Raw genomic sequence first — 56,966 nt, 5'->3', positions numbered from 1 at the left:
CTCCAGGAAATAGGGGGTCCCGTCCGGCGTCACGATAAAGTCCGCCCGGGCGTACACGGACAGCCCGATGGTCCGAAAGACGGCCAGTGCCGCCTCCCCCAGCCGCTGCTCCCACTCCGGGGGGATCTGGGCCGGGCAGACCTCCAGGGCCGCGCCGGGCTGGTACTTGTTCTCGTAGTCGTAGAAGCCCTCCTTGGGGATGATCTCGATGGAGGGCAGGGCCCGGTCCTCCAGCACCGCCACCTGGATCTCCCTGCCCTGGATATACTCCTCCAGCACGGTGCGGCCCCCCAGCTTCCGGCTCTCCTCCAGGGCCCGGCGCAGCTCCTGTCCGTTCCGGGCAATGAAGACCCCGATGGAGGAGCCGCTGTCCACCGGCTTGACCACCACAGGCAGGCGGGTCTGCCGGGCAAGCTCCTCCAGGTTCTCCTCCGTCACGGTGACGGAGCGCCAGGCCGGGGTGGTGACCTGACCCGCCACCAGGCGCTTGGTCAGGTCCTTATCCATGGCGATGGCGCTGGCCAGGCAGCCGGAGCCGGTGTAGGGCACTCCCAGCAGATCCAGGGCCGCCTGGATGCGGCCGTCCTCGCCGCAGGCGCCGTGAAGGGCCAGATAGACCACGTCCGCGCCGGCGCACAGCTCCAGCACCCCGGGGCCGATGGACGAGGGGCTCCTGTCCCGGCGGGCGGCGCGCACCTGGGCCAGGTCGGGGGCCTGCCGGCCGATCCGCTTGAACGCTTGGGGCACCGGGGCGTCGTAGAGGGCCTCTGCCGGGCCCTCCACCCCCTCTGTCCCGAAAAACAGGTCCACCAGCGCCACCTGATGGCCCTGCTCCCGCAGGGCCTCGCTCACCATAGCGCCGGAGGACAGGGAGACGTTGCGCTCCGGGCTGAGCCCGCCCGCCAATACCACGATCTTCATCCTATTCAACACCTCATCAGGTCTGTCTTATAATAATATGCCAGCCAAATATTTTAGCACATATCCCTGGAATACTCAATGGCCTTTTCTCATTTTGCCTCCTTCCACGGGAATTTTATCCCTTTTCCCCCGCTTTTGCGCTCTGTCCCGCCCTCCTTGCCGTTGAACTCACCCAAATCTTATGATATGATGGCCCGTGTGGTGACAAAAACAGAGGCCGGATCTGCATCTTTTCCGCAGAGCCCCGGGAAATTCCCTCAGCCGTCACCGCACGCGCCAAGAAAGAACGCTCCGCCCGGCGGGCGGGGCACCCCTTTGGAAAGACGAGGTGGGACCTGTGTCCGATCAATTCTCCCGTTCCCGCATGCTCCTGGGCGACGGCCCCCAGGAGCGGCTCTTCCACGCCTCTGTGGCCCTCTTCGGGGTGGGCGGCGTGGGGGGCTTCTGCGCTGAGGCCCTGGCCCGGGCCGGCATCGGCGCCCTGGATCTGTACGACGACGACACCGTCTCCGAGAGCAACCTGAACCGGCAGCTCATCGCCCTCCACTCCACCCTGGGCCGCCCCAAGGCGGAGGTGATGGCGGAGCGGGTCCGGGACATCAACCCCGCCTGCCGGGTGCGGGCCCTGCGGATGTTCTACCTGCCGGAAAACGCCGGGGAGGTGGACCTGTCCCGGTACGACTATGTGGTGGACGCGGTGGACACCGTCTCCGCCAAGCTGGAGCTGGCCGTCCGCTGCCAGGCCCTGGGGGTCCCACTCATCAGCGCCATGGGCTCGGGCAACAAGCTGGACCCCTCCGCCTTCTCCGTCTCCGACCTGTCCAAAACGGAGGGCTGCCCCCTGGCCCGGGTGATGCGGAAGGAGCTGCGGAAGCGGGGCATCCACCACCTGAAGGTGGTCTGGTCCCGGGAGGAGCCCCGCGCCCCCCTGGCCCCCCCGGAGGCGGAGCTCCCCCCCGGCGGGGACACCCGCCCCGCCTCCTCCCCCCGCCGGGCCGTCCCGGGCTCGGTCTCCTTTGTCCCCGGCGCCGCCGGGCTGGTGCTGGCCGGGGCGGTCATCCGGGATCTGGCCGGTCTCTGACCGCCTCAAAAAAGCTGCCCCCTGTATAGGAACAGACCTATACAGGGGGCTTTTTTCACTCTTTTTCAGTCCCGCCGGGCTCAGCCCAGGATCAGGGGGCCGATGAAGGAGTACGCCACCACGAAGACGCAGGCAAAGGCAACGCTGATCCAGCAGGCCTGGAGGGCCTCCTTGGTGTTGCTGCACTGGGCGGTGCCCAGCTGGCCGGCAAAGTTGGTGGTGGGATAGGCGGAGCCGGTGAGCCGGGTGGCCGCCAGGATGGAGACGGCGAAGCAGCCCATGGGCAGGCCCACCTGGGTGGCCAGACCGCCGAACATGTCGGTGATGATCTGGATCTCCGCCACGGCGGCCGCCTCGATGCCGAAGCCGCCCACCACAGAGGCCACCAGCATGACGGCGGTGGGGCTGTTGCCCGCCAGGCCGCCCAGCAGGTTGGAGAGGGCGTCAAAGCCACCGCCCAGGGTGACCAGGTTGAGCAGCACGTCGATGCTCACAAAGATCAGGAACATGTTGGCCTGGGAGGCCACGCCCTTGGTGATGCAGTCCACGGAGCGGTCGATCTCGATGCCGCCGAAGATGGCCACCACGGCAGCCAGGACGATCATGACCATCAGGGCGTAGTTGGTGCCCTGCTTGGTGGCGATGCCGTAGCCCACCAGAAGGACAAAGGAGATCAGGAAAGCGACCGTGGTCCGCTTCTGACGGGGGGTGATGACCACCTGATCCAGGTGCTGCACGTCCTCCCCCAGGGCATAGCCCTCCTTGCCGAAGGTGCGCTTCTGGGCGCGGTTCGCGCCCACCCAGGCGCCAGCCAGCCAGAACACGGCGAAGGGGATGGCCGCCTGGATCATCAGCTCGCCGTAGGACAGGCCGGTGACCTCCATGGTGATGAGGGTCACGCCGGTGAGGGGGCCCAGGATCAGGCCGATCTCACCCGCCACCTTGAACAGGGTGGCCACCACGGTGGGGGTGACCCCCAGGGAGGCCATGATGGGCAGCATGATGGGGGCGATGACGGCGTTGCCGCCGCCCAGGGTGCCCAGCAGGCCGCAGACGATGATGGACACCACCACCAGGGCGATCTTGCCTTTGGTCTGGGTGTTCACGCCGATGCGCTTGACGATCCAGTAGACCAGGGTGTGGGTGACCCCCGCCTCGCTCATCAGCACGCCCAGGCCGGCGCCCATCATGATGATGAGGCCGATCAGGGCCGTGGAGGAGCCCAGCGAGGTGGCGAAAGCCTTGGCCATGGCCCCCAGGTCCTGCCCCAGCAGCAGAGCGCCCACCAGCACGCCCACCATGATGGCGGACACGTTGCTCTTCCCCCGGAAGATCAGCACGATCATGACCACCAGGGGGATCAGAGCCAGCAGAGAGGGCGCCTGAATGATAGACCAACTACCTAATTCCATATCTGTTTCTCCCTTCTGTCCGCCCCGGTCCAGACAGGCAGGCCGGGACGGCTCACACATATTGTTTTCTCCCTGTCCTCAGACAGGTCCTCCGCTCTCGCGCCGGATGACCGCCCCCTTTCTCCCTCCGGCAGACCTGCCCTGGCGCAGGGCGAATTCGCCCCCCACCAGCACATGGCAGATGCCCTCCGGCTTCCGCACGGAATCGGTGAACTCCGAGGTGTCCCGGACCCGCTCCGCGTCAAAGACTGTGATATCGGCGATCCGGCCCTCCGCCAGGGTGCCCCGGTCCCTCAGGCCCAGGATGTCCGCCGGCAGGCCGGTCAGCTTGTACACCGCGTCCTCCAGCGGCATCAGCTGGTGCTCCCGCACCAGCCGCAGGAAGCGGGGGAAGGTGCCGAAGCTGCGGGGGTGGGGGTCGGTGATGGTAATGGAGCGGTCAAAGGACAGGCCGTATCCGTCGCTGCCCACCGCAATGTCCATGTCCTTCATGATGTTGAGCATGTCGCCCTCATCGATGGAGAAGTAGATGCAGGCCACCCGGCCGCCGCAGCAGTCCAGGGCGTGGACCACCGTGTCCGCCGGGGACAGCTTCAGCTCCTCCGCCAGCTCCGCCACGGTCCTGCCCTCCCACTCCGGGCGGCAGCCGTGAGTGCCGGCGATCATCACCCGGTCCGCTCCGCCGCGGTCCTCCATCTCGGCGGCGATCTCCGCCTTCAGCTGCCGGGAGGGGTCCCGCAGCCGCTCCAGCAGGGCGGCGCGGCCTCCGTCGTGGGCCCACTTGGGCACCAGGGCGGTCATAGAGGTGGAGGTGGCGGTATAGGGGTACTGGTCGCAGGTGACGTTCAGCCCCTCCCGCCGGGCGGCCGCCAGCTTGTCCAGCAGCTCCCGGGAGCGCCCCCACTGGGGCCTGCCCATCAGCTTCAGGTGGGAGATCTGCAGGTGCACTCCAGAGCGGCGGGTGATGTCCAGCATCTCGTCCACTGCCTGGAAGATGCGGGGCCCCTCGTTGCGCATATGGACGGTGAGCAGGGCGTCGTACTTCTTCAGCACCTTGGCCAGCTCCACCAGCTCCTCCCGCTTGCAGAAGGCGCTGGGGGGATAGATCAGCCCCAGGGACATGCCGAAGGCGCCCGCCCTCAGCTCCCGCTCCAGCAGGTCCTTCAGCCGCTCCATCTCCTCCGGTTCAGGGTCCCGGTCCACAAAGCCCATCACCGCCCCCCGCAGGGTGCCGTGGCCCACCAGCTGGCCGTAGTTGGCGGTGCAGCCGTGGGCCGCCACCGCCCGGGCATACTCCTCCACCCCGTACAGGCCGTCCAGGCTCCGGTCCTTCTCGTTGAGGACCACCTGACTGAACATGCTGGTGTCATCAAAAAAGTATTGGACGATCTCCCGGCTGTTCTCCGGCAGGCTGGGCAGGATGGAGGTGCCGCAGTTGCCGGTGATCTCGGTGGTGATGCCCTGGAAGAGCTTGCTCTCCGGCTGGAAGCTGAGCAGGGGGCACGCATCGGAGTGGCTGTGGATGTCGATGAAGCCCGGGGCCACCGTCAGCCCGGACACGTCCACCACCTCCCGTGCCTCCTCCCCCGCATCCGGGGCGATGCGGGCGATGCGCCCGTCCCGGATGCATACGTCGGCGGCATAGGGCCGGGAACGCGTTCCGTCCACCACCGTGCCGCCCCGCAGGATCAGATCATACAAGGCTCCTTCCCTCCTTTTTTCTCCAGAGGCCCGCCGGGGGGGACGTCAGCTCCCCCGGCCATCTCTCCCCGGAAAGGGGAGAGATGGCCGCCGCGGCGGTCCCTCTATATTGGCAGGTCAGATCGGGTCAGCCCTTCTTCAGCACCGTGCCCGTTCTGGAGCCGGTAGCCGCGCCGTCCTTCAGGGCGAAGGTGCCCCCCACCAGCACGTGGCGGATGCCCGCCGGCTTTTTCACCGAGTCGGTGTACTCCGACAGGTCCCGCACCTGCTCCGGGTCAAAGACCGTGATGTCGGCGATCCGGCCCTCCTCCAGGGTGCCCCGGTCCTTCAGGCCCAGGATGTCCGCCGGCAGGCCGGTGATCTTGTACACCGCGTCCTCCAGGGGCATCAGCCTGTGGTCCCGGGCCAGCTCCAGGAAGCGGGGGAAGGTGCCGAAGCTGCGGGGATGGGGGTTGGTCCGGGTGATGGACCGGTCATAGGAGAAGCCGTATCCGTCGCTGCCCAGTGCGATGCGCATGTCCCTCATGATGTTCAGCATGTCGTCCTCGTTGATGCAGAAGTAGATGCAGGCCACCGAGCCCTCGCAGGCGGACAGCACATGCATCACTGTGTCCACCGGGGACAGCCCCAGCTCCTCCGCCAGCTCCGCCACGGTCCTGCCCTCCCACTCCGGGTGGTAGCCGTGGGTGCCGGAGACCATCACATGGGCCGGGCCGCCCCGGTCCTCCATCTCCGCCGCCGTCTCGTCCTTCAGCCGCTGGTCGGGGGCCTTGACCCGGGCCACCAGGGCGGACACGCCGCCGTCGTGGGCCCACTTGGGCAGCAGGGCGGTCATGGAGGTGGAGGTGGCAGTGTAGGGGTACTGGTCGCAGGTGATGGTCATCCCCTCCTGCCGGGCCGCCTCGATCTTGTCCAGCAGCTCCTGGGAGCGGCCCCACTGGGGCTTGCCCATCAGCTTCAGGTGAGAGATCTGCAGGTGCACCCCGGAGCGGCGGGTGATGTCGATCATCTCATCCACTGCCTGGAAGATGCGGGGCCCCTCGTTGCGCATGTGGACGGTGAGCAGGGCGTCGTACTTCTTCAGCACTTTGGCCAGCTCCACCAGCTCCTCGCTCTTGCAGAAGGCGCTGGGGGGATAGATCAGCCCCAGGGACATACCGAAAGCGCCCGCCTTCAGCTCCCGCTCCAGCAGATCCTTCAGCTGCTCCATCTCCTCCGGTTCAGGGTCCCGGTCCACAAAGCCCATCACCGCCCCCCGCAGGGTACCGTGGCCCACCAGCTGGCCGTAGTTGGCGGCGCAGCCGTGGTCCGCCACCATCCGGGCGTACTCCTCCAGGCCGGACACTCCCAGCTGGGGCAGGCTCCCGGCGGGCAGCTCCAGCTGGCTGAAGAAGTAGCGGCCGATCTCATCCCGGCTCTCCGGCGTGCTGGGCAGGATGGAGATGCCGCAGTTGCCGGTGATCTCGGTGGTGATGCCCTGGTGTAGCTTGCTCTCCGGCTCATAGTCCACCAGGGGGCAGGCGTCAGAGTGAGTGTGGATGTCGATGAAGCCGGGGGCCACCGCCAGTCCGGACACGTCCACCACCTCCCGGGCCTCCTCGCCGCCCTCCGGGGCGATGCGGGCGATGCGTCCCTCCCGGATGCAGATGTCAGCGGCATAGGGCTGGGAACGCTTCCCGTCCACCACCGTGCCGCCCCGCAGGATCAGATCATACATAGGGATACCTCCATTCTTTCTGCTGTCTCGCTTGTCTGTTGGGATGCAAAAGGACGCACCTGCCCGGCGGGGCGTTCCGTCCCGCTGCGGTTCAGTGCGTCCTGCTACTGGATGGCAGAAAGGACAAGTCCACTTCCCGCCGCATAGCAAAATGCTGACTATTCACGCGCCTGACTGGTGCTGTCCAGGAACTTCATCCGGGCGGACCGGGCGGCGGCGTACAGCACCCGCTTGGAGTCCCCCAGATAGTTGTCCAAAAGGCTGTTCCGGATCTCCTCCAGGTCGTCCACCAGGCTGTGCCCCACAAAGACGGAGCGGAGGAAGCGCCGGGTCAGCTCGCAGACCATATTGGTGTCTGCGTCCACGATCAGGCCGGTGGCCCGTTCCACCACCAGGATGAGGATCACCTTCTCGTGGGCCAGGTAGATGGGGTTGGTCTTCTCCGGGCGGGCGTCCCCCACCACGCAGATATGCTCCCCCGGGTTGAAATCCAACATAAAAAACATCCCTAAGTTTGTTGCTGTTATCAAATTACCACAAAAGCGGGGCCTTGTCAACCGCCCCGCTCCAACATCCCGGGAAAATCACTGTGTCAGCCACAGCTTTTTCGTTGTGGCTGAGGCGCGGTTTGGATGGAAAGATGTTCTTGACAGCGCTCCCGTCCCCCCGCGGGGGAAAAACGGTCCCCTCCCCCCTCTCTCCTCCGCCGCCCGGCGCGGCACGGTGACCATCGCTCTTCCTATCACTATAACAGAGATAACAATGACATTTTCTATTTCTCTGACTGTTACTGTTACGGGGCCCTAATTGCACGGAAATGTGCCACTTTCTCTCCCCTTTTCCGTTTAGGAGTAAGGAGGGATGCGGATTGGAGAACGCGAAACGGGGTTTTGTTTTCTACTTTGACAACTACTTTGTGGTGGAGGACCTCCCCCCGGACCAGCGGGGGTGGCTGCTGTCCGCCCTGTGCGTCTATGCCGAGCGGGTGTGGCGGGACCCGTCGGTGACCATGGAGGAGATCCTGGACCACTACCCCCAGATGTCCGGCCAGACCAGGATCGCCTGCGGCTTTCTGGGAGCGGCCGTCCTGCGGGACACCCAGCGGTGGCTCAGCCAGCGGCAGGCCCGGGCCCTGCGCCGCCAGCAGGGGGACCGTCCGGGCAGGCCCCCGGCTCCCGCCCGGGAGCGCTCCTGGAGCCGGGAGCAGGACATGGAGCTGACCCGGAAGCTGGCCGCCCGCCTGCGGGAGGAGGCGGCCATGGCGGAGGCAGGGGGAGCAGAGGGACAGGACTGACAGGACCGCATGGGCGCGCCCATGCGGTCTGTTATCCCGGGCGGTGAAGGTGAACTGGCTGCCGCCGGCGTGGGTCCTGTCCCTGGCGGCCGCGATGGCCCGCCGGCAGGTGCCTGCTCTTCCGACGCCGGTCCTGTGATGCCGGAGAACGCGGAGATCCATTTAAAAAGAGCATGGCCAACACACAAAAAAAGAGTGAAGGATCTCCCTCCACTCTTTTTTCTGAAGATGCAAGTAAGCCTGTAAGCCGGGTTCTGTCTTTTAAGACAGCCATCTATCTCGACGCACCGTTGCCGGTGCGCTCCAGCCGCCTCCCTGGGACGGTCGGGCCGACCTGTGTGTCCCTCCACGGCGTTGCTCCGGATAGAGTTTACAGCGACGGACAGTTCCCAGCCGTCGGGTGAGCTCTTACCTCACCTTTCCACCCTTACCTCACCGGCGCAAGTTTCATATCCCTCGCTTCCCCCAAGGGAAAGCTCGCTCATTCCACTGCGCCTCCTCCCCCGCTCACGGGGGATCGAGGCGGTATATCTCTGTTGCACTTTTCCTAGGGTCGCCCCCGGCGGGTGTTACCCGTTATCCTTGCCCTGCGGAGCCCGGACTTTCCTCACAGGCGGGCCTTTCGCCCCGCCCGCGCGGCTGTCCAGCTTACTTGCCCGTCTATGATACAGGAAAACCGGCGGATTGTCAAATCCATCTGCGGATGACCCGCCGCTCAGTCTCCCAGGGCCTCCCGCTGGGCCACGATGACGGGCTTGTTGTAGCAGGAGAAGGCGTCCTCCACCAGCACCGGGTCGGGCTTGCGGGTGAAGAGGCTCACCACCGGCACGATCACCAGTCCGGCCAGCATGCAGAAAGCGCCGGCGTTGATGGGCGACTGGAGCAGAGCTGGAAAGCGGGAGCCCACGAAGATGTTGGACAGCATCACCACAGTGGAGAAGAGAAAGCTGGCCCAGCAGGCGGCGGAGGTGGCCTTCTTCCAGTACAGGCCGTAGAGGAAGGGGGCCAGGAAGGCGCCCGCCAGCGCGCCCCAGGACACGCCCATGAGCTGGGCGATGAAGGTGACGCTGGACCTGTACTGGATGATGGCCAGCACCACGGAGATGGCGATGAAAACCACGATCAGGCCCCGGATGATGCGGATCTGGCGCTTCTCATCCATATCTTTGATGAAGTGGTCCTTCAGGAAGTCCAGGGTGAGGGTGGAGCTGGAGGCCAGCACCAGGGAGGACAGGGTGGACATGGAGGCGGAGAGCACCAGGATGACCACCACGGCGATGAGCACATCGGACAGTCCGGAGAGCATGGTGGGGATGATGGAGTCATATCCGTTGGCCGCCACGTCGATCTGGTCGGAGAAGAGCCGCCCGAAGCCGCCCAGGAAGTAGCAGCCGCCGGCCACCAGCAGGGCGAATACGCTTGAAATGACGGTGCCCGTCTCGATGGCCTTCTCGTCCCGGATGGCGTAGAACTTCTGGACCATCTGGGGCAGGCCCCAGGTGCCCAGCGAGGTGAGCAGCACCACGCCCAGCAGGTTCAGGGGGTCGGGGCCAAAGAAGGAGGCGAAGACGCCGGGGATGTCAGAGACGGCGGGGTCGCTCACCTGGGCCAGTCCCTCCAGGGCGGCCATAAAGCCTCCCTGGCTGTTGAGGACGGCGGCGATGACGGCGCAGATGCCCACGATCATGATGATGCCCTGGATGAAGTCGTTGATGGCGGTGGCCATGTAGCCGCCGGCGATGACATACACCCCGGTGAGGACCGCCATGACGATGACACACACGGAATAGTCGATGTTAAAGGCCATGCCGAACAGGCGGGACAGTCCGTTGTACAGCGAGGCGGTGTAGGGGATGAGGAAGATGAAGATGATGACTGAGGCGGCGATCTTCAGCTTGTCGCTGCCGAAGCGCTTGCCGAAGAACTCCGGCATGGTGGCGGAGCTGAGGTGCTGGGTCATGATGCGGGTCCGGCGGCCCAGCACCGCCCAGGCCAGCAGCGAGCCCAGCAGGGCGTTGCCGATGCCCGCCCAGGTGGCCGCAATGCCGTACTTCCATCCAAACTGTCCGGCGTAGCCCACGAAGACCACGGCGGAGAAATAAGAAGTGCCGTAGGCGAAAGCGGTGAGCCAGGGGCCCACAGAGCGCCCACCCAGCACAAATCCGTTCACATCCGTGGCGTGGCGGCGGCAGTACAGGCCGATGCCCACCATCACGCCGAAGAACACGATCAGCATACCCAGTTTGACGATCATAGCGATCACACTCCCAAAAACTTTCTCGCGTTAAACTGTAACGCACAAAAGCAATAAAGTCAAGAGTTTTTTTCAGCTGATCCTCCCACGCCTCCGGGGCGGCTGGAAGCCGCCCGAAAAACCTTCCCCCCTGAGGGGGGAAGGTGGCGCGGCGTATGCCGCAACGGATGAGGGGCCTTCCCTCCCTCGACCCCATATCAATCCTTAGGATCTGTTAAAGAGGTCCCGCCCTGTGGGGCGGGTTTCTTTCTGAGCGATCAGAAAGAAACCAAAGAATCGCCGGGTGACGCTCCCGGCGGGACCACGGCTCCACATCCGTTCCGCCTAGGTCCCGCAGTCCGCTTTCCCCCGGACCCCCGATGCGGGGGACACGGGCCTTGGGTATGGCGCCGGCGTCCGGCGCGGGTGGGGGACGACACCCGCTTCCCCCGTTTGTGCTGCCGCCGTTGGTGGGTCCAATGGGCGCGCAGACCCCACGGTGGTGTCGCGCCTACCCTGGCAGAATAGGGACAGCCGGTGTAAAACCGGCGGGCGCATGATATGCGCCCCTACGCAAAGACCGAAGGGAATCCCGTATTTCGTCAATTCGCCTGAAATCTTTCTCCCCGGCCCCCGATGGGGCAGACTGTCCCCATCCAGGGGTTGCAAAGGACAGGGAGAAGTGATATAATACCATCGCTTTTTAATGAACTCAGAGAAGGGAACGAGAGATATGTCCGGACATTCCAAGTGGCACAATATCCAGAAGACCAAGGGCGCGGCGGACGCCAAGCGGTCCCAGATCTTTACCAAGATCGCCCGTGAGATGATCGTGGCGGTCAAGACCGGCGGCAGCGGCGACCCCGCCAACAACTCCCGCCTGGCCACCGTCATCGCCAAAGCCAAGGCCGCCAACATGCCCAACGACAACATCAAGCGCACCATCGACAAGGCGCTGGGCTCCGGCAACACCGACGACTTTGAGAACGTAGTGTATGAGGGCTACGGCCCCAACGGCGTGGCCGTCATCGTAGAGGCCCTCACCGACAACCGCAACCGCACCGCCCCCGAGGTGCGCCATCTGCTGGACAAGTACGGCAAGGGCCTGGGCGCCACCGGCTGTGTGTCCTGGTCCTTTGACAAGAAGGGGGTCATCGTGCTGGACGCCGAGGACCTGGACGAGGACACCGTGATGATGGACGCCCTGGATGCCGGCGCCGACGATATGCAGGCTGACGACGAGGTGTTCGAGGTCTACACCGATCCCGACGCTTTCAACGCCGTGGTGGCCGCCATGGAGGCCAAGGGCTACACCTTCCTGGAGGCGGGCGTGCAGATGGTGCCCCAGAACTATGTGAAGCTCACCGATGAGGAGGACATCAAGAACATGACCAAGCTCATCGAGTTCCTGGAGGACAATGACGACGTGCAGAACGTCTACCACAACTGGGAGCAGGACTGATCCCTCCGTCCCTGCCGGCAAAGAGCGGGACCGCTTTCGGGCGGTCCCGCTCTTGTTCTGTCCCTGTGCTCCCGGAGCCTGCCGGGCCCTCATCTCCATGCGGGACGCGGCCTCGCTCTTCTTCCCCGCCCTCTCCCCCCTCTTCCAGGGAAAACACCGAGCGGCAGGGCTGACGCCCCGCCGCTCCAGTCCAGACGATCCAACTCTCCAAATGCCCTGCTGGCCCTCCACTCACTCCATGAGCCGGAAAAATTCCTCCTCGCTGAGCACTGGGACGCCCAGCTCCTGGGCCTTGCGCAGCTTGGAGCCGGCAGCCTCCCCCGCCACCACATAGGTGGTCTTCTTGGACACGGAGGAGGCCGCTTTGCCCCCCCGGTCCTCGATCATGGCCGCCGCCTCCTCCCGGGTGAGGCGCTCCAGGGCGCCTGTCAGCACGAAGGTCATCCCCGCAAAGCGCTGGTCCTCCCCCTTCTCCGCGGCGGCGGTATTCACCCCTGCCTCCCGCAGCCGGGCCATCAGGTGCCGGCTCTGGGGGCTGGCCATCCACTCCAGGACGCTCCGGGCGGTGATCTCCCCGATGTCGTCCACGGCGGTGAGCTCCTCCAGGGTGGCGTTCTCCAGGGCCTCCAGGGTCCCAAAGCGGGCCGCCAGGACCTTGCCCGCCTTCTGCCCCACCTGCCGGATGCCAAAGGCGTAGATCAGCCGGGACAGGTCCTGCTCCTTGGAGCGCTGGATGGCGGCCATCAGGTTTTCCGCCGACTTCTTGCCCATCCGCTCCAGCTGGGCCACGTCCTCCTCCTTCAGGAAGTACAGGTCGCCGGGGGTCTTCACCAGCCCCGCGTTCACCAGGTTCTCCACCACCGCGATGCCCAGGCCCTCGATGTCCATGGCGTCCCGGCTGGCGAAGTGGGCCAGATTGCGCAGCAGCTGGGCGGGGCACTCCGCTCCGGTGCAGCGGATGTGGGCCCCGTCCTCCTCCCGCTCCACCGGAGCGCCGCACACCGGGCAGACCTGGGGGAAGCGGTAGGGCTGGGTGCCTTCCGGCCGCTCCTCCGCCACCACGGACAGCACCTCCGGGATGATCTCCCCCGCCTTTCGGACCAGCACCGTGTCCCCGACGCGGATGTCCTTCTCCGTGATGAAGTCCTGGTTGTGGAGGGTGGCGCTGGTCACGGTGGTCCCCGCCAGCCGCACCGGTTCCAGCACCGCTTTGGGGGTGAGCACCCCGGTGCGGCCCACCTGGACCGTGATGTCCACCACTCTGGAGGGCTTCACCTCCGGGGGGTACTTGTAGGCCGCCGCCCAGCGGGGGAATTTGGCCGTGCTGCCCAGCAGTTCACGTTCTGACAGGTCATTTACCTTTACGACCGCTCCATCGATATCGAAGGGAAAGCTGTCCCGCTCCTCCCCGATCCGTGCGATGCGGGCAACCGCCTCCTCCACCTGGTCACAGCTGTAATGCGGGATCACTTTAAAGCTGTGTATTTTCAGGTATTCCAGGGTTTCCAGATGGGTGCTGAAGGTCTCCCCCTCCACCCACTGGACGTTGAACACCAGGATGTCCAGGCGGCGGCGGGCCGCCACCTTGGGGTCCAGCTGCCGCAGGGAGCCGGCGGCGGCGTTGCGGGGGTTGGCGAAGAGGGGCTCCCCCCGCCGCTCCCGCTCCTCATTGAGGGCGTGGAACACCTTCTTGGGCATGAACACCTCCCCCCGCACGATCAGCCTGGCGGGGGCGTCAGGGATGACCATGGGGATAGACCGGACGGTGCGCAGGTTCTCGGTGACGTCCTCCCCCACCCGGCCGTCCCCCCGGGTGGCCCCCCGGACGAAGACCCCGTCCTCATACTCCAGCGCCACCGAGAGGCCGTCCACCTTTGGCTCCACCACATAGCGGGCGTCCGGCGCCGCGCCCCGCACCCGCTGGTCAAACTGGCGCAGCTCCTCAAAGTCGAATACGTCCTGGAGGGACTCCAGGGGCACCCGATGGACCACCTGCTGGAAGGCGTCCAGGGCCTTCCCCCCCACCCGCTGGGTGGGGGAGTCGGGGGTGATCCACTCCGGGTGGGCTGCTTCCAGCTCTTCCAGCCGGCGCAGCTTGTGGTCGTAGTCGTAGTCCGTCATGGTGGGGGCGTCCTGGACATAATACTCATAGTTGGCCTGCACCAGCTCCCGGCGCAGGCACTCCAGCTCCTGTTTTTCATCCATGAAAGGCATCTCTCCTCTGTATCACGCGGCCCCGTTCAGGGTCAGATATGTGTCGGGCACCGCCCCAACAATGACGGTCTCCGCCACCCGCAGGCCGGTCTCTACGGTCAGCTCCGTCTGCCCGCCGGGCAGGATCAGCGTCACGGGGACGGCCACCTCCAGCTCGATGCGGTGCAGGGTCTGGTTCACCCCCGCCTGGGAGAAGTCGCTGCGGAATTCCGCCGACACCGTCCCCACCCGCAGGGCCCGCACCCGCAGCTCCGGGCCCCGGGCCCACACCAGTTCGCTGTCCACCAGGCTGCCCAGGGGGATGCGGATCTCGGAGGCGTCCACCCCCTCCAGTGCGGAGAGGATCTGGGCCACCAGCTGAGCCCGCAGCTGGTTCAGGGCCGCCATATCGGTGGTCATGGCGGTGATGGCCCCGGAGGCGTCCCGCTGGATGGTGACGAAGTCCCCGTAGTCCACGTCCCGCTCCGCCAGGTCGGCGGCGATGGCCCGGTCGATGACGGCGGTGAGGGCGTTGGCTGCCTGGGCCCGGGCCGCCGCCTCCACCAGGGGGCGCAGCTGATGCTGGAGCCACCCCACGATCCCGGCGGCCAGGGCCAGGGCCACCAGGGCGGTGAGCAGCCACCTCCGCCCCCGTCCTCCCCCCGGTCCCCGCCGGGGCGCCCGTCCCCGGAGGGGCGGGTCCAGCCGCCAGCGGACGGCCCGCAGGCGGCATCGCATATCCATATCCTCACCCCCTATGGGTCAGGATATTCATCAGGGCGCTTGGCCTATGTCAATCTTTCCCGCCCAGCAGCTCCTGCACCGCCAGCAGCACGCCCAGCCGGCCCGACTCGAAGGTGAGGCCGCCCTGGAGATAGACGGTGTAGGGGGGGCGCATGGGGGCGTCGGCGGACAGCTCGATGGAGGCCCCCTGGACGAAGGCCCCCGCGGCCATGATGACCTGGCAGTCGTAGCCCGGCATGTCCCAGGGCTCCGGCGTCACATAGGAGTCCACCGGCGCGCCGAACTGGATGCCCTTGCAGAACTTTTTCAGCGCCTCCGGCTCCCGCATATGGATCATCTGGATGATGTCGTGGCGGACGGCGGAGGAGGCGGGCTCGGTCTCATAGCCCAGCAGCTCCATCACGCCGGCGGCGAAGACGGCGGTCTTCACCGCCTGGGCCACCGTGTGGGGGGCCAGGAAGAGCCCCTGGTAGAGCAGGCGGTTCTGCCCCAGGGTGCAGCCGCACTCCCCGCCGATGCCCGGTGCGGTCAGCCGCATGGCCGCCCCCTCCACCAGGTCCCGGCGGCCGGCGACATATCCCCCCGTGGGGGCCAGTCCGCCGCCGGGGTTCTTGATGAGGGAGCCCACCACCAGGTCCGCCCCCACATGGGTGGGCTCTTGGGTCTCCACGAACTCCCCGTAACAGTTGTCCACCAGGACGGCGGCGCCCGGGTTGACCTCCTTTACGATGCGGCACATCTCCCCGATCTCCGCCACCGACAGGGAGGCACGGGTGGAGTACCCCTTGGATCGCTGGATCAGCACCGCCTTCACCCGGGGGTCCGCCGCCGCCCGGGCCAGCCCCTCCAGGTCCGGGCAGTCATCCTTCAGCTCTACCTGCCGGTATTCCACCCCGTAGTCCCGCAGGGAGCCGTGGCCCTTGTCCGCCGTGCCGATGGCCCCCATCAGGGTGTCATAGGGGGCCCCCACCGCGGACAGGAGCACATCCCCCGCCTTCAGCGCCCCGAAGAGGGCGCAGGTGATGGCGTGGGTGCCGTTGACGAACTGGATGCGCACCAGGGCCGCCTCGGTGCCGAACAGGTCGGCGTAGATCTGGTCCAGCTGGTCCCGGCCCAGGTCGTCATACCCGTACCCGGTTGTGCCGGCAAAGTACCCCTCTGCCACCCGGTGCTTCTGGAACGCGGACAGCACCCGGGCGGTGTTCTCCTCGGCAATGGCGTCGATGCGTGCAAACTGCTCCGCCAGGCCCTGCCGGGCCTTCTCCCCCAGGTCCAGGACCCGCTGGCTTATCTGTAATGTCATATTCCTTGCTCATTCCTATCTTTCTTTGGTTTCATACGGGCTCTCCCCGCCCGGCCGCCCCCTCAGGGCTGCTCCAGCGGCCGCTGGGCCAGGGCGGCTGCCAGCCGGACGCAGGCATCCGCGTCGGACAGGCTGGCGGTCTCCGCCGGGGTGTGGATATACCGGCAGGGCACTGAGATGCCCCCGGTGATGACGCCGGTGCGGGTCAGGTGGATGGCCCCCGCGTCGGTGCCCCCCGCCCGCATGATGTCCCGCTGGACGGGGATGTCCCCCTCCCGGGCGGTGTCCTCCAGCAGCGCCACCATGGCGGGGTGGCAGATGACGGAGGAGTCCATCACCTTCACCGCCGCGCCCCGGCCCAGCCGGGCCGTGCCCGCGCGCTCCGAGCCGGGCGTGTCGTCCACATCGGTCACGTCCACTGCCACGGCGTAGTCCGGGGCGATGGACCAGGCGGCGGTCCGTGCCCCCCGCAGCCCCACCTCCTCCTGGGCGGTGAACACCAGGTAGAGGTCGTTGGGGCACTCCCCGATTCGCTCCAGGGCGGAGAGCAGCACCGCGCAGGAGATCCGGTCGTCCAGATAAGGGGAGACCACCAGGTCCCCTGTACGGAAAGCGGGGGTGTCATAGACCGCGCTGTCCCCCACCTGGACCAGCTGTTTCGCCGCCGCCTCGTCCCCGGCGCCGATGTCCAGGAAGCACTCGTCCAGCTTCAGCTTGCCGAAGTCGGCCTTCTCCTCCGGGGCAAAGACCCCCCGCAGGCCGCTTTTGAAGCGGACGGGGGTGTAGGCCGCCTCTTTGGGGCTGACGCCTCCCAGCCGCCCCACCCGGAGGAAGCCCTCCTTCTCGATGTGGGTGACGACGAAGCCGATGGAGTCCATGTGGGCGGCGAGGAGCAGCTTGGGCCCCTTCCCCCGCCTGTGGACGATCAGGCTGCCCATGGTGTCTGCGGTGATCTCGTCGGCATAGGGCTCCGCCAGGGCCCGGATGACCTCCCGGATCTCCCCCTCGTCCCCCGAGGGGCCGTGGGCCCGGTTCAAGGTCTGGATCAATTCAAACAGTTCCATAGTTCACTCCTATTTTCATGCACTCTCATATTCTTTGGGCGGAGGCTGGGCCCCCTCACCCCAGCAGGCCGGGCACCTCCGGCACCGGCAGGGGGCCGAACAGCGCCGCCGCGGTCAGGCAGGCGGCCACCCCAAGGGCGGCCAGCGTCCACCGGGCCCACCGGGCGGTCAGGCAGCGGCCCAGGGCCGCCCAGTATTTCTGGAGCAGCCGGATCTCCACCACCATGAACAAGATCCACAGGGGATCTCTCCGCAGGGCGAAGGCCGCCCCGGACATGGCATAGCTGAGGACCGCGAACTCCACGGTCTCCAGCAGGGCCTCCAGGACCCGGCCCTTTCTCTCGTTCACCTAGCCCGCTTCCTCTCTCACAGCCGGGCGGCCTGGTCGGCCACGAACAGCCGGGTCAGTGCGAGCATGTCCTCAAAATCCGCCAGGCTGCCCACGCTGGCCGGGGCGTGGAGATAGCGCACAGCGGCGGAGAGGGCGGCCACCCGCACCCCGGCCCGGGAGCGCTGGATGGTCCGGGCGTCGTTGCCCCCGGCGATATACTCCTTGGTCTGCCAGGGGATGCCGTTGTCCTCCGCCAGCCGGCGCAGGTCCTCAAAGAGCCCGCGGTCGTAGATGGTCCCCCCGTCCATATAGGAGATCACGGGGCCCCTGCCGGGGGCGCACACTCTGCGGTGTCCCTCCACCCCGGGCAGGTCAGCGGCGGTGGTGGTCTCCAGCACCAGGGCGGTCTCCGGAGCCACAGAGAAGGCGGCCCCAAAGGCTCCCCGGGTGCCCACCTCCTCCTGGGCAGTAAAGACGAAGACCACGTCCATGGGCAGGTCCTCCTCCAGCAGCTTGAGCAGCACGGCACAGCCCACCCGGTCGTCGATGGCCTTGGCCTTGAACAGGCCCTCCCCGAACTCCTCCGGCGTGCAGACGAAGGAGCCGTAGGTCCCCGGCTCCACCCTGGAGAGGGCCTCCTCCCGGTCCCTCGCCCCGATGTCCAGGTAGAAGGCGTCGGTCTTGGGGACCTTCTTCTCCTCGTCCCGGCTGACCAGGTGGATGGCCTTGATCCCCACCACGCCGGGCACCCGGTCCGGGCCCAGGACCACCGGCTTGCCGATGGCCACCCGGCGGTCCACGCCGCCCACGAAGTCGAATTTCAGAAAGCCCTCTTCGGTGACGTGGGTGACGATGAGCCCCACCTCATCCATGTGGGCGCACAGCATCAGCCGGTCCCCGGCCGCTCTGGCCCCCTTCTTCCACACGATCAGGTTGCCCAGGGGGTCCACCTTCATAGACCGGGCCCAGGGCCTGGCCCGTTCCGCCAGGAACTCCCGCACCTGGTCCTCGTCCCCCGACACGCCGTTCAGGGCGCACAGGGTCTTCAGCAGCTCCTTCATCGGGACTCCGCCTCCTCTCCGATCCCCTCCACAAAGGCGGCCAGCAGCCGGGCCAGGTCCTCCAGGTCCCGGCGGCTGATGACCTCGATGGGGGTGTGCATATACCGCAGGGGCAGGGAGAGCACCGCCGTGGCCACCCCCTCCCGGCTCACCTGGAGGGGCCAGCCGTTGGTGCCGGAGTGGCCCGCCATTACCTCGGTCTGGACCGCCATCCCCAGCTCCTCCGCCTTGCGGCGCATCCGCTGTTCCATCCAGCGGGTGCAGTTGGGGCCCACGCCGATGACGGGCCCCTTGCCCAGAGGGAAGGTCTTTTCCTTGGGGGCATCCGGGCTGTCCCCGTGGGTCACGTCCACCGCCGCGCACAGGTCTGGGACCACCCCATAGGCCGCGGTCACTGCCCCGGTGCTGTCCACCTCCTCGCACACGCTGCCCAGCACGTACAGGTCCACATCCAGCCTCCGGTCCTTCAGCAGCTCCAGGGCCCCCAGCAGGGCGGCGAAGCAGGCGCGGTCATCCAGGGACTTGCCGCAGATCAGCTCCTGCCCCAGAGGAAAGCAGCCCCCGCGGAAGACCGCCGGGGTGCCCACCGGCACCCGGCGCTCCGCCTCCTCCTGGCTCAGCCCCACATCCAGGCAGAGCTCCCGGATGGGGATGGACTTGTCCATGTCCTCCCGGGTCTGGACATGGGGGGGCAGACAGGCCACCACCCCAGCCAGGGGGGAATCGGTGAGGACGGTGAGCTCCCGGTCGGGGAGCATCCTGGGGTCCACTCCGCCCAGGGGGGCAAATTTCAGATACCCTTCTTCATGGCCGGTGACCACAAAGCCGATCTCGTCCAGATGGGCGTCCAGCAGCAGCCGCTTCGCCCCCTCCCTGCCGCACCGGCGCAGGGCCAGCACGCTGCCCATCCGGTCCACGGTCACCTCGTCCGCCAGAGGGCGGAGCAGCTCCGCCGCCGCCCGGGACGCCGGCCCCTCGAATCCGCTGGGGGCGCCCAGGCCGCACAGGCGGGAAAGTATCGCATCATGATCCAACTCAGTGTTCCTCCTTTGTGCTTCCGGTCACAGGGACCGGACCAGCTCCTTGAACGCCCGGCCCCGCTCCATGAAGTTCTTGAAGCGGTCGAAGGCCGCGCAGGCGGGGGACAGCACCACCACGTCCCCCGGCCCCGCCGCCCGGCGGGCGGCCTCCACCGCCCCGGCCAGGTCCTCGGTCTGGATGATCTCCGGGCAGCCGCGGCCGCCCTCCGCCTCCTCCACTGCCTGCCGGATGGCCCGGGCCGTGTCCCCGGTGAGGACCAGGGTCTTGACCCGCTCCCGGATCTCCAGGGCCAGGGCGTGGAAGGGGATGCCCTTGTCATAGCCCCCGGCGATGAGGATCACCGGCTCCGGGAAGGACTCCAGGCAGGCCACGGTGCGGCTGGGACTGGTGCCGATGGAGTCATTGTAGTACTTCACTCCGTCCAGCTCCCGCACCAGCTCGATGCGGTGCTCCACCCCCTGGAAGCGGGCGGCCACCGCCCGGACGCACTTGTCCGGCACCAGTCCGTCCACGGCGGCGATGGCCGCCATGTAGTTTTCGATGTTGTGCACCCCGGGCAGCCGGATGTCCCGGGTGGGCAGCACCTCCCGGCTGCCCTGGGCGTTGGTGAGCCAGATGGCCCCGTCCCGGAGGTAGACCCCCTCCTCCAGCCGCGCCCGGCGGCTGAAGAAGGTGACCGCCCCCCCGGCCTTCTCCGCCAGGTCCCGGGTCAGCTGGTTGTCATAGTTGAAGATGGCCCGGTCCCCCTCCCCCTGGTGGAGGAAGATGTTCTCCTTGGCGGCGATATACTCCCCCATGGATCTGTGGTAGTCCAGGTGGTTGGGGGACAGATTGGTCATTACGGCGATGTGGGGGCTCTGCTCCATGGTCATCAGCTGGAAGGAGGACAGCTCCAGCACCGCAAAGTCCTCCGGCTCCATGCCGGACACATCTGGCAGCAGGGGCTTGCCGATATTGCCCCCCACATAGACGTTGTATCCCGCCTCTTTCAGGAACTCCGCAAGGATGGTGGTGGTGGTGGTCTTGCCGTCGCTGCCCGTCACACCGATCAGGCGGCAGGGGCACAGGCGGAAGAACAGCTCCATCTCCGAGGTGACCTCCGCCCCCCGGGCCCGGGCCGCCTCCAGGGCGGGGTGGCCGGGGTGCAGGCCGGGGGTGCGGAAGATCACGTCCTGATCCAGCCCCTCCAGATACGCCTCCCCCAGCCGCAGCCGGGCTCCCAGGCTCTCCAGCTCCTCCGCCTGCTCCTCCACCCGCTCCCGCTGGGCCCTGTCGCACACGGTCACGTCCAGATCCGCCCGCAGCAGCATCCGGATCAGCGGCGTGTTGCTGACCCCCATGCCGATCACGGCGATCCTCTTCCCCCGCAGACTGTCGAAATATTCCCTGATGTCGGACATGGGATACGCTCCTTTCCCGATTTGGGCCGCCGCGGCCTGAGGCCGCGGAAAAAATTTGACTGGTTTTATGGGTTTTATGGTATGTTATCACAGAAGAAGAAAAATTTCAATGAAACACTCCGCCGGAATTTCAACGGGATTCTTGCACTTTTTCCATTCCTGTGCTATTCTTGTTAAGATAGGGGTCTTCTTCCCTTCCCGATCTGAAATCACGACAGAAACGAGGTCTTTTCCATGGAGCAAGCCAACTCCGCCCCCCGCAAGCGCATCTTCAGCGGCATCCAGCCCAGCGGCGATCTGACCCTGGGCTCTTATATGGGAGCCATCAAGAACTGGGTCCCCCTTCAGGATGAGTACGACTGCATCTACTGCATCGTGGACATGCACGCCATCACCGTCCGCCAGGACCCGGCCCTGCTGCGCCGGCGCACCCTGGAGCAGCTGGCCCAGTATATCGCCTGCGGCCTGGACCCGGTCCGGAGCGTCATCTTCATCCAGAGCCACGTGCCCCAGCACGCCGAGCTGGCCTGGGTGCTGGGCTGCTACACCCAGTTTGGGGAGCTGTCCCGCATGACCCAGTTCAAGGACAAGTCCAAAAAGCACGCCGACAACATCACCGCCGGCCTGTTCACCTACCCGGTGCTGATGGCGGCGGACATCCTGCTCTACCAGGCCGACCTGGTCCCGGTGGGTCAGGACCAGAAGCAGCACGTGGAGCTGTGCCGGGACGTGGCCCAGCGCTTCAACGGCGTGTACAGCGACACCTTCACCCTCCCCGAGCCCTTCATCCCCAAGATGGGCGCCCGGGTGATGAGCCTGGGGGACCCCTCCAGCAAGATGAGCAAGTCCGATCCGGACGGCTGCGTCTTCCTCATGGACACCCCCGAGGTCATCCAGAAGAAGTTCAAGCGGGCGGTCACCGACAGCGAGACCCAGGTCCGCTTCGACCCGGAGCACAAGCCGGGCATCTCCAACCTGCTGACCATCTACTGCGCCGCCACCGGCAAGAGCCCGGAGGAGGCGGAGGAGGTCTTCCAGGGCCAGGGCTACGGCGTGTTCAAGCCCGCGGTGGGCGACGCGGTGGTGGAGCTCCTCCGGCCCATCCGGGAGGAGGCCGGCCGCCTCATGGCCGACAAGGCGTATCTGGAGGGCATCTACAAGGAGGGTGCGGAGCGCGCCTCCCACCTTGCCGCCAAGACTCTGCGGAAGGTCTATAAAAAGGTGGGCTTTGTGGCCCGCTGACCGGGCGCCCGCTCCCGCCTCCTTCCCCACATCAATTCTGCAAAAGGGGTTTTCCCATGAACGTTCCCACGGATATTTCCCTTCAGGTGGTGGGCTCTGTGGCCGCCGCCCTGCTGGTGGCCGCGGTGGTGGCTCTGATCGCCACCCCGGTGGTCCGCTCCCTGGCCTTCAAGATCGGTGCGGTGGATGTCCCCCGGGACAGTCGCCGGATGCATGACCACCCCATCCCCCGGATGGGGGGGCTGGCCATCTTCTTCGGCTTCATCCTCAGCGTGCTGCTCTTCCTGCCCCTCACCACCCAGCTGCGGGGCATGCTGCTGGGCGCGGTGGTCATCGTCATTCTGGGCATTTTTGACGACATCTATGCTCTGTCCGCCAAGCTGAAGTTCGCCGTCCAGATCGGCGCGGCCCTCATCGCCGTGCTGATGGGCAACCAGATCGACTACCTCTCCAACCCCAACATCTTCAGCAGCGACCCCTACTGGCACCTGGGCGTGCTGTCCATCCCCATCTCTGTGCTGTGGATCGTGGCCATCACCAACGCCGTCAACCTGATCGACGGGCTGGACGGCCTGGCCTGCGGCGTGTCCACCATCAGCTCCATGACCATGCTGGTCATCGCCCTGACGGTGGCCGAGGCCCAGGTGGCCATCCTCATGGCCGCCCTGGCCGGCGCCTGCATTGGCTTTCTCCCCTATAACCTGAACCCGGCCAAGATCTTCATGGGGGACACCGGCTCCACCTTCCTGGGCTTCGTGCTGGCCACCGTCTCCATCCAGGGGCTGTTCAAGTCCTACGCCATCATCTCCTTCGCCGTCCCCTTCCTGGTGCTGGGCCTGCCCATCTTCGACACCTGCTTCGCCATCCTGCGGCGGCTGGCCCGGGGGCAGAGCCCCATGGCCCCCGACCGGGGACACATCCACCACCGGCTCATCGACATGGGCTTCACCCAGAAGCAGGCGGTGGCGGTGCTCTATCTCATCAGCGCCATCCTGGGCCTGTCCGCGGTGGTGCTCACCACCAACAACGCCATGAAGGCCATGCTCTTCCTGCTGGCCCTGTGCATGGCGGGCGCCTTCGGGGGCAGGCTCTACCTGTCCCACAGCGACAGCGGCGGCTCCGGCGCCGCGGGGGAGGCCAAGGGCCGGCAGCACCGCCCCCCCTCCAAGACCCAGATCGCCGGCAACGACAATTTCTTCGGTGAGGAGGACCGTTCCGACAAATGAACCGTATCCGAGTCATGACCATCTTCGGCACCCGGCCGGAGGCCATCAAGATGGCCCCCCTGGCCCTGGAGCTCTCCCGCCGCCCCCAGATCGACGCCTTGTGCTGTGTCACCGCCCAGCACCGGCAGATGCTGGACTCCGTGCTGGACATCTTCCGCCTGGTGCCCGACTTCGACCTGAACATCATGGAGCCCCGGCAGACCTTGTCCACCATCACCTCCAAGTGCCTGCTGGGCATGGAGGAGGTGCTGGAGCAGGCCCGACCCGACCTGGTCCTGGTCCACGGTGACACCTCCACCACCTTCGCCGGCGCCCTGGCCGCCTTCTACCACCGGGTGCCCGTGGGCCACGTGGAGGCCGGCCTGCGCACCTATGACAAATACTCCCCCTACCCGGAGGAGATGAACCGCCGGATGGTCAGCGCCATCGCTGACCTGCACTTCTGCCCCACCCCCTCCAACCGGGACAATCTGGCCCGGGAAGGGATCGAGCAGGGCGTCTTTCTGACCGGCAACACGGTGATCGACGCGCTCCAGACCACAGTTGTAAAAGACTTTCATTTTTCAGAAGGCGTCCTCAATGATTTGGATTATGTCAACCGAAAGGTGATCCTGGTCACCTGCCACCGGCGGGAGAACTACGGAACGCCTATGGCCCACATCATGACCGCCCTGCGCCGGGTGGCCGACGCCTTCCCCGACGTGGAGCTGGTCTATCCGGTCCACCTCTCCCCGGTGGTCCAGGAGGCGGCCCATCAGTACCTGGACGGCCACCCCCGCATCCACCTCATCGCCCCACTGGCGGTGGACGAGATGCACAACCTGATGGCCCGCTGCCATCTGGTGATGACCGACTCCGGCGGGCTCCAGGAGGAGGCCCCCGCCCTGGGCAAGCCGGTGCTCGTCCTGCGTCGGGAGACGGAGCGCCCCGAGGCGGTGGCCGCGGGGACGGTCCAGCTGGCGGGCACCGAGGAGGAGCTCATCTTCCAGATGGCCTCCCGCCTGCTCACCGATCCGGCGGCCTATGCCGCCATGGCCCACGCCGCCAACCCCTACGGCGACGGCCGGGCCTGCGGGCGCATCGCTGACGCCATCGAGTACCGCTTCGGTCTACGGGCGCAGCCCCCCGCCCCCTTCCATCCCTGACCTCTGTCTGACCCCACGAGAAAGGAGCCGGCCATGGACCAAAAAAACCGCCTGATCATCGCCATCGCCGTCACCCTTCTCATCGTGGCGGCCATGTTCACCAGCTTCGGCCGCAGCCTCTTCTCTATGCGCACCGAACATATCCAGCTCCCTGAGCCCGGCGCCTCCTCCAGCAGCCAGGAGGGGGGAGGCTCCTCTCAGTCCGCCGAGCTGTTCCAGCGGGTGGAGGTGACCCCCCAGACCGTCCAGAGCGTCATCCGCACCCTGGAGCGCTCCACCAGCTATTACTGGGAGCTGACGGTAGAGACCTTCTGGACCGGGGGCTCCAGTGCCACCTCCGTCCAGACTTGGGTGGACGGAGGCTGGTCCCATACCCGTCAGGTCCTCCCCTCCGGTCTGATCCGCCACGACCTCATCAGCGAGGACACCGTCTACTACTGGTATGAGGGGTCCTCCGACTACCTCACCGCCCCGGCGGAGGGCGGCTCCGCCGATCTGGCCCAGCACATCCCCACCTATGAGACCGTGCTGGACGCGGACCCGGAGCAGATCACCGGCACCGGCTACGACGACTCCAGGGGGGGCATCCCCTGCATCTATGTGGAGGTATCCGCCCCCGGCGGGGAGCGGGTGGACCGCTACTGGATCAGCGTGGAGAGCGGGCTGCTCATCTCCTCTGAGACTCTGGAGGGGGAGGAGCTGCTCTACCGCATGACCGCCTATTCTCCCATCCAGTCCTGCCCCTCCGGCACCACCTTTCAGCTGCCGGACGGAACGGTGCTCCACAGCATTTGAGGAGGAGCTCACCCCCCTTGCTTCTCCTCCTTCCTGTCATCCGCCAGCCCCAGCAGGAGCAGCAGCCCCAGGGTGATGACCAGGTCCATGTTGTCCCCCTCCACCAGCAGGAGCAGGATGATCAGGATCAGCAGGATATCCCCGCTGTCCAGCTCCTCCAGCCGGAGGACTTTCAGGATGCCGTTGATCCCCCCCTTGTCCCCGCCGAACAGGGCGTTCAGCGGGCTCTTCTCCCCTGAGAGCAGGTCCCCCAGGCCGCCAAAGCCCATGGGACCCGGGGCAGGCCGGCGGCCTCCTCCTCCGGGCGCGCCCCGGGCTGCCCCGGGTGGAGGTCCTGCGGAGCCCCGGGGCCCGTTCTCCCCCGGCTCCCCCCGCTCCGGCCCGGGCGGATGGGGTGCCGGACGCCGGGCCCCCTCCTCCGGGCCGTCCTGCTCCACCACCCGGGTATAAGTACCATTCTGGGGGATATAGCGGTTATACATCGCCCCGCCCCCCTTCTCCCATGCCGCGGAAGAGGACCCGGATCACCCGGGCCAGCCGGGAGATCTGCACCGCCCGGTCCAGCTTGGCCAGGCGGCTCTCCTTCAGGAAGGGGCGCAGGGCGTTGAGCAGGGCCACCGTTCGGTCGTCCTCCCCCTGATACTCCCGCAGCAGCCGCATCCCCATCTGGATCATGCCGGGGTCGATCTCCCCCAGGGCGGCCAGCGGCTCCTCTCCCCCCGTCAGGGCCGGCGGAGCGCTCCCCGCCGAAGCGGGCGCCTCCGCCTCCCTGGCGCCGGTCTGCTCCGCCCCCTGGGCGGCCTCCCCCGCCGGGGAGGCCTGCGGCCGGGGAGCGCCGCCGCCCAGGGACTGGGCCAGCGCCATGATCTGCCCCATGGCGGACGGGTCATTGAGGATCGCGTTCAGCTTGTCTTCCATCTCCCCCACAGGGCAGCCCCTCCTTTCCCCCTCCTGTGCGGGGACTCAGTCGGTCAGGCCCGACTGCCTGGCCTGGCGGCTGATGCGCTCCACCAGCTCGCCTCCCTCCGGGGTGTTCATCAGCCGCTGCATCATTCCCACCAGCTGGCTGGTGTCCCCTTTCACGGCGGCCTCCGCCGCCCCCTGGATACCGCCCCCCTGCCGCAGCAGCTCCATCAGCCGCTGGGCATCGCCGGATCTGGCCAGACGGTTGAGGGCCTCCTTATTTTTGACCAGATCGGCGGGCAGGCTCTCCTGCCCCTTTTTGCCGCTTCTTTCCTGATTCATACCGGATCTCCCTTCCAAGAGGATTTCATTCCAGTATATGCGCCAGACGAGGTAAGGTGACTCTTTTGAAAATTCTTGTGTTTTCCGACTCCCACCGCTACACCGGCGGCATGATCCAGGCCATCGAGGAGCAGCAGCCCGACCTGGTGGTCCACCTGGGCGACCTCCAGCGGGACGCCGAGGAGCTGGCCCTCCTCTACCCCAAGCTGTCCATGGTCACCGTGCCCGGCAACTGCGACGGCTGGACCACAGATCCTCTGGAGCGCCAGTTCATGGTGTGCGGCAAGCGCGTCCTCCTCTCCCACGGGCACATCTGGCATGTGAAGCAGGGGTATGACGCCGCCCTCCGGGCGGCCCGGAACGCCGGGGCCCACCTTCTGCTCTTCGGCCACACCCACCGCCCCTGCTGCTTCCAGGAGCCGGACGGCCTCTGGGTCCTCAATCCAGGCAGCGCCCGCAGCACCTTCGGCCTCGTCCTCCCAGAGGGGGAGGCTCTCTCCTGTTCCCTGCTGGACATGCCCTGATGGGCGCCTCTGTACAAAAAACACCCCCGGGACCTGTTCACGGTCCCGGGGGTGTTTTTTTATATGTCTCAGCCCTGGGCAGCGGCCTCCTCAATGGCGGCCTCCTCCGCCCGCATGGCTGCCAGAGTGCGGTCCAGCAGCTGGTCCAGCTCCCAGCCCAGCAGCTCCGCCCCCTGGGCGATCACGTCCCGGGAGCAGCCTGCGGCGAATTTCTTGTCCTTGAATTTCTTCTTCAGGGACTTGAGCTCCATGTCGGACACGCTTTTGGAGGGGCGCATCAGGGCGGCCGCCCCGATCAGCCCGGTGAGCTCGTCCACCGCGAAGAGGACCTTCTCCATCTCCTGCTCCGGCTTGATGTCCACACAGTGGCCCCAGCCGTGGCTGGCGGTGGCCCGGACGATCTCCTCCTCCACCCCGGCCTGCCGCATCAGCTCCTGGGACTTTTTGCAGTGCTCCTCCGGCCAGCGCTCAAAATCCAGGTCGTGGAGCAGACCCACGATCCCCCAGAACTCCTCCCGGTCCCCATAGCCCAGCTCCCGGGCGAACCAGCGCATCACGTGCTCCACTGTAACGGCGTGGCGCAGGTGGAACTCCTCCTGGTTATACTGGGTCAGCAGGTCCCAGGCCTGCTCTCTTGTCATGGACATCTCTGAAACACTCCTTTTTTCACTTCTGAGCTCCTTCTGTGCTCCTGGGGACGAAGCTCCCCCGGGCCTCCCCCGCCGGGGACGGGCATACAGACGGAGCGGGGCTTTTTGACTGTTTTAATAGGCCACGACCACGCCGCCGTCGTTGGCGTAGACGGTGGTAATCCCGCCGGCCTCCAGGATCAGGACCTGCTGGAACTGGCATTTGGCCTCGATCTGCTCCTTCAGGGCGAAAGCCCGCTCCAGGCAGTTGCAGTGGCACACCGCCGCCACCCGCCCCTGATGATCCGGGTCCGCCGCCATCCGGTCCACCAGCTTGCCCAGAGCCTGCTTCATGGTCAGGGCCTGGCCCAGCTTGCAGATCTCCCCCTGAGGGGTGGCCCCCATCAGCAGCTTGATCCGCAGCGCCCCGGTGACCACCGCCTGCAGCTTGGTCAGCCGTCCGTTCTTCCGCAGATTCTCCAGGGACTCCAGCACGAAAAGGGTCTGCATCTGGCAGATATACTGCTCCACTTCCCGGACCACCTTCTTGAAGGGCATCCCGGAGGACGCCAGCTCCCGGATCTTCAGCGCCGTCAGCACCTCTCCAGAGGAAGCGGAGCAGGAGTTGAACACGTGGACGTTGCGCTCCGGTTCCTCCTCTTCCAGCAGGACCCGGGCCTGGACCGCGCTGTTGTGGGAGCCGCTGAGCAGGGCGGACAGGGTGACCACATAGATGTCATCCGCGCCGCACTGGTAGGCGTCCAGATAGCTCTGGGGGGCGGGGCAGGCGGTGGAGGGGGCGTCCTCGCTCTGCTTCATGGCCCACAGCAGGTCGCTCCGGTCCAGGGAGGCGTCGTCCACGAAGGAGCTGTTCTCCACCCGAATGGTCAGAGGCACCTTCACAAAGCAGGGGTCCTTCAACATGGTCCCGGTCAGGTCGCAGCAGCTGTCCACAATGATCTTGAAACTCATACTTTTCATCCCCGAACATGATATTAGATATTAGATTTACGATACTATACCACAGTTCCGCCCAAATGTAAAGTAAAACCGCGGCGCCTCCCGTGTGCAGGATCGCCCCGGAGGGCGCAGTCCCCCGCCGCTTACCGAGGCGGACCTCTGTAACCGCCCAACCCCTCCCCTTTAGGGAGAAATGCTGCGGCGTGGGCTGTCCCCCTCTCGGCCCCGCCCCCCCAAAGCCTTCCCCCCTCCGGGGGAAAGGTGTCACGGCGCACGCCGCGACGGATGAGGGGTCTTCCTTTCCCCGTCCCGCTTTTTCGAGAAGGGCGGGACAAGCCCCGCCCCTACATGGGCCGGAAGGGATCAGCGCCTCCACAGAAAACCGGGGCCTGGGGCAGTGTACTGCTCCAGATCCCCCCGCGGCCCGGGTCAGTCCTCCGGGAACAGCTCCGGCTCCTCGGCGCGCAGCTCCTTCAGGATCTTCTGGTCCGCCTTGGAGGACAGATCCAGCCGCTCATAGAGGTCGGGGCGGCGGCGGCGGGTACGCAGGATGGACTGCTTCCGCCGCCACTGGTCCACCTTGGCGTGGTTGCCTGACAGGAGGATGGGGGGCACCGCTCTCTCGTGCCACACCTCCGGCCGGGAATACTGGGGCGCCTCCAGTGCACCGTTCCAGTGGCTCTCGTTCTCATAGCACTCCGGGTCGGACAGCACCCCGGGCACCAGCCGGCACACCGCGTCCGCCACCGCCATGGCCGGGATCTCCCCGCCGGTGAGCACAAAGTCCCCCAGGGAGATCTCCTCGTCCACGCACTCCTCCACGAACCGCTCGTCGATCCCCTCGTAGTGCCCGCAGACCAGGATCAGCCGCTGGTAGCTGTCCTTCAGCCGCCGGGCATCCCCCTGGCGGAAGGTCCTGCCTGCGGGAGATAAGTAAATGGTATGGACCCGCTCCCCCGCCTCCTCACAGATGTGCTTCCAGCACTGGTAGAGGGGGTCGGCCTGCATCACCGCCCCCCGGCCGCCGCCGTAGGGGTAGTCGTCTACCTGCCGCTGCTTATTCAATGTGTAGTCCCGGATCTGGTGGCACTCGATGCGGATGTAGCCCCGCTCCTGCCCCCGGCCCAGGATGGATTCGCACAGCATGTCCCCCACCACGTCGGGGAACAGGGTCATGATATCGATACGGTACATAGTCAGTCTCTTTCCTCACTTGGCGTTTTATCCCCTTGATTATACGCAATCTCCCCCTGTTTTTCAATGGATGCCGGCCTTTTTCCCCAACTCTTTTTCCCGCCCCGGAAAAAGGGCCCGCGCCGGGCCTCCGCACTTGGGGCCCGGCGCGGGCTGCGCTCCGGTCTTACTGCTGTCCTGTGGGCTTCTGGTTGGAGAACTTGGTGTAAGCCTGGCTGATCTTGTCCGCCTGGGCCTGCTCGGGCTGGTACCAGCCCTTGGACTGGGCCAGCTGGAACAGCTCGGTCTGGGTGTGGTGCCCCTGGTTGAACAGGCCGAGGAAGGCGTCCCGCAGGGGGATGTTGACGCACTCCGAGGCGTAGGTGTCATAGTTGGAGGTCATCTTCTTCTCACTGCACAGAAAATCTGTCATACGTTCCTGATCGTTCATTCGTTCTCCTCCTCAGCGCAGCTGATCCAGCAGGGTGTTGTAGTTCTGAAGGTGTTGGCTGGCGCAGTTCTGGAACATGGTCTTCAGCTCCTGGTCGGTGCTCTCCTGGACCGCGGCCAGATACTTGCAGTGGAGCACCCGCTCAAAGTCCAGCTGGTCATTGAGGGCCTGGAGCTCCTTGGTGGTCAAAATGGGCATACGAATTCCTCCTTCAGCCGTCATCGGCTCTGATCTACGGCCTTAGGTTTCCCGCCTTTTCCAAAATTATACGGCATTTTAGGGGTCCCCTGCCGATCAAACAGAAAGATCACATATTCCCTTCCCCGGATCTGGCCCACCGTCCCGAAGCAGAAGAGGGGGACCAGCGGGAACTGCCCGCCGCCGCGGAAGGAGGCGGCCAGCCGCACCTCCTCCCTGCCCCGCTGCACCAGCAGGGGCCCCCAGCTCCGGGCCGCCTGCACCAGCACTGGGTCGGACACCAGCTTCCAGGGCTCCTCCTCCCAGTACCACTCTCCGGCGCTCTCCTCTGTAAAAGGATAGGCCATCACAGCCCTCCCTCCCGCCACCGGCCAGCAGCCCGCATCCTCCAGAGTACGGCGGCTCAGGGTCCGGCTCAGCACCAGCTCTCCCCCCTCCGGCACCAGCGTTCCCAGCAGCAGCCGTCCCTTTCCGCCGCCCCGCAGCCACACCTTATAGAGCCCCTGGCCGTCGTTCTGGCGGCGCGCCTCGGTGTGCACCCTGGGGCCGTCCTCCCGCAGGGAGAGGGTCCCGCCTCCCTCCAGCATGATCTTTTCCACCACGGCCTGTCCCTCCCTCTCCCCATCTCGCTCCACTTTATGCACCCCGGGGGCGTGGATATGCCGCTGTGGGAAAGGCGCCGGCCGCATGCCCGCGGCCGGCGCCTTTCATCCCGCCTGCTCCTGAAGGGTGAGGGCGATCTCCTCCCGTTCCTCCCCATAACAGATCTCCATGCTGTACTGCTGACGGAAGGGGAGCAGGAGCCCCTCGGTATAGCTCCCGTCCGGCGTGTTGGCCAGCCGGCACCAGACCTCTCCGCCCGCCGCATACCCAGACAGATAAAGCGTCCCGCCGTCAGAGACGGAGTAGCGGAACTGCTCTGCTTCCGTTCCGTTATGGGTCACCAGCAGCTCCGTCAGATAGATCTGCTCCGCCTCCTCCAGCGCCATGGCCTCCTCCGTCGCCTTCAGAGCCAGGGCGTTGTACTCCTCACTGCGCTCCGGGAAATCCGCCCCGCTCTGAGCCATGGTCTCTGCTGAGGCCCACTTTCCCTGTATGAGCACGGACCGTTCCGCCTCGCTGGCCTGTCTGACGTTCAGGACCACAGAAAAATGCGGACCTGCTCCGGCATAGGAATAGGGTGCCCGCCCCAGGTCCTCCTGGCTTGGGACATAGCCCTCCACGGGATAGGTGCCCGTAAAATCCTCATAGGATATCGGGCTCCCGAGCTGCCTCCCGCATCCTGTCCCGACGACGCACAGCAGGAGCGCCATCATCCACGCACCGATCCGTCTCATCCCTTTCCCGCCTCCTTGTCCCCTCAATTGTACCACAAGCCGAATCAATATCCCATTTATGTTTTTCCCGCTCCATTAAGATTTTTTAATTTGTCCCCGCCTTTTTCAGGTCTGTCTCATTTTTCTCTTGACAAAGCCGGCCTCCTCCGCTAAAATAACATTCAACAAATGCAGTGACGGGAAAAAAGACAGGGTCAGCCCCCTTCAGAGAGCCGGTGGTTGGTGGGAACCGGCGTGCGGCCCCCTGTGGATACTGGTCCCCGAGCAGCTTGTCCGAATCTGTGAGTAGGATGAGACGTATGGCCCCGTTACCGGCCTCAGCCTTGTTCGAGGCTTATGAGGGCCGCTTTCGGGTAACCGGCGGCCGAACCAGGGTGGTACCGCGTCATTTCCGACGCCCCTGACTTGAAAAAGTCGGGGGCGTCGTTTTTGTCCCCCGCAGAATGTAAAGGAGGCACCCCATATGAAACCCGGATATCAAAAGTACATCCCCTTCCAGCCCCAGCCCATCCAGGGCCGCACCTGGCCGGACCGCGTCATCACCCAGGCCCCCGTCTGGTGTTCTGTGGACCTGCGGGACGGCAACCAGGCTCTGGTGGACCCCATGAACCTGGAGGAGAAGCTGGAATATTTTCACACCCTGGTGGACATCGGCGTCAAGGAGATCGAGATCGGCTTTCCCTCCGCCAGTGAGACCGAGTATGAGATCTGCCGCGAGCTGATCGAGGGGGGCCACATCCCTGACGATGTGACCATCCAGGTGCTGGTCCAGGCCCGGGAGCACCTGATCCGCAAGACCTTCGAGGCCATCCAGGGCGCCAAAAACGTCATCCTCCACTTCTACAACTCCACCTCCACCCTCCAGCGCAAGGTGGTCTTCCACATGGACACCGATGAGATCACCAAGATCGCCACCGATGCCGCCGACCTGATCTACGAGATGTCCCAGCCCCTGATCCAGTCGGGTATGAACCTCCGGTTCGAGTACTCCCCCGAGTCCTTCATGGGTACGGAGATGGACTATGCCGTGGAGGTCTGCCAGGCGGTGCTGGAGCACCTCCACGCCGCCCCGGAGCGTAAGGTCATCCTCAACCTGCCCACCACGGTGGAGAACTGCATGCCCAACCAGTTTGCCGACATGCTGGAGTATTTCATCCGCAGGCTCCCCTCCCGGGACTGCGCCATCATCTCCCTCCACCCCCATAATGACCGGGGCACCGGCGTAGCCACCACCGAGATGGGACTGCTGGCCGGGGCGGAGCGGGTGGAGGCCACCCTCTTCGGCAACGGTGAGCGCACCGGCAACGTGGATATGATCACCCTGGCTCTGAATATGTACACCCAGGGCGTGGACCCCAGGCTGGACTTTTCCAATATCAACAAGATCCGGGAGATGTACGAGCGCTGCACCAAGATGAAGGTGGGCGAGCGGCAGCCCTATGCCGGCGAGCTGGTCTTCACCGCCTTCTCCGGCAGCCACCAGGACGCCATCAACAAGGGCACCCAGTATATGAAGGAGTCCAACTCCGACTTCTGGGAGATCCCCTACCTGCCCATCGACCCCGCCGACGTGGGCCGGCAGTATGAACCCATCATCCGCATCAACAGCCAGTCGGGCAAGGGCGGTTCCGCCTATGTGATGGAGCACAACTTCGGCTTCGACCTGCCCAAGCTGATGCACCCCGAGTTCGGCGCCGTCGTCCAGAAGGAGACCGACCGGGTGGGCACCGAGATCGCCCCCGAGCGCATCTACGAGCTGTTCAAGGAGGAGTACCTGAACATTGACGCCCCCTACCGGATGCTCAAGCACGCCTTTACCGAGAGCATCGACGCCGAGGGGCACTCCCATGTCACCTTCTGGGGCACCATCCAGCACACGGACACGATCTTCCAGGTCTCCGGCGAGGGCAATGGCCCCATCGACGCCTTCTTCAACGCCATCAAGGACGAGAAGATGTCCCACTTCACCTTCCTGGATTACAAGTCCCACGCCATCACCGACGGCTCCGACTCCCAGGGCGTGGCCTACATCCTGCTCCAGGACCAGCGGGACGGCAGGAAGTACTGGGGCGTGGGCGTCTCCCATAACATTAACCTGGCCCCCCTGCGCGGCATCCTCTCTGCCATCAACCGCTCCAAGCGGAGCGCTCAGTAGCCTGAGCAGTGCTTTCCCCCGGCGCACATGCCGCCGCGGAAAACAGATCACAACTTGATTTGCGCCTGCGGGCGCGAACTCTGCGAGGCTCTTCCATAAGCTCCGGCCCGGCGGCCCTCTGGATATTCCAGCGGGCCGTCGGGCCATTTGTTTACTTTAACTCATTTCATAAATTTTATTCACCGTTTTTTAACATATTATTTTTTCTTTTCTTATTGACTTTTTCAATGTTTAGAATATACTAATCCTTGTAAATAGCTTGAAGAAGGAGGCTATCTTATGTCTAATCAGACCAATGCAAAGGAAAAAGCGGCCGCCAAAGCGCCCGCCCGCATGTCCAAGAAGGATCCCCTCACCAAAAGCCAGCTGGAGCTCATCAACGCCTGGTGGCGGGCATCCAACTATCTGGCCGCCTGCCAGCTCTACCTGCTGGACAACCCCCTGCTGCGGGAGCCCCTGAAGCCCGAGCACCTGAAGCGCACCATCGTGGGCCACTGGGGGACCTGCCCTGGTCAGAACTTCATCTACACCCACCTGAACCGGGTCATCAACAAGTATGACCTGGACATGATCTACCTCTCCGGCCCCGGCCACGGCGGTAACGCCATGGTGGCCCAGGACTACCTGGACGGCTCCTATACGGAGATCTACCCCAACATCAGCCGGGACGCCGAGGGCATGAAGAAGCTGTTCAAGCAGTTCTCCTTCCCCGGCGGCATCGCCAGCCACGTGGCCCCCGAGACCCCCGGCTCCATCAATGAGGGCGGCGAGCTGGGCTACTCCCTGTCCCACGCCTTTGGCGCGGTCATGGATAACCCCGACCTGATCGCCGCCTGCGTGGTGGGCGACGGCGAGGCGGAAACCGGCCCCCTGGCCACCGCCTGGCATTCCAACAAGTTCCTCAATCCCAAGACGGACGGCGCGGTGCTGCCCATCCTCCACCTCAACGGCTTTAAGATCGCCAACCCCACCGTCTTCTCCCGCATCTCCCACGAAGAGGCGGAGATGTTCTTCAAGGGCTGCGGCTGGGAGCCCCGCTTCGTGGAGGGGGACGACCCCATGGTCATGCACCAGAAGATGGCCGCCGCCCTGGACTGGGCCGTCCGGGAGATCCAGCGCATCCAGGAGTACGCCCGCTCCACCGGCGACGTCACCCGGCCCCGCTGGCCCATGATCGTCCTGCGCTCCCCCAAGGGCTGGACCGGCCCCAAGGAGGTGGACGGCAAGCCGCTGGAGGGCTGCTGGCGCGCCCATCAGGTGCCCATCGCCGTCCACGACGGCGCCCCCGGCCGCGTCCAGGAGCTGGAGCAGTGGCTGAAGAGCTACCGCCCCGAGGAGCTGTTCGATGAGAACGGCACTCTGATCCCTGAGCTCCAGGCCCTGGCCCCCAAGGGGAACCGCCGCATGGGCGCCAACCCCCACGCCAACGGCGGCCTGCTCCTCCGGGACCTGCGCACCCCCGACTTCCGGGACTACGCGGTGGATGTTCCCCAGCCCGGCGCGGTGGAGGCCCAGGACATGACCGTTATGGGCACCTATGTCCGGGACGTGATGGAGCTGAATATGGAGTCCCGGAACTTCCGGGTCTTCGGCCCCGACGAGACCGCCTCCAACCGCCTCTCCCCCGTCTTTGAGGTCACCGGCCGCCGCTGGGAGGACCCCATCGACGAGCACCTGGACGAGAACCTGGACCGGGACGGCCGGGTCATGGACTCCATGCTCTCCGAGCACCTGTGCCAGGGCTGGCTGGAGGGCTATCTGCTCACCGGCCGCCACGGCTTCTTCAACAGCTACGAGGCCTTCATCCGCATCGTGGACTCCATGGTAGCCCAGCACGCCAAGTGGCTGAAGGTGTGCAACCAGCTGCCCTGGCGGCAGAAGATCGCCTCCCTGAACTACGTCCTCTCCTCCAACGTGTGGCAGCAGGACCACAACGGCTTCACTCACCAGGACCCCGGCTTCCTGGATCACGTGGCCAACAAGAAGGCGGACGTGGTGCGCCTCTACCTGCCCCCGGACGCCAACTGCCTGCTCAGCTGCTTCGACCACTGCATCAAGAGCCGCAACTACGTCAACGTCATGGTCGCCTCCAAGCACCCCCGTCCCCAGTGGCTGACCATGGAGCAGGCCGTCAAGCACTGCACCCAGGGCATCGGCATCTGGCAGTGGGCTTCCAATGACCAGGGCTGTGAGCCCGACGTGGTCATGGCCTGCTGCGGCGACACCCCCACTCTGGAGACCCTGGCTGCTGTCACCATCCTGCGCCACTACCTGCCCGACCTGAAGATCCGGGTGGTCAACGTGGTGGACCTGATGAAGCTCCAGCCCCACACCGAGCACCCCCACGGCCTCACTGACGAGGACTATGACGCCCTCTTCACCAAGGACAAGCCCATCATCTTCGCCTTCCACGGCTATCCCACCCTGGTGCATGAGCTGACCTACCGCCGCCGCAACAAGAATCTGCACGTCCGCGGCTACAAGGAGGAGGGCACCATCACCACTCCCTTCGACATGCGGGTGCAGAACGACATCGACCGCTTCGACCTGGTCATCGACACCGTCAAGCGTCTGCCCCAGCTGGGCAACACTGCCTCCTATCTCATTCAGGAGATGCAGGATAAGCTGGTGGAGCACCGCCAGTATATCACCACCTACGGCCAGGACCTGCCCGAGGTCCGGGACTGGAAGTGGAACGACGGCAAGGGGAACTATTGATCCCTCCCCCATCGCAGTCCATCCGTGCAATGCGGAACAGGGACAGGGGGCGGTATGCATCGCATACCGCCCCCTGTCCTTTTGTTATAAGACAGAAAGAGCCGTCCCACTGGTCTCAGGGGGACGGCTCTTATCTATTCTGAATTCTGATCGATCTGGCCCCGGTCACAGGTGTTTTCTCGCCACGGCCTCAGCGATCTGCTCCCTGCTCTGCTCTGTCTCCTCAGGGGCCCGCATGCAGAACTCCTGGAACAGCACGTCCAGCACAAAGAGCTGGGCCATCCGGGCATTGACGGAGCCGGCCTGGAGCGGCCCCTCGTCGGCGCCGCACTGGAGCACCACATCCGCCAGCTGGCCCCCCGGCGATTTGGGGAAACGGGACACCAGCACCACCTTCACCTGCCGCTGCCGGGCCACCTCCAGCAGGTCCTGGAAGTCCCGGGTGGAGCCGGAGTAAGAGAAGAACAGGACCAGTTCGTCCGGGTCCATCAGCGCAAGGGTATTCATCTGAAGGTGGGAGTCGGGCACAAACAGGAATTTGGGGGACACGGTGGAAAAGAGGGTCCAGGCCTCCTCTGAGAGCACCATGGAGCTGCCCTGTCCCATGCACACCACCCGGCGGGATCGCCGGAGCAGGTCCACGGCCCGGGACACCTGTCTGGGGTCCAGCAGCTGGATGGTCTGCTCCAGCACCGCCACATTCTCTCCCAGCAGCTTTTTGCACATGGCGTGAAAGCCGCTGCTCTCTTGGAGGATGGCCGCGTCCGCCCGGTGGCTGTCCCGGGTCATCGATGCCTTGGCCAGCTCCAGCTTGAAGGCGTTGTATCCAGTCAGCCCCAGCCTCCGGCAGAAGCGGGAGATGGTGGCGTCAGCCACGGTGCACTCCTCCGCCAGCTCGGAGATGGACATGTACTGGACATCGATCCGGTGCCTCAGCACATAGTCGGCCACCTTCTTTTCCGAGTTGGTCAGCTGAAAATACTGGCTGCTAATGGTCTCAAATATGTTATGCGCCGTCATGCTCTCTCCTTCCTCTTCTCCCCCGGCCGTCCTCCGGCCCTCAGTTCTGCTCCAGGATCTGCCCGATCAGCTGATCCGCCATGATCAGGCTGCGGGGCACGTGGAAGGGCCCTTTGAAGGTGCAGCCCTTGCAGGCGGGCTCGGTGGGCTTGCCGTCCCGGCGGAGATAGCCGTACCACTCGCCGTACTCCGGGTCCGCGAAATAGGTCTTGCAGTAGTCCACGGTCTTGTAGAACCAGTCCAGATACTTCTCGTCCCCGCTGTCCCGGTACATCATCAGACTGGCGATCAGGATCTCGTTGTGGGGCCACCACAGCTTCATGTCGTGCTCATAGGCCTCCGGCGGGAATCCCATGCAGTCCACGAAGTAGAGCAGGCCGCCGTACTCCTTGTCCCAGCCCCGCTCGATGGCCATATCAAAGACCTCCATGGCCTTCGCCCGCAGCTCCGGGTCGTCCTCGTACTTGGCCTCCTCCATCAGGAACCAGCTGCACTCGATGTCGTGGCCCGGATTGACGAAGCGGCCGGCGGAGATGTCGGACCAGAACTCGCCGTTCATGCCCACGGTCTCCAGGGTGCACTTCAGCTCCGGCTTGTGGTGATAGCGGAAGATGGTCTCCACGCACTGCTTGGCCCGGGCGTCATAGACCTCCCGGTGCTCCGGGTCGCAGCGGCGCATCACTGATGTGATGTTCAGATAGATCATGGGGTCGGCCAGGGCGCGGCCGCTCCGGGTCTCCGGGATGGTCTTGGGGCCCATGCCGGCGGGGTCCTTGATGAGGCCGTTGTTCAGCTGATAGATCAGCTCATAGGCCCGGCGGGCCCGCTCCAGGCACTCCCTGTCCCCCGTGACCGCGTAATACTCCGCGTTGGCCAGGGCGTAGAAGCCCTCGGAGAAGCAGTAGCGGCGCTGGCGCAGCGGCTTGCCGTCGCCGGTGACGGTGAAGTACATCCGGCCGTCCGCCTCCCGGTTGATGCAGTGCTTCTCCATGAAGTCCAGACAGCTCTTGCTGGCCTCCAGCCACTCCGGCCGGGTGCCGTAGACGGTGCACAGATAGGCGTAGGTCCAGCCGCACCGCCCCTGCATCCACACGCTCTTGTCCGTGGAGAACAGGCGCCCTGTCCGGTCGATACAGGTGTAGACGCCGCCGTGCTCCTTGTCCATGCCGTATTTCAGCCAAAATTCGGCACTGGACGCCAGTTCCTTCCTGACCCACTCCCTGGTCTCCTGCAATCTCTTTCTGTCCATAAATTTCAACCCCTTATGACGGCAAAAGCCGCTGTTTTTTGGATTTTTCCACAACGATCCAAATCTGTAACTCCATCATAGCACTCCAGGAAAGTTTTTTCAATGAAATAATTTGTGAAAAATTTTTCCCGCATTTTAGGTGACAATCCACTCCCTGCATGATACAATTATACAAGAGCGTTGGAATATCTCCCCCCTCGATTGGGCGTCTTGCTCCAAACCGCGCTTCCGGCTTCTCATTATATCCCCGAACGACGGGAATCGCAACAGCCAGAAAGAAGGACTTCCAAAAATTTTAGGAGGCGATTTGTCGTGAATCAGTACGGTATCCAATTTGAGGTCAAAAACAAGCCCAGCCTGGACCCGGAGTTCATGCCCATCCTGAAGTTCAACCGCGCGTTTCTTGAGACGGCGAAGAAGCCGGTCTCCATTGCCCTGGAGCGCTCCGGCGGCCAGGTGGCAGTGTGTGACACCTTCATCCACGGCACCCCGGAGATGCGCCAGGCCGACCAATACTACATCGACCGCCTGGTCAAGTCCATGCTGTGGATGAAGGGCGGCTTCAAGGTGTATGTCAGCGGGGACGAGGACATTTACAACTATCTGAAAAAGACCTTCGCCCCCGGCGGCGCCCGTTCCTTTGACTCCGACTTTATGGCCGGCGTGTATGAGCGCCCCTCCGAGGTGGTCTTCTGCGACAAGGTCCCCCAGGAGGCGGGCGCCTCCCAGGCTGTCGGCCGCCATCTGGCGGGCTGCCGGGTGGGCTTCGACGCCGGCGGCAGCGACCGCAAGGTGTCCGCTGTCATCGACGGCGAGCCCGTCTACTCCGAGGAAGTGGTCTGGTTCCCCAAGATCACTGAGGACCCCGACTATCACTATGACGGCATCGTCTCCGCTTTCAAGTCCGCCGCCGAGAAGATGCCCCGGGTGGATGCGGTGGGCGTCTCCTCCGCCGGCATCTACATCGACAACCGGACTATGGTAGCCTCCCTGTTCCTGAAGGTGCCCAAAGACAAGTTCAACGAGAAGGTAAAGGACATCTATATCCGGGCCGCCCGGGACGTGTTCGGCCCCGACATCCCCCTGGTGGTGTGCAACGACGGCGACGTTTCTGCCCTGGCGGGCGCCATGGGCCTGGGCGAGAACAACGTACTGGGTATCGCCATGGGCACCAGCGAGGCTGTGGGCTATGTGGACGAGAAGGGCAACATCACCGGCTGGCTCAACGAGCTGGCTTTCATGCCGGTGGACGTGAACCCCGACGCCATGGAGGATGAGTGGTCCGGCGACATCGGCTGCGGCGTGAAGTACTTCTCCCAGGACGGCGTCATCAAGCTGGCTCCCCGGGCGGGCATCAACCTGTCCGAGTCCCTCTCCCCCGCGGAGAAGCTGAAGGAGGTCCAGAAGCTGATGGATCAGGACGGCAACAACGCCGCCGAGATCTACCGCTCCATCGGCACCTATCTGGGCCACGCCCTGGCCTACTACTACGACCTGTATCACTGCAGGCACGTGCTGCTCCTGGGCCGGGTCATGTCCGGCAAGGGCGGCGACCTGGTTCTGGAGGAGGCCAAGCGGGTGCTGGCCGACGAGTATCCTGAGTGCTCCGGCAAGCTCTTCCCCGCCCTGCCCGACGAGAAATCCCGCCGCGTGGGCCAGTCTGTGGCCGCCGCCAGCCTGCCGGAGGTGTAAGCGCCCATGATCATCGGCAACGCCAAGCTGTTCCTGGACGGCGCCTTCCAGGAGGGCTCCCTCACCTTCGAAAACGGCGTCATCACCGCTGTGGGCCCCGCCCAGGGTCCCTGTGACCTGGACGCCGGGGGAAAGTATCTGGTCCCCGGCTTCCTCGATGTTCACACCCACGGGGCCATGAACGAGGACTTCTCCGACGGGCGGCCCGAAGGACTGCCCATCATGTCCCGCCACTACGCCGCCCACGGCGTCACCTCCTTTCTGGCCACCACCATGACCCTGAAGGAGGAGACCCTCACCCCCGCCATGCACGCCATCCGGGACTTCCGCCGCCCGGCGGACGGCGCCAAGTGCGCCGGCATCCACCTGGAGGGTCCCTTCCTGTGCTACGCCAAGCGGGGCGCCCAGGCGGCGGAGAACCTGCACGAGCCGGACGCTTCCATGTTCCACCGCCTCAATGAGGCCAGCGGCGGCATGGTCCGCCTGATCACCGTGGCGCCGGAGGAGGAGGGGGCCATCCCCTTTATCCGGGAGGTCTCCCAGACCTGCACCGTCTCCCTCGGCCACACCACTGCCGGCTATGAGACCGCCATGGCGGCCTATGGTGCGGGGGCCAGCCACGCCACCCACCTCTTCAACGCCATGCCCTCCTTCCTCCACCGGGAGCCCGGGGTCATCGGCGCGGCCCTGGACAGCGGCGCCACGGTGGAGCTGATCTGTGACGGCCTGCATATCCATCCCGCCGTCATCCGGGCCACCCAAAAGCTGTTTGGAGACAAGCTGGTCATCATCAGCGACTCCCTGCGCTGCGCCGGCATGCCCGACGGCGAGTATGAGCTGGGCGGGCAGCCCATCGAGATGAAGGGCGGCAAGGCCACCCTGCGCGGGACCGACACCCTGGCCGGCTCCTCCTCCAACCTGCTCTCCGAGCTGCAAAACGTGGTGGCATTCGGCCTGCCTCTGGAGGACGCCGTCACCGCCCTCACCCTTGCTCCCGCCAGGGCCGTCCGGCTGGACCACCAGATCGGCTCCTTGGCCGTGGGCAAGCAGGCCGACCTGGTGCTGCTCAACCCAGACCTCACCCTGGACTCCGTCTATGTGGACGGGGAAAAGGTCCGCTGAATTTAGAAGGAGGAATCCCCCATGAAGATCATTTCCGCAAAGGACTATCAGGCGCTCAGCCGCGCCGCCGCCAATATCATCTCTGCCCAGGTCATCCTCAAGCCCAGCTGTGTCCTGGGCCTGGCCACCGGCTCCAGTCCGGTGGGCACCTATCAGCAGCTCATCGAGTGGTACAAGAAGGGTGACCTGGACTTCTCCCAGGTCCGCACCGTCAACCTGGACGAGTATGTGGGGCTGGACAAGGACCACGACCAGAGCTACGCCTACTTCATGCGCACCAACCTGTTCGACCACATCAACGTGGACCCCGCCAACACCAATATCCCGGACGGCATGGCCCCCGACGAGGCGGAGGAGTGCGCCCGCTACGACAAGGTCATCCGTGACCTGGGCGGCATCGACCTGCAGCTGCTGGGCCTGGGCGTCAACGGCCACATCGGCTTCAACGAGCCCGCCGACGCCTTCTCCACCGGCACCCATCAGGTCACCCTCACCGAGAGCACCCGGGACGCCAACAAGCGCTTCTTCGCCAGCATCGACGAGGTGCCCACCCACGCCCGCACCATGGGCACCCGGGAGATCCTTCAGGCCCGCCGGGTGCTGATGGTGGCCTCCGGCGCCAACAAGGCCCAGGCCATCAAGGACGCTTTCTTCGGCCCCGTCACTCCCCAGGTCCCTGCCTCCATCCTTCAGTACCACCCCGACTTCACCCTGGTGGCTGATGAGGCGGCCCTCTCCCTCCTGTAAGGAGCCGGACATATTTTTAAACCCAGCAGGGCCGCGGAACTGTTGTTCCGCGGCCCTGCTTCCATCTCTTTTCTGTCTGCGCTCCCCTCACAGTCGGGCCACGCCGGTCTCCCGGGCCGCCTGGGCCACCGCCTGGGCCACTGCGGGCACCACACGGGGGTCAAAGGGCTTGGGGATGATATTCTCCTCCGACAGCTCCTCCTCCCCGATCAGGCCGGCCAGGGCCCGGGCAGCGGCCATCTTCATCTCCTCGTTGATGTCGCTGGCCCGCACATCCAGCGCGCCCCGGAACACCCCGGGGAAGGCCAGCACGTTGTTGATCTGGTTGGGATAGTCGCTCCGGCCGGTGGCCACCACCCGGGCTCCCCCCGCCTTGGCCTCCTCTGGGAAGATCTCCGGCGTGGGGTTGGCACAGGCAAAGACGACGGCGTCCTTCGCCATGGTGCCCACCATCTCCGGGGTCACCACCTTGGGGGCGGAGACGCCGATGAACACATCTGCCCCCACCATCATCTCCGCCAGGGTGCCGGTGCGGCGCTCCAGGTTGGTCACCTCGGCAATGGCGGCCTGTGCCTCGTTGAGCTGAGGATCTCCTTTACACACCGCGCCAAACTTATCGCACAGGGTGATGTGCCGGAACCCGGCGGACAGCAGCAGCTTGGTGATGGAGATGGCCGCCGAGCCCGCGCCGGAGAACACCACCTTCACGTCCTCCTTCTTCTTCCCCACCACCCGCAGGGCGTTGGTGAGGCCGGCCAGGGCGATGATGGCCGTGCCGTGCTGGTCGTCGTGGAACACCGGGATATCGCACATCTCCTTCAGCCGGCGCTCGATCTCAAAGCAGCGGGGGGCGGAGATGTCCTCCAGGTTGATGCCGCCGAAGGAGCCGGAGATGTTGTACACCGTCTGGACGAACTCGTCCACATCCTTGGTCCTGACACACAGGGGGAACGCGTCGATGCCGCCGAAGGTCTTGAACAGGACGCACTTGCCCTCCATCACCGGCATCCCGGCCTCGGGACCGATGTCCCCCAGGCCCAGCACGGCGGTGCCGTCGGTGATGACCGCCACCAGGTTGTGCCGCCGGGTGAGCTCGTAGCTCTGGCTGGGGTCCTTCTGGATCTCCAGGCAGGGCTGGGCCACCCCGGGGGTGTAGGCCACCGACAGCTCCTCCTTGTTCCCCGCGGGCACCGTGGCCACCACCTCGATCTTTCCCTTCCACTCCCGATGCAGCCGGAGGGCCTCTTTCGCGTAATCCATAACTCCATTCCTTTCCATGTATCATCTCGGTCCCGCGCGCGGGACTTCCTTCCATACCGCTATTATACCGGATCGGACAAAAATCGCAACCGCTTTCTCCTCCCCTCTCCCACATTTCTTTCTCCCGGTGCCGGGGGCCTTTTGGTGCATCTCTCCCCGCCCCACGGGAAAGATATCCGGTGCGGGAGGCGCCCCTCCCCGCCTACGCCGGCCCAAACAGGTCCCCGTGCGCGAAAAGACGAAAAAAATCACGTTTTTGCTTTTCTTTCAGGGGAAAATATACTATACTATTAGGGACTGTATCCGTACTGCATCCCGGGCGCTGGCACATGGTGTTTTCCAGCCCCCGGCCTTTTTCAGAGAGGAGGCGGCCTGCTTTGGAGCAGCAACTGACGAAAAAATACGGCCTGCCTACCGCCATCTGCATGGTGGTCGGCATCGTCATCGGCAGCGGCATCTTTTTCAAAGCGGAAAAGATCCTCAACGCCACCGGCGGCGACCTGCGCACAGGCATCCTGGCCTGGATCATCGGCGGCCTGATCGCCATCTCCAACGCCTGCGCCTTTGCCGTCATGGCCACCCGCTATCAGAAGGTGGGGGGCATGGTGGACTATGCCGAGGCCGCCGTGGGCCGGGCCTACGGCTACTATCTGGGCTGGTTCCTGGCCGCGGTCTACTATCCCTGTCTGACCAGCACCCTGGCCTGGGTGTCCGCCCGCTATACCTGTGTCCTGCTGGGCTACGACATCGTCAGCGGCGAGTGCATGACCATCACCCTGTTCTATCTGGTGGCCGCCTACTTCATCAACACCATGGCCCCCCGTCTGGCCGGCAAGCTCCAGGTCTCCATGACCCTCATCAAGCTGGTCCCCATCCTGCTCATGGCCGGGATGGGCACTGCGGCAGGGCTGCGGAGCGGCATGACCGCCGCCAACTTCGCCCAGGTCACCGCCGACACCGTTACCGCCTACCCCCTCTTCACCGCCCTGGCCGCCACGGCCTTCGCCTATGAGGGCTGGGTGGTGGCCACCACCATCAACGCGGAGCTCAAGGACCCGAAGCGCACCCTGCCCCTGGCCCTGGTCTGCGGGGTGGGCATCATCATGCTGATCTATCTGTTCTACTATGTGGGCATCGCCGGAGCAGTCCCCAACGCCGTCATGATGGAGAGCGGGGAGCATGGCGCAAGGCTGGCTTTCTCCACTATCTTTGGCCAGGCTGGGGGCACCATACTGTTTGTCTTTGTGCTCATCTCCTGCCTGGGCACCTGCAACGGGCTGATGATGGGCTGCACCCGGGGATTTTACGCCCTGGCGGCCCGGGGAACAGGGCCCAAGCCTCAGGTCCTCTCCCAGGTGGACCCCTCCACCGGCATGACCTCCAACGCGGCTGCAGCTGGACTGCTGGCCTGCGCCTTCTGGGGGACCTACTTCTATTTCGGCTGCCTCCAAAATCATCTGGGCCCCTTCCGCTTTGATTCCTCCGAGATCCCCATCATCACCCTCTACGCCATGTACCTCCCCATCTTCCTGGGCTTCATGCGGGAAGCCAGGGAGGAGCCGCCCTTCCGCCGCTTCGTGCTCCCCGCCCTGGCCCTGTGCAGCGGCCTGTTCATGGTGATCGCCGGCATCCTGTCCTACCAGTGGGACTGCCTCTATTATCTGCTCTTCTTCGCCGTCTTTATGGCGGCGGGGGCACTCTTCTACAAGCGGAAGAGCCTCTGAGCCCGCTGTCATCGGTCAGCCCGGAGCCCCCCAATGGGGGCTCCGGGCTTTTTTCAGCGGACAGAGAGGCAGGAATGTGGTCCGGTCCCCTTTCTTCAGGCAGCGGTGCCTGGGGCAGCCGAGACAGAAAAGAAGAACACAAAAGCGCAGGGGCTGTAAGTCCCTGCGCTTCGCCTCTTTTATTCCGCTCCCGTCTCTGGGCCGCACCCCCGGGATCACTTCTTTTTGACTGCCTCCGCCTGATCCAAGAGCTCCTCCGCGCTCCTGCGCAGGGCCGGAGTCACCGCCGCCCCGCCGATGAGCCGGGCCAGCTCCTCGATGCGGCCGGCGCGGTCCAGCCGCTCCACCCGGGTGTAGGTCCGGCCGTCCCGCTCCCCCTTCTCCACCGAGAAATGGGTGTCCGCCATGGCGGCGATCTGGGGCAGGTGGGTGACACAGAGCACCTGCTTCTTCCGGGCCACCTGGGCCATCTTTTCCGCCACCTTCTGGGCCGCCCGGCCGGACACTCCGGTGTCCACCTCGTCAAAGACCAGGCTGTCGATGCCGTCGTCCTCCGCCAGCACATTTTTCAGCGCCAGCATGATGCGGGCCAGCTCTCCTCCGGAGGCCACCTTCTGGATGGGCTTGAGAGCCTCGCCCACGTTGGCGGACATGAGGAACTGCACCTCGTCCCCGCCGGTCTCATCCAGCCCCCAGGCCCCCTCCTTGGGGGCGAACTCCACCTGGAAGCGGACTTTGGGCATGTCCAGCTGGCGCAGCTCCTCCTGCACCCGGGTCTGGAGAGCCTCGGCCGCCCGTCTGCGGGCCTGGGAGAGTACCCCCGCCCGCCTCGCCGCCTCCTCCCTGGCCTTCTCCAGCTTCTGGCTCAGGCGGGCGATGGTGTCGTCGGCGTACTGGATCTGGTCCAGCTCCTGGCGGCTCCGCTCCAGGTAATCCAGCATCTCCTCTACTGTGGAGCCGTACTTCTTTTTCAGCCGGTAGATGGTATCCAGCCGCCCCTCCAGCTCGTCCAGTTCCTCCGGGGAGAAGTCCAGCTCCTCCTCCAGATCCCGCAGCAGCTCCACCGCGTCGTCCGCCTCACACCGCAGCTGGGACAGCTTCTCCTGGAGCTGGGAGAGGCGGTCGCTGTACCGGGCCACCCCCTGGACGGCCCCCTCGGCCTCTGCGAGCAGGTCGGCCGCTCCCCGGCCGTCCTCGTCCCCGGACAGGGCGTACTGGGCGGTCTGGACCGCATCCATCAGCTTCCCGGCGCTGCGCAGAAGCTGGCGCCGCCCGTCCAGTTCCCGGTCCTCCCCCGGCTTCAGGTCGGCCCGCTCCAGCTCCCCGATCTGGAAGGTGAGGGTGTCCACCCGGCGGGAGCGCTCCGCCTCGTCCATCTCCAGTTCCCCGATCTTTCTCCGCAGCTCCGCCAAGGCTCCGTATGCCTCCCGGAAGGAGGCCAGCTCCCCCTCCGTGTGTCCGGAGCGGTCCAGATAGCCCAGATGGCAGGCCGGGTCCAGCAGCTGCTGTCCGTCGTGCTGGCCGTGGATGTTCAGCAGCTGACGCCCCAGCTCCCGCAGCTGGGCCACGGTCACCAGCCGCCCGTCCACCCGGCAGATATTCCGGCCGTCCCCCTGGATCTCCCGCTGGAGGAGCAGCTCCTCCCCCGCCGGGACCCCGTTCTCCTCCAGCCAGCCCAGCCCGGACACGCCGGTGAACACCGCGTTGACCAAGGCCGACTTCGCCCCGGTGCGGATCAGCTCCCGGCTGGTCCGCTCCCCCAGCACCGCACTGATGGCGTCAATGACGATGGACTTGCCCGCTCCGGTCTCACCGGTCAGAGCGTTGAAGCCAGGATCGAACTGGATATCGGCCCGCTCGATGACCGCGATATTCTCAATGTGAAGCAGAGAAAGCATCTTTGCCCCTCCTGACCTGTCTCAAACTCACTCCAGCAGCTTGTGGGCCTCGCTGCAAAATGCCTCTGCCGAGGCGCTGTCCCGCATGATGAGCATCCCGGTGTCGTCCCCCGCCAGACTGCCCACCATCCCGGCGATCTCCATCCCGTCCAGGGCGGAGCAGGCCGCCGAGGCCAGCCCGGGCATGGTCTTGACCACCACCAGATTCTGGGCCGCCTCCACCGAGACCACCCCCTCCTTGAAGATGTTCCGCAGCCGGCCCGCGGAGCTCTTTCCCTCCTGCCGGTCCGCTGCCACATAGCGGTAGCTGCCGGAGGGGGCCAGCTCCTTCACCAGCCGCAGCTGCTTGATGTCCCGGGAAATGGTGGCCTGGGTGGTGGTGAACCCCCGCAGCTTCAGCTCAGCGAGCAGCTGCTCCTGGGTCTCCACATCCATCATGCGGATCACATTCAAAATCTCCGCCTGTCTCGCTCGCTTCACAGCTCATACCCTCCCAGCTTCTGATAGATGATCTGATAAAAGTTCCGTTCCGTCAGCCGAATCAGCCGGGTGGACTGACGGGCACAGGAGATCTCCACCCGCTCCGTTCCGGTGATGCGCAGAGCCTTGCCCCCGTCCACCGCCAGGTACAGATGCTTCCGGCTCCCCCGGGGGAGCTGGACGGTGACCAGCCGCTCCGGCGCCAGCACCATGGACCGGGTGGACAGCTGGTGGGCGCACACAGGAGTGACGATGATGTCCCGTGAGGTGGGCTCCACGATGGGCCCGCCCGCTGACATGGAGTAGGCGGTGGAACCGGTGGGGGTGGAGACGATGACCCCATCCCCCATCAGGTTGGTGACCAGCACCCCGTCCGCCCGGACCTCCATCTCGGCCACCCGGGCCATGGAGCCCTTGGAGATCACCGCGTCGTTCAGGGCCAGGTCCTCCGAGAGCACCTTCTCCCCCCGGAGCACCCGGACGGAGAGCATCATCCGCTCCTCGGTCCGATACTCGCCGGCGGCCAGCAGGGTGAGCAGGCTCAGCTCGCCCCGCTCCAGCTCCGCCATAAAGCCCACGCTCCCCATGTTCACCCCCAGGATGGGCACGTCGTGGAGGGTGGCGTCCCGGGCCGCGTGGAGGATGGTCCCGTCTCCGCCGAAGCAGAGCAGCACATCCGCCCGCTTCAGCTCCTCCTCCATGCTGCCCAGCTTCACCTGCCGGGGCAGATCCAGCCGGTCCCCCTTCCTGGGGGCAAAGGGGAGGCAGAGGGCCGTCTCCGCCCCGGCGTTGTTCAAGATCCTGCGGGCCTCCAGCGCCACCCGCAGGCCCCTGTCCCGATAGGGGTTGGAACTGAGCAGCACTCTCACGGCTGTCCCTCCTTCCCCTGGAGGGACCGGTGGGACTCCTCCACCAGCTCCCTCAGGTCTCCGGACCAGACCGGGCCCTCCCCCTCGGTCCCCAGCCAGCCCAGGTATTCAATATTGCCCTCCGGGCCGGTGATGGGGGAAAAGGTGATATCCTTTACAGAAAATCCCGCCTCCCGGGCATGGTCCAGGAAGTGCTCCAGCACCTCCAGATGGACCGCCGGGTCCCGAACCACCCCTTTTTTGCCCACCTTTTCCCGGCCGGCCTCGAACTGGGGCTTGACCAGGCACACCGCCTGGGCCCCCTCCCGCACCAGGGGGCGCATGGGGGGCAGGATCAGTCGGAGAGAGATGAAGGCCACGTCCACGGAGAAGAAGTCCAGGGGCTCCGGGATCTGCTCCCCGGTGAGGTAGCGGGCGTTGGTCCGCTCCATGCACACCACTCTAGGGTCGCTGCGCAGCCGCCAGTCCAGCTGGTTGTAGCCGGAGTCTACGGCGTACACCTTCTCCGCGCCCCGCTGGAGCATGCAGTCGGTGAAGCCGCCGGTGGAGGAGCCGATGTCGGCACACACCGCCCCCTCCAGACGGATGGGCCAGCGCTCCACCGCCTTCTCCAGCTTCAGTCCCCCCCGGCTCACATAGGCCAGGGTCCTGCCCCGCACCTCGATGGCACAGCCGGGCCCCACCTGGGTGCCCGCCTTGTCCACCTTCCGTCCGTCCACATAGACCTGCCCCGCCATGATCATGGCCTGGGCCTTCTGGCGGCTCTCCGCCAGTCCCCGGGCAGTCAGTTCAACATCCAGCCGCTGTTTTGTCAAATCGCAGCACCTCCATGGCCCGCTGGGCCAGCCCGGCTCCGTCCAGTTCCAGGAGCCGCTTCAATTCTCCCACGCTGCCGTGGGGGGTAAAGGTATCGCCGGAGCTGCACAGCGCCACCCGGGCGCTGATGCCGGCCTGCTCCAGCGCGCAGGCGAGCCGCTCTCCCACGCTGCCGGCGGAGACGCTGTCCTCCGCCACCAGCAGGGCGCCCGTCCGGCGCACAGAGTCCAGCACCGGAGCGGCATCCAGCGGTGTAATGATGTTCAGCTTTACAACTTCCGCCTCTACGCCCCGCTCCTCCAGCAGCTGGGCCGCCTGGAGCACATCGTTGATCTCCACCCCGTAGGACACCAGCGTGATGTGGGACCCCCGTCGCAGGACGGCCGCCGGGGCCCGGCCGCTGTCCTCCCGGTACTCCCCCTCGCCGCCCCGGGGATAGCGCACCGCCGCCGGCCCGTCCCAGCGCAGGACCGCCTCCTCCAGCATCGCCTTCAGCTCGGCAAAATTGGCGGGGGCATAGACCCGCATCCCAGGGACGCTGTTGAGATAGGACACGTCAAAGACCCCCTGGTGGGTCTCACCATCCTCCCCAACCAGCCCGGCCCGGTCCACTGCCAGCACCACATGCAGCCGGTCCAGAGCCACGTCGTGGAGGAGCATGTCATAGGCCCGCTGGAGGAAGGTGGAATAGACCGCCACCACCGGGACCGCCCCCTGCTTGGCCATGCCGGCGGCCATGGACACCGCGCAGCCTTCGGCAATGCCCACATCGAAAAAGCGGTCCGGGAACTGGAGGGCAAAGTAATCCAGCCCAGTCCCGGTCTGCATAGCCGCCGTGACGGCGCAGACCCGCGGGTCCTCCCGGGCCAGCCGGGCCACCTCCCGCCCAAACACGGAGGAGAAGCTGGCCCGCCCCTGCTTCAGGGGCTCCCCTGTCTCGGGATCAAAGGGGGACACGCCGTGGTAGGCGTCGGGATTCTCCTCAGCAGGTGTGAAGTCTTTTCCCTTTATGGTCCTGACATGGAGCAGGACCGGCTCCTTCAGGTCCCGGGCGTAGCGGAGGATCTCCGTCAGCTCCCGCAGGTCGTGGCCGTTCACCGGCCCCAGATAGGTGAAGCCCATATTCTCAAACAGGCTGCTGGGGAGCAGGCTCTCCTTCACCGCTTTCTTCAGCCGGTGGGTCACCCGGTAGATCTTCCGCCCGAACCAGGTGGCGTTCATCACCTTCCGGTAGTACTTCTTGAAGGTGAGGTACTGGGGCTTCAGGCGCTGGCGGGCCAGGTGCTCCGCCACGCCGCCCACGTTCTTGGTGATGGACATGCCGTTGTCGTTGAGGATGACCAGCAGCTGGCCCCTGCTCTGCCCCGCGGTGGACAGGCCCTCATAGGCCAGTCCGCCGGTGAGCGCTCCGTCTCCGATGAGAGCCAGCACCCGGTAGTCCTCCCCCAGCATGTCCCTGGCCCGGGCCATCCCCACCGCCACCGCCACCGAGTTGGAGGCGTGTCCGGCGATGAATGCGTCATGGACGCTCTCAGATGGCTTGGGGAAACCGGCGATCCCGCCGAGCTGCCGGATGGTGGACATCTGCTCCCGCCGGCCTGTGAGCATCTTGTGTGGGTAGCTCTGATGGCCCACGTCAAAGACCAGCCGGTCCCGGCTGGTGTCGAACACCCGGTGGATGGCCACGGTGAGCTCCACCACCCCCAGGTTGGAGGACAGATGCCCTCCGGTCCGGGCTACGTCCCGGATCAGCTCCTGCCGGAGCTGGCCGCACAGCTCCCGGGCCTCCTGGTCCCCCATCCCCGCCAGGATGGGGCCATATGAGGTTGTTTTGTCTCTCTTATCCAAAAAAATCCCTCACAGCTTCCTGGGCGGCGCCGCAGCGCCTCCCCTCCCGGTTTACCAGATCATGGGGCCGGTGATGCCAATGGCCGTGCCCAGCAGAGCCCCCATCAGCACCTGGGGGAGCGTGTGGCCCAGGTGCTCATTCAGCTTCTTTTTGGGCTTGAGCTCCTCCGGCATCTCCTTCCAGTGGGCCATCACATAGTTGAGCACCTTGGCCTGCTCCCCAGCGGCCCGGCGCACATTACAGGCGTCGTACATCACCACCAGGGCCACCACCGCCGCCAGGGAGAACAGGGGCGCCTGCCAGCCGTAGATCTGCCCGATGGACGCCGTAGCCGCGCAGATGAAGGAGGAGTGGGAGCTTGGCATGTCGCCGCTGCCTACCATCCGTTTCAGGTCCAAGTTCCGGTTCACGACCAGATTGGCCACTGTCTTGATCAGCTGGGCCAGGAACCACGCCAGGATGGACAGATCCAGCACCAGATTCCCCGTTAAAAAACCGGTACGCCCCTCAAACATTTGCCTTCACTCCCTTCTGTCCCGTCTGTTTTCACTTCCGCCGGGAGGCCAGCTCCCGGGCCAGCCAGATGAGGAAGTCCGGCTGCGGGAATCCGTTCAGTGCGGACACTGCCTCCTCCGTCAGCTGCTCCACCAGCGCGCCGCTCCCCTCCAGTCCCAGGGCCGTGACGAAGGTGCTCTTCTCTCTGGAGCGGTCCGAGCCCACCGGCTTGCCAAACTCCTCGGTGGTGCCCGTCACGTCCAGCATGTCGTCCCGGATCTGGAAGGCCCGGCCCAGCTTCTGAGCATAGCGGGCCACGGCCCGCCGCTGCTCCGGGCTCCCCCCCGCGGCAATACACCCCAGCTCCGCCGCGGCGGAGATCAGGGCGCCGGTCTTCAGGCTCTGGAGCAGCTCCAGCTCACTCAGGGACAGGCTCCGCCCCTCCCCCGCCATATCCAGCACCTGTCCCCCCACCATGCCTGAGGGACCGGCCGCCCGGGAGAGGCAGTCCACCCCCTCTGCCATCTGCTCCGGGGAGAGCAGATCCCGCCGGGCAGTCAGCATCTGAAAGGCCGCGGTGAGCAGGCCGTCCCCGGCCAGCACCGCGGTGGCCTCCCCATACACCCTGTGGTTGGTGGGGCGCCCCCGGCGCAGGTCGTCGTCGTCCATGCAGGGCAGGTCGTCATGGATCAGGGAGTAGGTATGCACCATCTCCACCCCGCAGGCAAAGGGCAGGGCCCGCTCCGGGTCGCCGCCGCACAGGCGGCAGCACTCCAGGGTCAGCACGGGCCGGACCCGCTTTCCCCCCGCCATCAGGCTGTACTCCATGGCCTCCTGGAGGTCCGCGTACCGGTCGTCCTCCCGGAATATGGCCCCCAGGGCCTCCTCGATCCGCTTCTGGTCGCCGGCCAGCCGGCGCTCAAATTCCAGGCTCATATCACAGTTCTCCTCCAAAGGGCTCCTCCCGGGGCTGTCCGTCCTCCCCTGCGGTGAGCAGGGTCACCTTCTGCTCCGCCTGATCCAGGCGCTTGGTGCACTCCCGCATCAGCTTCGCCCCCTCTTCAAAGAGCGCCATGGCCTCATCCAGCGGGGCGTCCCCCCGCTCCAGCAGGCCCACGATCTCCTCCAGCCGGGCCATGGACTGCTCAAAATCCAGCTTTTTTCCCGCCATCACAGGCACTTCCTTTCCTCCACCCGGCACACCAGGCTGCCGTCCGACAGGCGCAGCTCCAGCCGCTCTCCCGGGGCCGCATCCTTGACAGAGGCGATCAATGTTCCATTCTCATTTCGGGCGATGGAGTAGCCCCGGCCCAGCACCTTCAGCGGGCTCATGGCGTCCAGCGCCGCGCTGTCCCGGGCCAGGCGCTCCCGCGCCCGGGACAGGATCTGTCCGGCTCCGTGTCCCAGCCGCTGTCCCTGGTAGTCCAGCAGCAGCCTCCGGTCCCGGAAATAGGCCCCCGGGTCGGTGAGCATCCGGCTGCGGCCCAGCCGCTCCAGATCCTTCCTGCGCCGGGCCAGCAGGCTGCCGGTCCCCTTCTCCAGCCGCTTGGCCAGCCCGTCCAGCCAGGCGTACAGCTCATTCTGGTCGGGCACCGCCAGCTCCGCCCCGTTGGAGGGGGTGGCCGCCCGCAGGTCGGCCACAAAATCAGCGATGGTCACGTCGGGCTCATGGCCTACGGCGGAGATCACCGGGATCTGGGAGCGGTAGATGGCCCGGGCCACGCACTCCTCGTTAAAGGCCCACAGGTCCTCCATGGAGCCGCCCCCCCGGCCGGTGATGATCAGGTCGGCGGCTTGATGGAGGTTGGCCCAGTCCAGGGCGGCGGCGATCTCCTCCGCCGCCCCCTCCCCCTGCACCCGCACCGGCAGGACGCGCACCTGGGCCAGGGGGTATCTGGCCCCCAGGATGCGCAGCATGTCCCGCACCGCCGCCCCTGCCGGAGAGGTGATCAGGGCGATGCGCCGGGGATAGGCGGGCAGAGGCCGTTTGTGGGCCTGGTCGAACAGGCCCTCCCGCAGCAGCTTCTCCTTCAGCTGCTCAAAGGCTACGTGCAGGTCCCCCGCTCCCTCCGGGGTCAGGCGGACGCAGTACAGCTGATACTGCCCGTCCCGTGGGAACACGGTGATCCGCCCGGCGGCGATGACCTGCATCCCGTTCTCCGGGCGGAAGCGCAGGGAGGCGGCGTCCCCCCGGAACATGACGCACCGCAGTGCCCCCTGGCTGTCCTTCAGCGTAAAATAGTGGTGCCCGGAGGGATACATCTTATAGTTGGACAGCTCCCCCCGCACCAGCAGGCCGGAGAGGAGCCGGTCCCGGTCCATCCAGCTCTTGATATAGCCGCTTACCTGGGAGGGACTGAGGATGGTCTCTTCTCTCATGCCAGCTCCCCTCCCTCCAGGGCCCGTCGGGTCAGGATGGCCACCCCCATGGCGTTGTCCGTGGAGTAGCAGGGCTGGGCGAACAGGGCGCCGCAGCTCCTCTCCATGGCGGCCCGCAGCTGTCGGTTGGAGGCCACACCGCCGGAGCACAGCACCGGCAGGCCGGGGCAGCGGCGCTGGGCCTCCTGGGTGGCCCGGAGGACCACGCTGCACACCGTGTCCAGGGTGAAGCGGGCCACGTTGGCCGGGGCCTCTCCCTCCGTCAGCAGTCTCTTCACCTGATTCTCCATCCCGGACAGGGAGAACGTGAGGTCCTTCAGCTTCACGCGGTACTCCATACAGGCATCCGCCTGAGGATAGAGCTCGTCCAGCGCTTTGCCAGCTGGGAACTGAAGCCCCAGCAGGACGCCGGTGCGGTCGATGAGCTGGCCAGCGGAGATGTCGCTGGTCCCGCCCAGCTTCTCCGCCGCCACATTGGTCCCCTGGGGCCGGACCAGCAGCAGCTCGGTGGTGCCGCCGGACAGGTGCCAGGCCAGGAAGGGACCGTCCAGCAGGTCCGTCCGCCCGGCGGACCAGGCCGCCGCCGCCAGGTGCCCCTGCTGGTGGGAGCAGGCAAAAAACGGCACCCCAAGGGCGGCGGCCAGCGCCCTTCCCTGGGACTCCCCCGCCAGGAAGCAGGGCATGTAGGAGCCCTCCACAGCCCGGGGCCGGGTGCTGGCCCCCACTGCCTTCAGGTCCCGGAGCAGTCCGCGGCCCTCCAGCTCCTCCAGCAGCGCCGGGAGCTGCTTCACATGCTGGAACAGGGCGTCGCTCTGCCGCAGTCCCAGCTCTCCGGGCCGCACCGCCAGCAGGCGGCCGGCGTTGCAGCCATCCGCCCCGTCAAAGACGGCTGCGGAGGTGGTATAGTTGCTGGTATCCAGTCCCAGAACCGGCATGGTCATTCCTCCGGCTCCTCCGGCCCCGCCGCTTCCTCCTCCTTCTTTTCCGGCTTGGGGGCGGAATCGGCAAACTCTGCCCGGACAAAGGAGCCCAGGATGCCGTTGATAAAGGAGACCACCTCGGCCGGCTCATAGTTCTTGGCGATCTCCACCGCCTCGTTGATGGCGGCGGAGTTGGGGATCGCCGGCATATACAGCACCTCATACATGGCGGTGCGCATCACCGCAGCCGCCATGCGGGGGATGCGGGCAAAGCTCCAGCCCACGGAATAGCGGGAGATGTAGTCATCCAGCTCCGGCCCGTGGACATAGACTCCCTGTACCAGATCCCGGATGTACTGCCGCTGCTTCTCGTTGGGAAACTGGGCGTAGAGGGGCTCCTCCTCCCCCAGCTGTGCGAACCGCTCCCGGGTCATCTCGTGCTCCAGCAGCTCCTCCGCGCTGCGGCTGCCAAAGCCCAGTTCATAGATCATATGCACCGCGACCTCACGGGCGTTGCTTCTCGTCATTGTGTGATCCCTCCGTCACTTGGGCCCTCTGTCCCAATCTTTCTCTCTGGCCCGCGTCTCCGGGGCTCCGACTTTTCATCCAGATCCATTATATACATGTATATACAAAAAGAAAACCCTAAAATATGTTTTACGGGATTTTTCTCCCGGGTTCCGGGGCGCTGCGCCTCACGGCGTCTTCTCCCGCTCCTCCGGGACGCTGAGCAGCTGGACCAGCTGGTGGTAGAGCTGCTCCGGCGCCTGTTTGAAGCGGGCGGCCGCCCGCTCCCCCTGTCCCGCCGCGGGCATCAGCAGGCTCAGCTCCAGCAGGGGGCCGCTGTCGTCCGCCAGCCGCAGTCGCACCGTGCACGTCCCGTCCGGGTTTGGGAGCACCTCCCCCTGCACCTGCTGCTCCCGCATCAGGGTCTCATTCACCCGCACCAGATTGTCGTCGCACCGGCGGCGCACCGAGTATGGCAGGCTGCTCTCACAGATCTCGCTGTTGCGCCGCCCCTTCTCCGTGATGGCGTAGCGCTCCCCCTCCCGGCTCAGGTGCTCTGTCTCCACCAGATGCTCCACCGCCTGCGTCAGGGAGAAATAGTCCACCCCGGCGTCGCACAGTGCCAGCTCCAGAAGCTGAAGGAACGTGATCGGCGCCGCAATGCGGGCCATAATATACAGGACCAGCAGCTTCAGATCCATCTCATCCTGAATAAATCCCATCCGGGCCATCCAAGCACACCTCTCTCTTCTTGCCCCGGCCCTGGCGGGCCGGCGGCGTCCCGGACACCGCTCCACCTTTGGTGGGAACGTGCCCATGGTCTTTCTATTTTATTATAGAACAAAACGTGCGAAAGGACAACCCCGCATTTCCGGCTCCTCTGGCACCATCCCGCCTGTCGGTCATAGTATGGTATGGAAGCCCTTCACTTCCGGCGGGCCCGGCACCCCCGTGCCCGTCCACTCCACTCAATCTGACGAGGAGGTATCCATATGCCTGAAAAGGTCGCGCCCGGTCCCGTGAGCGATGATCGCTGCATCCGGGAGGCCGTGTGCATACACACGAAAAAAATTTTTGATTCCTGCAAAGATGAAGATATAGCGCTTTATAAACAAATTTTCTTCTGTCTATCTGGCCTTCGCCGCTGCCCGGGCCATGATCGCGCCCTCCTCCCGGGTCATAA

The 56,966-nt window shown here is 65.6% G+C and carries 53 protein-coding genes, 1 other RNA gene, 1 pseudogene and 1 other annotated feature (1 of these 56 running past the window's edge); of the genes and pseudogenes, 15 read left to right on the top strand and 40 right to left on the bottom strand.

Annotated elements, in window-relative coordinates:
• Window positions 1-921 carry the 5' portion of a D-alanine--D-alanine ligase gene (locus tag NE584_RS09150; protein ID WP_256182669.1) on the bottom strand. The gene continues 132 nt to the left of window position 1, outside the view, so 921 of the gene's 1,053 nt are visible here — the first part of the coding sequence; the start codon lies at window positions 919-921; its stop codon lies beyond the left edge, outside the window.
• Window positions 922-1,258: 337 nt separating this feature from the next.
• Here NE584_RS09150 and NE584_RS09145 point away from each other — a divergent pair, with 337 nt between their 5' ends.
• A complete protein-coding gene (locus NE584_RS09145) occupies window positions 1,259-2,002 on the top strand; it encodes a ThiF family adenylyltransferase (protein WP_256182668.1) in 744 nt (247 codons plus the stop codon).
• Between the two features lie 80 nt (window positions 2,003-2,082).
• Here NE584_RS09145 and NE584_RS09140 read toward each other — a convergent pair whose 3' ends face one another.
• The 4 genes from NE584_RS09140 to NE584_RS09125 all read right to left on the bottom strand — a co-directional run bounded on the left by NE584_RS09140 (window position 2,083) and on the right by NE584_RS09125 (window position 7,329).
• Window positions 2,083-3,414: a TRAP transporter large permease subunit gene (locus tag NE584_RS09140; RefSeq protein ID WP_050625483.1), complete on the bottom strand. Its 1,332-nt coding sequence runs from the start codon at window positions 3,412-3,414 to the stop codon at window positions 2,083-2,085.
• A 78-nt stretch (window positions 3,415-3,492) separates the two neighbouring features.
• Window positions 3,493-5,115, bottom strand: a complete 1,623-nt coding sequence (locus tag NE584_RS09135; protein WP_050624651.1) for an amidohydrolase family protein — start codon at window positions 5,113-5,115, stop codon at window positions 3,493-3,495.
• Window positions 5,116-5,242: 127 nt separating this feature from the next.
• Window positions 5,243-6,832: an amidohydrolase family protein gene (locus tag NE584_RS09130; RefSeq protein ID WP_256182667.1), complete on the bottom strand. Its 1,590-nt coding sequence runs from the start codon at window positions 6,830-6,832 to the stop codon at window positions 5,243-5,245.
• Between the two features lie 158 nt (window positions 6,833-6,990).
• Window positions 6,991-7,329, bottom strand: a complete 339-nt coding sequence (locus NE584_RS09125) for a DUF3870 domain-containing protein (RefSeq protein WP_050624649.1) — start codon at window positions 7,327-7,329, stop codon at window positions 6,991-6,993.
• A 371-nt stretch (window positions 7,330-7,700) separates the two neighbouring features.
• On the opposite strand from NE584_RS09125, the gene NE584_RS09120 reads away from it, so the two are divergent.
• Complete coding sequence (locus NE584_RS09120) at window positions 7,701-8,126, top strand: DUF6291 domain-containing protein (protein ID WP_050624648.1); 426 nt, start codon at window positions 7,701-7,703, stop codon at window positions 8,124-8,126.
• A gap of 227 nt (window positions 8,127-8,353) precedes the next feature.
• Here NE584_RS09120 and rnpB read toward each other — a convergent pair.
• An RNA gene (rnpB, locus tag NE584_RS09115) (RNase P RNA component class A) lies at window positions 8,354-8,781 on the bottom strand.
• 60 nt (window positions 8,782-8,841) lie between these two features.
• Window positions 8,842-10,380: a sodium:solute symporter gene (locus NE584_RS09110; protein WP_108981305.1), complete on the bottom strand. Its 1,539-nt coding sequence runs from the start codon at window positions 10,378-10,380 to the stop codon at window positions 8,842-8,844.
• Window positions 10,381-11,092: 712 nt separating this feature from the next.
• Between NE584_RS09110 and NE584_RS09105 the strand changes: the two genes are divergently transcribed.
• Window positions 11,093-11,821, top strand: a complete 729-nt coding sequence (locus tag NE584_RS09105) for a YebC/PmpR family DNA-binding transcriptional regulator (protein WP_050624646.1) — start codon at window positions 11,093-11,095, stop codon at window positions 11,819-11,821.
• Window positions 11,822-12,052: 231 nt separating this feature from the next.
• Here NE584_RS09105 and ligA read toward each other — a convergent pair whose 3' ends face one another.
• The 8 genes from ligA to murD all read right to left on the bottom strand — a co-directional run bounded on the left by ligA (window position 12,053) and on the right by murD (window position 20,958).
• Window positions 12,053-14,026, bottom strand: a complete 1,974-nt coding sequence (gene ligA / locus NE584_RS09100) for an NAD-dependent DNA ligase LigA (RefSeq protein ID WP_256182666.1) — start codon at window positions 14,024-14,026, stop codon at window positions 12,053-12,055.
• Window positions 14,027-14,047: 21 nt separating this feature from the next.
• Window positions 14,048-14,758 carry a sporulation protein YunB gene (gene yunB / locus NE584_RS09095; protein WP_256182665.1) on the bottom strand — a complete coding sequence of 237 codons (711 nt, stop codon included), beginning with the start codon at window positions 14,756-14,758 and terminating at the stop codon, window positions 14,048-14,050.
• Window positions 14,759-14,807: 49 nt separating this feature from the next.
• A complete protein-coding gene (locus NE584_RS09090; protein ID WP_108981307.1) occupies window positions 14,808-16,061 on the bottom strand; it encodes a methionine gamma-lyase family protein in 1,254 nt (417 codons plus the stop codon).
• Window positions 16,062-16,123: 62 nt separating this feature from the next.
• Window positions 16,124-17,125: a M42 family metallopeptidase gene (locus NE584_RS09085; RefSeq protein ID WP_108981308.1), complete on the bottom strand. Its 1,002-nt coding sequence runs from the start codon at window positions 17,123-17,125 to the stop codon at window positions 16,124-16,126.
• Between the two features lie 55 nt (window positions 17,126-17,180).
• Entirely contained in the window at window positions 17,181-17,474 is a 294-nt protein-coding gene (locus NE584_RS09080; RefSeq protein ID WP_050624643.1) for a hypothetical protein, read from the bottom strand.
• Between the two features lie 17 nt (window positions 17,475-17,491).
• Window positions 17,492-18,517 (bottom strand): M42 family metallopeptidase, encoded by a 1,026-nt coding sequence (locus NE584_RS09075; RefSeq protein ID WP_050624642.1) that lies wholly within the window; start codon window positions 18,515-18,517, stop codon window positions 17,492-17,494.
• Window positions 18,514-19,551, bottom strand: a complete 1,038-nt coding sequence (locus NE584_RS09070) for a M42 family peptidase (RefSeq protein ID WP_256182664.1) — start codon at window positions 19,549-19,551, stop codon at window positions 18,514-18,516. Before NE584_RS09070 ends, NE584_RS09075 begins: the two co-directional genes overlap by 4 nt.
• 27 nt (window positions 19,552-19,578) lie before the next feature.
• On the bottom strand, window positions 19,579-20,958 hold the full coding sequence (gene murD / locus NE584_RS09065; RefSeq protein ID WP_256182663.1) for a UDP-N-acetylmuramoyl-L-alanine--D-glutamate ligase: 1,380 nt from the start codon (window positions 20,956-20,958) through the stop codon (window positions 19,579-19,581).
• A gap of 234 nt (window positions 20,959-21,192) precedes the next feature.
• Here murD and trpS point away from each other — a divergent pair, with 234 nt between their 5' ends.
• Genes trpS through NE584_RS09045 form a run of 4 tightly spaced genes read left to right on the top strand, consistent with a single transcriptional unit; the run spans window position 21,193 to window position 25,366 of the window.
• The gene (gene trpS / locus NE584_RS09060; protein WP_256182662.1) at window positions 21,193-22,200 is read left to right on the top strand and encodes a tryptophan--tRNA ligase; all 1,008 of its coding nucleotides are present in this window, start codon (window positions 21,193-21,195) and stop codon (window positions 22,198-22,200) included.
• A gap of 56 nt (window positions 22,201-22,256) precedes the next feature.
• Window positions 22,257-23,426 carry an MraY family glycosyltransferase gene (locus tag NE584_RS09055; RefSeq protein WP_050624638.1) on the top strand — a complete coding sequence of 390 codons (1,170 nt, stop codon included), beginning with the start codon at window positions 22,257-22,259 and terminating at the stop codon, window positions 23,424-23,426.
• Window positions 23,423-24,571: a non-hydrolyzing UDP-N-acetylglucosamine 2-epimerase gene (gene wecB, locus NE584_RS09050; protein WP_256182661.1), complete on the top strand. Its 1,149-nt coding sequence runs from the start codon at window positions 23,423-23,425 to the stop codon at window positions 24,569-24,571. The genes NE584_RS09055 and wecB overlap by 4 nt, the downstream gene beginning before the upstream one ends.
• A 33-nt stretch (window positions 24,572-24,604) precedes the next feature.
• Window positions 24,605-25,366 carry a hypothetical protein gene (locus NE584_RS09045; protein WP_050624636.1) on the top strand — a complete coding sequence of 254 codons (762 nt, stop codon included), beginning with the start codon at window positions 24,605-24,607 and terminating at the stop codon, window positions 25,364-25,366.
• An 8-nt stretch (window positions 25,367-25,374) separates the two neighbouring features.
• Here the strand turns inward: NE584_RS09045 and NE584_RS09040 are convergent, their stop codons facing one another.
• From NE584_RS09040 to NE584_RS09030, 3 genes are read right to left on the bottom strand one after another with little or no spacing between them, the layout of a single operon-like run.
• On the bottom strand, window positions 25,375-25,848 hold the full coding sequence (locus NE584_RS09040; protein ID WP_050624635.1) for a hypothetical protein: 474 nt from the start codon (window positions 25,846-25,848) through the stop codon (window positions 25,375-25,377).
• Window positions 25,841-26,293 carry a hypothetical protein gene (locus NE584_RS09035; RefSeq protein ID WP_256182660.1) on the bottom strand — a complete coding sequence of 151 codons (453 nt, stop codon included), beginning with the start codon at window positions 26,291-26,293 and terminating at the stop codon, window positions 25,841-25,843. The genes NE584_RS09040 and NE584_RS09035 overlap by 8 nt, the downstream gene beginning before the upstream one ends.
• Before the next feature lie 36 nt (window positions 26,294-26,329).
• Entirely contained in the window at window positions 26,330-26,611 is a 282-nt protein-coding gene (locus NE584_RS09030; protein ID WP_050624633.1) for a hypothetical protein, read from the bottom strand.
• Window positions 26,612-26,676: 65 nt separating this feature from the next.
• Between NE584_RS09030 and NE584_RS09025 the strand changes: the two genes are divergently transcribed.
• Window positions 26,677-27,135, top strand: coding sequence for a metallophosphoesterase (locus NE584_RS09025; protein WP_077138761.1), 459 nt, complete (start codon window positions 26,677-26,679; stop codon window positions 27,133-27,135).
• Window positions 27,136-27,203: 68 nt separating this feature from the next.
• Here the strand turns inward: NE584_RS09025 and NE584_RS09020 are convergent, their stop codons facing one another.
• From NE584_RS09020 to NE584_RS08990, 7 genes are all read right to left on the bottom strand, one after another.
• Window positions 27,204-27,782 carry a hydrolase gene (locus NE584_RS09020; protein WP_337541999.1) on the bottom strand — a complete coding sequence of 193 codons (579 nt, stop codon included), beginning with the start codon at window positions 27,780-27,782 and terminating at the stop codon, window positions 27,204-27,206.
• A 117-nt stretch (window positions 27,783-27,899) separates the two neighbouring features.
• Window positions 27,900-28,736, bottom strand: a complete 837-nt coding sequence (locus tag NE584_RS09015) for a DegV family protein (protein WP_050624631.1) — start codon at window positions 28,734-28,736, stop codon at window positions 27,900-27,902.
• A gap of 417 nt (window positions 28,737-29,153) precedes the next feature.
• Window positions 29,154-29,918, bottom strand: a complete 765-nt coding sequence (gene trmD, locus NE584_RS09010) for a tRNA (guanosine(37)-N1)-methyltransferase TrmD (RefSeq protein WP_050624629.1) — start codon at window positions 29,916-29,918, stop codon at window positions 29,154-29,156.
• Between the two features lie 166 nt (window positions 29,919-30,084).
• A complete protein-coding gene (locus NE584_RS09005; RefSeq protein WP_050624628.1) occupies window positions 30,085-30,348 on the bottom strand; it encodes a spore coat protein in 264 nt (87 codons plus the stop codon).
• Between the two features lie 12 nt (window positions 30,349-30,360).
• The gene (locus tag NE584_RS09000) at window positions 30,361-30,546 is read right to left on the bottom strand and encodes a hypothetical protein (protein WP_050624627.1); all 186 of its coding nucleotides are present in this window, start codon (window positions 30,544-30,546) and stop codon (window positions 30,361-30,363) included.
• Between the two features lie 20 nt (window positions 30,547-30,566).
• Window positions 30,567-31,148: a hypothetical protein gene (locus tag NE584_RS08995; protein WP_256182659.1), complete on the bottom strand. Its 582-nt coding sequence runs from the start codon at window positions 31,146-31,148 to the stop codon at window positions 30,567-30,569.
• A gap of 105 nt (window positions 31,149-31,253) precedes the next feature.
• Entirely contained in the window at window positions 31,254-31,883 is a 630-nt protein-coding gene (locus NE584_RS08990; protein ID WP_133248315.1) for a hypothetical protein, read from the bottom strand.
• A 164-nt stretch (window positions 31,884-32,047) separates the two neighbouring features.
• Window positions 32,048-32,288: a binding site (T-box leader), on the top strand.
• A 58-nt stretch (window positions 32,289-32,346) separates the two neighbouring features.
• Here NE584_RS08990 and leuA point away from each other — a divergent pair.
• Together leuA and NE584_RS08980 are read left to right on the top strand one after the other, a co-directional pair.
• Complete coding sequence (gene leuA / locus NE584_RS08985; protein WP_050624624.1) at window positions 32,347-34,038, top strand: 2-isopropylmalate synthase; 1,692 nt, start codon at window positions 32,347-32,349, stop codon at window positions 34,036-34,038.
• Between the two features lie 333 nt (window positions 34,039-34,371).
• Window positions 34,372-36,756, top strand: a complete 2,385-nt coding sequence (locus NE584_RS08980; protein ID WP_202973721.1) for a phosphoketolase — start codon at window positions 34,372-34,374, stop codon at window positions 36,754-36,756.
• Between the two features lie 165 nt (window positions 36,757-36,921).
• Here NE584_RS08980 and NE584_RS08975 read toward each other — a convergent pair whose 3' ends face one another.
• A complete protein-coding gene (locus tag NE584_RS08975; protein ID WP_050624622.1) occupies window positions 36,922-37,776 on the bottom strand; it encodes a MurR/RpiR family transcriptional regulator in 855 nt (284 codons plus the stop codon).
• Window positions 37,777-37,816: 40 nt separating this feature from the next.
• On the bottom strand, window positions 37,817-39,025 hold the full coding sequence (locus NE584_RS08970; protein ID WP_050624621.1) for an AGE family epimerase/isomerase: 1,209 nt from the start codon (window positions 39,023-39,025) through the stop codon (window positions 37,817-37,819).
• Window positions 39,026-39,337: 312 nt separating this feature from the next.
• Here NE584_RS08970 and NE584_RS08965 point away from each other — a divergent pair, with 312 nt between their 5' ends.
• From NE584_RS08965 to nagB, 3 genes are read left to right on the top strand one after another with little or no spacing between them, the layout of a single operon-like run.
• Window positions 39,338-40,717, top strand: a complete 1,380-nt coding sequence (locus tag NE584_RS08965) for an ROK family protein (protein ID WP_256182658.1) — start codon at window positions 39,338-39,340, stop codon at window positions 40,715-40,717.
• Between the two features lie 6 nt (window positions 40,718-40,723).
• Window positions 40,724-41,839: an N-acetylglucosamine-6-phosphate deacetylase gene (nagA, locus tag NE584_RS08960; protein WP_256182657.1), complete on the top strand. Its 1,116-nt coding sequence runs from the start codon at window positions 40,724-40,726 to the stop codon at window positions 41,837-41,839.
• A 21-nt stretch (window positions 41,840-41,860) separates the two neighbouring features.
• Complete coding sequence (gene nagB, locus NE584_RS08955) at window positions 41,861-42,586, top strand: glucosamine-6-phosphate deaminase (RefSeq protein WP_050624618.1); 726 nt, start codon at window positions 41,861-41,863, stop codon at window positions 42,584-42,586.
• Between the two features lie 87 nt (window positions 42,587-42,673).
• On the opposite strand, the gene NE584_RS08950 is transcribed toward nagB, so the two are convergent.
• On the bottom strand, window positions 42,674-43,846 hold the full coding sequence (locus tag NE584_RS08950) for an NADP-dependent malic enzyme (protein ID WP_050624617.1): 1,173 nt from the start codon (window positions 43,844-43,846) through the stop codon (window positions 42,674-42,676).
• A 377-nt stretch (window positions 43,847-44,223) separates the two neighbouring features.
• On the opposite strand from NE584_RS08950, the gene NE584_RS08945 reads away from it, so the two are divergent.
• Window positions 44,224-45,570, top strand: coding sequence for an APC family permease (locus tag NE584_RS08945; protein WP_256182656.1), 1,347 nt, complete (start codon window positions 44,224-44,226; stop codon window positions 45,568-45,570).
• 215 nt (window positions 45,571-45,785) lie between these two features.
• Here the strand turns inward: NE584_RS08945 and recN are convergent, their stop codons facing one another.
• The 12 genes from recN to NE584_RS08885 all read right to left on the bottom strand — a co-directional run bounded on the left by recN (window position 45,786) and on the right by NE584_RS08885 (window position 56,505).
• Window positions 45,786-47,468, bottom strand: coding sequence for a DNA repair protein RecN (gene recN, locus NE584_RS08940; RefSeq protein WP_256182655.1), 1,683 nt, complete (start codon window positions 47,466-47,468; stop codon window positions 45,786-45,788).
• 27 nt (window positions 47,469-47,495) lie between these two features.
• Complete coding sequence (locus tag NE584_RS08935) at window positions 47,496-47,948, bottom strand: arginine repressor (protein WP_050624614.1); 453 nt, start codon at window positions 47,946-47,948, stop codon at window positions 47,496-47,498.
• Window positions 47,945-48,817: an NAD(+)/NADH kinase gene (locus tag NE584_RS08930; RefSeq protein ID WP_050624613.1), complete on the bottom strand. Its 873-nt coding sequence runs from the start codon at window positions 48,815-48,817 to the stop codon at window positions 47,945-47,947. Before NE584_RS08930 ends, NE584_RS08935 begins: the two co-directional genes overlap by 4 nt.
• On the bottom strand, window positions 48,814-49,632 hold the full coding sequence (locus tag NE584_RS08925; protein WP_050624612.1) for a TlyA family RNA methyltransferase: 819 nt from the start codon (window positions 49,630-49,632) through the stop codon (window positions 48,814-48,816). Before NE584_RS08925 ends, NE584_RS08930 begins: the two co-directional genes overlap by 4 nt.
• The gene (dxs, locus tag NE584_RS08920; RefSeq protein ID WP_337542344.1) at window positions 49,607-51,481 is read right to left on the bottom strand and encodes a 1-deoxy-D-xylulose-5-phosphate synthase; all 1,875 of its coding nucleotides are present in this window, start codon (window positions 51,479-51,481) and stop codon (window positions 49,607-49,609) included. The genes NE584_RS08925 and dxs overlap by 26 nt, the downstream gene beginning before the upstream one ends.
• A gap of 51 nt (window positions 51,482-51,532) precedes the next feature.
• Window positions 51,533-51,997, bottom strand: a complete 465-nt coding sequence (locus NE584_RS08915; protein WP_050624611.1) for a divergent PAP2 family protein — start codon at window positions 51,995-51,997, stop codon at window positions 51,533-51,535.
• A 31-nt stretch (window positions 51,998-52,028) separates the two neighbouring features.
• Complete coding sequence (locus tag NE584_RS08910) at window positions 52,029-52,913, bottom strand: polyprenyl synthetase family protein (RefSeq protein ID WP_050624610.1); 885 nt, start codon at window positions 52,911-52,913, stop codon at window positions 52,029-52,031.
• Between the two features lies 1 nt (window position 52,914).
• Window positions 52,915-53,148 carry an exodeoxyribonuclease VII small subunit gene (gene xseB / locus NE584_RS08905; protein WP_050624609.1) on the bottom strand — a complete coding sequence of 78 codons (234 nt, stop codon included), beginning with the start codon at window positions 53,146-53,148 and terminating at the stop codon, window positions 52,915-52,917.
• Window positions 53,148-54,356 (bottom strand): exodeoxyribonuclease VII large subunit, encoded by a 1,209-nt coding sequence (xseA, locus tag NE584_RS08900; protein WP_256182654.1) that lies wholly within the window; start codon window positions 54,354-54,356, stop codon window positions 53,148-53,150. Before xseA ends, xseB begins: the two co-directional genes overlap by 1 nt.
• Window positions 54,353-55,297 (bottom strand): DNA-binding protein, encoded by a 945-nt coding sequence (locus tag NE584_RS08895; protein ID WP_337541255.1) that lies wholly within the window; start codon window positions 55,295-55,297, stop codon window positions 54,353-54,355. Before NE584_RS08895 ends, xseA begins: the two co-directional genes overlap by 4 nt.
• Window positions 55,294-55,803 (bottom strand): transcription antitermination factor NusB, encoded by a 510-nt coding sequence (gene nusB / locus NE584_RS08890; protein WP_050624607.1) that lies wholly within the window; start codon window positions 55,801-55,803, stop codon window positions 55,294-55,296. Before nusB ends, NE584_RS08895 begins: the two co-directional genes overlap by 4 nt.
• Window positions 55,804-55,971: 168 nt before the next feature.
• A complete protein-coding gene (locus NE584_RS08885; protein ID WP_256182653.1) occupies window positions 55,972-56,505 on the bottom strand; it encodes a DUF4364 family protein in 534 nt (177 codons plus the stop codon).
• A 270-nt stretch (window positions 56,506-56,775) separates the two neighbouring features.
• Here NE584_RS08885 and NE584_RS08880 point away from each other — a divergent pair.
• Window positions 56,776-56,966 (top strand): annotated as a pseudogene (locus tag NE584_RS08880) (hypothetical protein); the annotation flags it as partial.

It is taken from the genome of Clostridium sp. DFI.5.61, assembly GCF_024462915.1.
In the GTDB taxonomy this organism is placed as follows: domain Bacteria; phylum Bacillota; class Clostridia; order Oscillospirales; family Oscillospiraceae; genus Lawsonibacter; species Lawsonibacter asaccharolyticus.
Note: the sequence above shows the minus strand (reverse complement) of the source record. Positions and strands in the feature narration are given on the sequence as shown.

Coding starts and splice junctions, on each gene's coding strand:
- NE584_RS08980 (WP_202973721.1), top strand. CDS start 34,372: ATGTCCAAGAAGGATCCCCTCACCAAAAGCCAGCTGGAGCTCATCAAC.
- NE584_RS09045 (WP_050624636.1), top strand. CDS start 24,605: ATGGACCAAAAAAACCGCCTGATCATCGCCATCGCCGTCACCCTTCTC.
- NE584_RS08990 (WP_133248315.1), bottom strand. CDS start 31,883: ATGAGACGGATCGGTGCGTGGATGATGGCGCTCCTGCTGTGCGTCGTC.
- NE584_RS09005 (WP_050624628.1), bottom strand. CDS start 30,348: ATGAACGATCAGGAACGTATGACAGATTTTCTGTGCAGTGAGAAGAAG.
- NE584_RS09105 (WP_050624646.1), top strand. CDS start 11,093: ATGTCCGGACATTCCAAGTGGCACAATATCCAGAAGACCAAGGGCGCG.
- NE584_RS08975 (WP_050624622.1), bottom strand. CDS start 37,776: ATGACGGCGCATAACATATTTGAGACCATTAGCAGCCAGTATTTTCAG.
- recN (WP_256182655.1), bottom strand. CDS start 47,468: ATGCTTTCTCTGCTTCACATTGAGAATATCGCGGTCATCGAGCGGGCC.
- NE584_RS09015 (WP_050624631.1), bottom strand. CDS start 28,736: ATGAGTTTCAAGATCATTGTGGACAGCTGCTGCGACCTGACCGGGACC.
- NE584_RS08950 (WP_050624617.1), bottom strand. CDS start 43,846: ATGGATTACGCGAAAGAGGCCCTCCGGCTGCATCGGGAGTGGAAGGGA.
- trpS (WP_256182662.1), top strand. CDS start 21,193: ATGGAGCAAGCCAACTCCGCCCCCCGCAAGCGCATCTTCAGCGGCATC.
- ligA (WP_256182666.1), bottom strand. CDS start 14,026: ATGGATGAAAAACAGGAGCTGGAGTGCCTGCGCCGGGAGCTGGTGCAG.
- xseA (WP_256182654.1), bottom strand. CDS start 54,356: ATGAGAGAAGAGACCATCCTCAGTCCCTCCCAGGTAAGCGGCTATATC.
- NE584_RS09125 (WP_050624649.1), bottom strand. CDS start 7,329: ATGTTGGATTTCAACCCGGGGGAGCATATCTGCGTGGTGGGGGACGCC.
- yunB (WP_256182665.1), bottom strand. CDS start 14,758: ATGGATATGCGATGCCGCCTGCGGGCCGTCCGCTGGCGGCTGGACCCG.
- NE584_RS09110 (WP_108981305.1), bottom strand. CDS start 10,380: ATGATCGTCAAACTGGGTATGCTGATCGTGTTCTTCGGCGTGATGGTG.
- NE584_RS09030 (WP_050624633.1), bottom strand. CDS start 26,611: ATGAATCAGGAAAGAAGCGGCAAAAAGGGGCAGGAGAGCCTGCCCGCC.
- leuA (WP_050624624.1), top strand. CDS start 32,347: ATGAAACCCGGATATCAAAAGTACATCCCCTTCCAGCCCCAGCCCATC.
- NE584_RS09130 (WP_256182667.1), bottom strand. CDS start 6,832: ATGTATGATCTGATCCTGCGGGGCGGCACGGTGGTGGACGGGAAGCGT.
- NE584_RS09085 (WP_108981308.1), bottom strand. CDS start 17,125: ATGGAACTGTTTGAATTGATCCAGACCTTGAACCGGGCCCACGGCCCC.
- NE584_RS09040 (WP_050624635.1), bottom strand. CDS start 25,848: ATGTATAACCGCTATATCCCCCAGAATGGTACTTATACCCGGGTGGTG.
- NE584_RS08915 (WP_050624611.1), bottom strand. CDS start 51,997: ATGTTTGAGGGGCGTACCGGTTTTTTAACGGGGAATCTGGTGCTGGAT.
- NE584_RS09020 (WP_337541999.1), bottom strand. CDS start 27,782: ATGTCCATGACAAGAGAGCAGGCCTGGGACCTGCTGACCCAGTATAAC.
- NE584_RS09090 (WP_108981307.1), bottom strand. CDS start 16,061: ATGACATTACAGATAAGCCAGCGGGTCCTGGACCTGGGGGAGAAGGCC.
- murD (WP_256182663.1), bottom strand. CDS start 20,958: ATGTCCGACATCAGGGAATATTTCGACAGTCTGCGGGGGAAGAGGATC.
- NE584_RS09140 (WP_050625483.1), bottom strand. CDS start 3,414: ATGGAATTAGGTAGTTGGTCTATCATTCAGGCGCCCTCTCTGCTGGCT.
- NE584_RS08885 (WP_256182653.1), bottom strand. CDS start 56,505: ATGGGATTTATTCAGGATGAGATGGATCTGAAGCTGCTGGTCCTGTAT.
- NE584_RS09075 (WP_050624642.1), bottom strand. CDS start 18,517: ATGAAGGAGCTGCTGAAGACCCTGTGCGCCCTGAACGGCGTGTCGGGG.
- xseB (WP_050624609.1), bottom strand. CDS start 53,148: ATGGCGGGAAAAAAGCTGGATTTTGAGCAGTCCATGGCCCGGCTGGAG.
- NE584_RS09055 (WP_050624638.1), top strand. CDS start 22,257: ATGAACGTTCCCACGGATATTTCCCTTCAGGTGGTGGGCTCTGTGGCC.
- wecB (WP_256182661.1), top strand. CDS start 23,423: ATGAACCGTATCCGAGTCATGACCATCTTCGGCACCCGGCCGGAGGCC.
- nagB (WP_050624618.1), top strand. CDS start 41,861: ATGAAGATCATTTCCGCAAAGGACTATCAGGCGCTCAGCCGCGCCGCC.
- nusB (WP_050624607.1), bottom strand. CDS start 55,803: ATGACGAGAAGCAACGCCCGTGAGGTCGCGGTGCATATGATCTATGAA.
- NE584_RS09000 (WP_050624627.1), bottom strand. CDS start 30,546: ATGCCCATTTTGACCACCAAGGAGCTCCAGGCCCTCAATGACCAGCTG.
- NE584_RS08970 (WP_050624621.1), bottom strand. CDS start 39,025: ATGGACAGAAAGAGATTGCAGGAGACCAGGGAGTGGGTCAGGAAGGAA.
- NE584_RS08895 (WP_337541255.1), bottom strand. CDS start 55,297: ATGACCATGCCGGTTCTGGGACTGGATACCAGCAACTATACCACCTCC.
- trmD (WP_050624629.1), bottom strand. CDS start 29,918: ATGTACCGTATCGATATCATGACCCTGTTCCCCGACGTGGTGGGGGAC.
- nagA (WP_256182657.1), top strand. CDS start 40,724: ATGATCATCGGCAACGCCAAGCTGTTCCTGGACGGCGCCTTCCAGGAG.
- NE584_RS08910 (WP_050624610.1), bottom strand. CDS start 52,913: ATGAGCCTGGAATTTGAGCGCCGGCTGGCCGGCGACCAGAAGCGGATC.